56 protein-coding genes (1 of these 56 only partly in view) are annotated in these 56,970 nt (G+C 51.8%); 27 read left to right on the plus strand and 29 right to left on the minus strand.

Going from position 1 to position 56,970, the window contains the following annotated elements; genetic code table 11:
* Positions 1-89: 89 nt before the first annotated feature.
* The gene (locus CODIS_RS17055; RefSeq protein ID WP_069127256.1) at positions 90-509 is read right to left on the minus strand and encodes a tetratricopeptide repeat protein; all 420 of its coding nucleotides are present in this window, start codon (positions 507-509) and stop codon (positions 90-92) included.
* Positions 510-1,101: 592 nt separating this feature from the next.
* Here CODIS_RS17055 and CODIS_RS17060 point away from each other — a divergent pair.
* Entirely contained in the window at positions 1,102-2,028 is a 927-nt protein-coding gene (locus tag CODIS_RS17060) for an integron integrase (RefSeq protein ID WP_201259042.1), read from the plus strand.
* A 105-nt stretch (positions 2,029-2,133) separates the two neighbouring features.
* Here the strand turns inward: CODIS_RS17060 and moaB are convergent, their stop codons facing one another.
* The 5 genes from moaB to CODIS_RS17085 form a co-directional block, all read right to left on the minus strand.
* Positions 2,134-2,655, minus strand: coding sequence for a molybdenum cofactor biosynthesis protein B (gene moaB, locus CODIS_RS17065; protein ID WP_069127257.1), 522 nt, complete (start codon positions 2,653-2,655; stop codon positions 2,134-2,136).
* A 151-nt stretch (positions 2,656-2,806) separates the two neighbouring features.
* Positions 2,807-3,559: a toll/interleukin-1 receptor domain-containing protein gene (locus CODIS_RS17070; protein WP_069127258.1), complete on the minus strand. Its 753-nt coding sequence runs from the start codon at positions 3,557-3,559 to the stop codon at positions 2,807-2,809.
* Positions 3,560-3,821: 262 nt separating this feature from the next.
* Entirely contained in the window at positions 3,822-4,361 is a 540-nt protein-coding gene (locus tag CODIS_RS17075) for an HD domain-containing protein (RefSeq protein WP_305782124.1), read from the minus strand.
* Positions 4,362-4,418: 57 nt separating this feature from the next.
* Entirely contained in the window at positions 4,419-6,554 is a 2,136-nt protein-coding gene (locus CODIS_RS17080; RefSeq protein WP_069127259.1) for a sensor histidine kinase, read from the minus strand.
* Between the two features lie 35 nt (positions 6,555-6,589).
* Positions 6,590-8,002, minus strand: coding sequence for a sigma-54-dependent transcriptional regulator (locus CODIS_RS17085; protein ID WP_069127260.1), 1,413 nt, complete (start codon positions 8,000-8,002; stop codon positions 6,590-6,592).
* A gap of 322 nt (positions 8,003-8,324) precedes the next feature.
* Between CODIS_RS17085 and CODIS_RS17090 the strand changes: the two genes are divergently transcribed.
* From CODIS_RS17090 to moeA, 6 genes are read left to right on the plus strand one after another with little or no spacing between them, the layout of a single operon-like run.
* Positions 8,325-9,185, plus strand: coding sequence for an ABC transporter substrate-binding protein (locus CODIS_RS17090; RefSeq protein WP_069127261.1), 861 nt, complete (start codon positions 8,325-8,327; stop codon positions 9,183-9,185).
* Positions 9,185-9,886, plus strand: a complete 702-nt coding sequence (locus CODIS_RS17095) for an ABC transporter permease (RefSeq protein ID WP_069127262.1) — start codon at positions 9,185-9,187, stop codon at positions 9,884-9,886. Before CODIS_RS17090 ends, CODIS_RS17095 begins: the two co-directional genes overlap by 1 nt.
* The gene (ccmA, locus tag CODIS_RS17100; protein WP_069127263.1) at positions 9,883-10,605 is read left to right on the plus strand and encodes a heme ABC exporter ATP-binding protein CcmA; all 723 of its coding nucleotides are present in this window, start codon (positions 9,883-9,885) and stop codon (positions 10,603-10,605) included. The genes CODIS_RS17095 and ccmA overlap by 4 nt, the downstream gene beginning before the upstream one ends.
* On the plus strand, positions 10,602-11,195 hold the full coding sequence (gene mobA, locus CODIS_RS17105; protein WP_069127264.1) for a molybdenum cofactor guanylyltransferase MobA: 594 nt from the start codon (positions 10,602-10,604) through the stop codon (positions 11,193-11,195). Before ccmA ends, mobA begins: the two co-directional genes overlap by 4 nt.
* Positions 11,192-11,773, plus strand: coding sequence for a molybdopterin-guanine dinucleotide biosynthesis protein B (mobB, locus tag CODIS_RS17110; protein WP_069127265.1), 582 nt, complete (start codon positions 11,192-11,194; stop codon positions 11,771-11,773). Before mobA ends, mobB begins: the two co-directional genes overlap by 4 nt.
* Positions 11,733-13,004, plus strand: a complete 1,272-nt coding sequence (gene moeA, locus CODIS_RS17115) for a molybdopterin molybdotransferase MoeA (protein ID WP_069127266.1) — start codon at positions 11,733-11,735, stop codon at positions 13,002-13,004. The genes mobB and moeA overlap by 41 nt, the downstream gene beginning before the upstream one ends.
* A gap of 11 nt (positions 13,005-13,015) precedes the next feature.
* Here the strand turns inward: moeA and CODIS_RS17120 are convergent, their stop codons facing one another.
* Positions 13,016-13,459, minus strand: a complete 444-nt coding sequence (locus CODIS_RS17120) for a hypothetical protein (RefSeq protein WP_069127267.1) — start codon at positions 13,457-13,459, stop codon at positions 13,016-13,018.
* 79 nt (positions 13,460-13,538) lie between these two features.
* On the opposite strand from CODIS_RS17120, the gene CODIS_RS17125 reads away from it, so the two are divergent.
* The 7 genes from CODIS_RS17125 (at position 13,539) to CODIS_RS17155 (ending at position 17,905) form a co-directional block, all read left to right on the plus strand.
* Positions 13,539-13,745: a hypothetical protein gene (locus CODIS_RS17125; protein WP_069127268.1), complete on the plus strand. Its 207-nt coding sequence runs from the start codon at positions 13,539-13,541 to the stop codon at positions 13,743-13,745.
* 68 nt (positions 13,746-13,813) lie between these two features.
* Positions 13,814-14,071 carry a hypothetical protein gene (locus tag CODIS_RS17130; RefSeq protein WP_069127271.1) on the plus strand — a complete coding sequence of 86 codons (258 nt, stop codon included), beginning with the start codon at positions 13,814-13,816 and terminating at the stop codon, positions 14,069-14,071.
* A 161-nt stretch (positions 14,072-14,232) separates the two neighbouring features.
* A complete protein-coding gene (locus tag CODIS_RS17135) occupies positions 14,233-14,970 on the plus strand; it encodes a TetR/AcrR family transcriptional regulator (RefSeq protein ID WP_069127273.1) in 738 nt (245 codons plus the stop codon).
* Positions 14,963-16,258: an ABC1 kinase family protein gene (locus CODIS_RS17140; protein ID WP_069127383.1), complete on the plus strand. Its 1,296-nt coding sequence runs from the start codon at positions 14,963-14,965 to the stop codon at positions 16,256-16,258. The genes CODIS_RS17135 and CODIS_RS17140 overlap by 8 nt, the downstream gene beginning before the upstream one ends.
* A complete protein-coding gene (locus CODIS_RS17145) occupies positions 16,246-16,677 on the plus strand; it encodes a hypothetical protein (protein ID WP_069127276.1) in 432 nt (143 codons plus the stop codon). Before CODIS_RS17140 ends, CODIS_RS17145 begins: the two co-directional genes overlap by 13 nt.
* The gene (locus CODIS_RS17150) at positions 16,674-17,591 is read left to right on the plus strand and encodes an alpha/beta hydrolase (RefSeq protein WP_069127278.1); all 918 of its coding nucleotides are present in this window, start codon (positions 16,674-16,676) and stop codon (positions 17,589-17,591) included. The genes CODIS_RS17145 and CODIS_RS17150 overlap by 4 nt, the downstream gene beginning before the upstream one ends.
* 107 nt (positions 17,592-17,698) lie before the next feature.
* The gene (locus CODIS_RS17155; RefSeq protein ID WP_154723184.1) at positions 17,699-17,905 is read left to right on the plus strand and encodes a hypothetical protein; all 207 of its coding nucleotides are present in this window, start codon (positions 17,699-17,701) and stop codon (positions 17,903-17,905) included.
* 94 nt (positions 17,906-17,999) lie between these two features.
* Here the strand turns inward: CODIS_RS17155 and CODIS_RS17160 are convergent, their stop codons facing one another.
* The 3 genes from CODIS_RS17160 to CODIS_RS17170 all read right to left on the minus strand — a co-directional run bounded on the left by CODIS_RS17160 (position 18,000) and on the right by CODIS_RS17170 (position 21,774).
* Positions 18,000-18,800: a type IV pili methyl-accepting chemotaxis transducer N-terminal domain-containing protein gene (locus tag CODIS_RS17160; protein ID WP_235615269.1), complete on the minus strand. Its 801-nt coding sequence runs from the start codon at positions 18,798-18,800 to the stop codon at positions 18,000-18,002.
* Positions 18,801-19,207: 407 nt separating this feature from the next.
* Positions 19,208-20,020 (minus strand): type IV pili methyl-accepting chemotaxis transducer N-terminal domain-containing protein, encoded by an 813-nt coding sequence (locus CODIS_RS17165; protein ID WP_083220865.1) that lies wholly within the window; start codon positions 20,018-20,020, stop codon positions 19,208-19,210.
* Positions 20,021-20,328: 308 nt separating this feature from the next.
* Complete coding sequence (locus CODIS_RS17170) at positions 20,329-21,774, minus strand: TIR domain-containing protein (RefSeq protein WP_069127286.1); 1,446 nt, start codon at positions 21,772-21,774, stop codon at positions 20,329-20,331.
* A gap of 470 nt (positions 21,775-22,244) precedes the next feature.
* Between CODIS_RS17170 and sthA the strand changes: the two genes are divergently transcribed.
* Positions 22,245-23,642: a Si-specific NAD(P)(+) transhydrogenase gene (gene sthA / locus CODIS_RS17175; protein ID WP_069127288.1), complete on the plus strand. Its 1,398-nt coding sequence runs from the start codon at positions 22,245-22,247 to the stop codon at positions 23,640-23,642.
* A gap of 188 nt (positions 23,643-23,830) precedes the next feature.
* On the opposite strand, the gene CODIS_RS17180 is transcribed toward sthA, so the two are convergent.
* Together CODIS_RS17180 and CODIS_RS17185 are read right to left on the minus strand one after the other, a co-directional pair.
* Positions 23,831-25,486, minus strand: a complete 1,656-nt coding sequence (locus tag CODIS_RS17180) for a HAMP domain-containing methyl-accepting chemotaxis protein (RefSeq protein WP_069127291.1) — start codon at positions 25,484-25,486, stop codon at positions 23,831-23,833.
* A 231-nt stretch (positions 25,487-25,717) separates the two neighbouring features.
* Complete coding sequence (locus CODIS_RS17185; RefSeq protein ID WP_069127293.1) at positions 25,718-26,512, minus strand: enoyl-CoA hydratase-related protein; 795 nt, start codon at positions 26,510-26,512, stop codon at positions 25,718-25,720.
* Positions 26,513-27,096: 584 nt separating this feature from the next.
* On the opposite strand from CODIS_RS17185, the gene CODIS_RS17190 reads away from it, so the two are divergent.
* The 3 genes from CODIS_RS17190 to CODIS_RS17200 all read left to right on the plus strand — a co-directional run bounded on the left by CODIS_RS17190 (position 27,097) and on the right by CODIS_RS17200 (position 32,543).
* Complete coding sequence (locus CODIS_RS17190; protein ID WP_069127295.1) at positions 27,097-28,914, plus strand: putative bifunctional diguanylate cyclase/phosphodiesterase; 1,818 nt, start codon at positions 27,097-27,099, stop codon at positions 28,912-28,914.
* A gap of 205 nt (positions 28,915-29,119) precedes the next feature.
* Positions 29,120-29,710: an ANTAR domain-containing response regulator gene (locus CODIS_RS17195; RefSeq protein ID WP_069127297.1), complete on the plus strand. Its 591-nt coding sequence runs from the start codon at positions 29,120-29,122 to the stop codon at positions 29,708-29,710.
* Between the two features lie 358 nt (positions 29,711-30,068).
* Positions 30,069-32,543 carry an AAA family ATPase gene (locus CODIS_RS17200; protein ID WP_069127299.1) on the plus strand — a complete coding sequence of 825 codons (2,475 nt, stop codon included), beginning with the start codon at positions 30,069-30,071 and terminating at the stop codon, positions 32,541-32,543.
* 62 nt (positions 32,544-32,605) lie between these two features.
* On the opposite strand, the gene CODIS_RS17205 is transcribed toward CODIS_RS17200, so the two are convergent.
* Positions 32,606-33,580 carry an outer membrane lipoprotein-sorting protein gene (locus tag CODIS_RS17205; protein WP_154723185.1) on the minus strand — a complete coding sequence of 325 codons (975 nt, stop codon included), beginning with the start codon at positions 33,578-33,580 and terminating at the stop codon, positions 32,606-32,608.
* A 47-nt stretch (positions 33,581-33,627) separates the two neighbouring features.
* Positions 33,628-34,008, minus strand: a complete 381-nt coding sequence (locus CODIS_RS17210) for a hypothetical protein (RefSeq protein ID WP_069127302.1) — start codon at positions 34,006-34,008, stop codon at positions 33,628-33,630.
* 474 nt (positions 34,009-34,482) lie between these two features.
* Here CODIS_RS17210 and CODIS_RS17215 point away from each other — a divergent pair, with 474 nt between their 5' ends.
* A complete protein-coding gene (locus CODIS_RS17215) occupies positions 34,483-35,343 on the plus strand; it encodes a DUF535 family protein (protein ID WP_162420272.1) in 861 nt (286 codons plus the stop codon).
* A 144-nt stretch (positions 35,344-35,487) separates the two neighbouring features.
* Here CODIS_RS17215 and CODIS_RS17220 read toward each other — a convergent pair whose 3' ends face one another.
* The 5 genes from CODIS_RS17220 to CODIS_RS17235 all read right to left on the minus strand — a co-directional run bounded on the left by CODIS_RS17220 (position 35,488) and on the right by CODIS_RS17235 (position 40,552).
* Positions 35,488-37,353 carry a sensor domain-containing diguanylate cyclase gene (locus CODIS_RS17220; RefSeq protein WP_069127307.1) on the minus strand — a complete coding sequence of 622 codons (1,866 nt, stop codon included), beginning with the start codon at positions 37,351-37,353 and terminating at the stop codon, positions 35,488-35,490.
* 308 nt (positions 37,354-37,661) lie between these two features.
* On the minus strand, positions 37,662-38,255 hold the full coding sequence (locus CODIS_RS17225; RefSeq protein WP_069127310.1) for a hypothetical protein: 594 nt from the start codon (positions 38,253-38,255) through the stop codon (positions 37,662-37,664).
* Positions 38,252-38,716, minus strand: coding sequence for a universal stress protein (locus CODIS_RS17230; protein ID WP_069127313.1), 465 nt, complete (start codon positions 38,714-38,716; stop codon positions 38,252-38,254). Before CODIS_RS17230 ends, CODIS_RS17225 begins: the two co-directional genes overlap by 4 nt.
* Before the next feature lie 100 nt (positions 38,717-38,816).
* Positions 38,817-38,978 (minus strand): hypothetical protein, encoded by a 162-nt coding sequence (locus tag CODIS_RS21050; protein WP_154723186.1) that lies wholly within the window; start codon positions 38,976-38,978, stop codon positions 38,817-38,819.
* Positions 38,979-38,995: 17 nt separating this feature from the next.
* Entirely contained in the window at positions 38,996-40,552 is a 1,557-nt protein-coding gene (locus CODIS_RS17235; RefSeq protein WP_069127316.1) for a YeiH family protein, read from the minus strand.
* Positions 40,553-40,836: 284 nt separating this feature from the next.
* Between CODIS_RS17235 and CODIS_RS17240 the strand changes: the two genes are divergently transcribed.
* Positions 40,837-41,310, plus strand: coding sequence for a YbhB/YbcL family Raf kinase inhibitor-like protein (locus CODIS_RS17240; protein ID WP_069127399.1), 474 nt, complete (start codon positions 40,837-40,839; stop codon positions 41,308-41,310).
* Between the two features lie 69 nt (positions 41,311-41,379).
* On the opposite strand, the gene CODIS_RS17245 is transcribed toward CODIS_RS17240, so the two are convergent.
* From CODIS_RS17245 to CODIS_RS17285, 9 genes are read right to left on the minus strand one after another with little or no spacing between them, the layout of a single operon-like run.
* Positions 41,380-42,270: a MerR family transcriptional regulator gene (locus CODIS_RS17245; RefSeq protein ID WP_069127319.1), complete on the minus strand. Its 891-nt coding sequence runs from the start codon at positions 42,268-42,270 to the stop codon at positions 41,380-41,382.
* Between the two features lie 4 nt (positions 42,271-42,274).
* Positions 42,275-42,709, minus strand: coding sequence for a nuclear transport factor 2 family protein (locus CODIS_RS17250; protein ID WP_069127322.1), 435 nt, complete (start codon positions 42,707-42,709; stop codon positions 42,275-42,277).
* Positions 42,706-43,473, minus strand: a complete 768-nt coding sequence (locus CODIS_RS17255) for an SDR family NAD(P)-dependent oxidoreductase (protein ID WP_069127328.1) — start codon at positions 43,471-43,473, stop codon at positions 42,706-42,708. Before CODIS_RS17255 ends, CODIS_RS17250 begins: the two co-directional genes overlap by 4 nt.
* Positions 43,470-44,000, minus strand: coding sequence for a DUF3833 domain-containing protein (locus tag CODIS_RS17260; RefSeq protein ID WP_069127331.1), 531 nt, complete (start codon positions 43,998-44,000; stop codon positions 43,470-43,472). The genes CODIS_RS17255 and CODIS_RS17260 overlap by 4 nt, the downstream gene beginning before the upstream one ends.
* Positions 43,990-45,243, minus strand: a complete 1,254-nt coding sequence (locus CODIS_RS17265) for an MFS transporter (protein ID WP_069127334.1) — start codon at positions 45,241-45,243, stop codon at positions 43,990-43,992. Before CODIS_RS17265 ends, CODIS_RS17260 begins: the two co-directional genes overlap by 11 nt.
* Positions 45,240-45,767, minus strand: coding sequence for a chalcone isomerase family protein (locus CODIS_RS17270; RefSeq protein WP_069127337.1), 528 nt, complete (start codon positions 45,765-45,767; stop codon positions 45,240-45,242). The genes CODIS_RS17265 and CODIS_RS17270 overlap by 4 nt, the downstream gene beginning before the upstream one ends.
* Complete coding sequence (locus tag CODIS_RS17275; protein ID WP_069127401.1) at positions 45,764-46,969, minus strand: SAM-dependent methyltransferase; 1,206 nt, start codon at positions 46,967-46,969, stop codon at positions 45,764-45,766. The genes CODIS_RS17270 and CODIS_RS17275 overlap by 4 nt, the downstream gene beginning before the upstream one ends.
* Positions 46,970-46,974: 5 nt before the next feature.
* Positions 46,975-47,733 carry a DUF1365 domain-containing protein gene (locus CODIS_RS17280; RefSeq protein ID WP_069127340.1) on the minus strand — a complete coding sequence of 253 codons (759 nt, stop codon included), beginning with the start codon at positions 47,731-47,733 and terminating at the stop codon, positions 46,975-46,977.
* Positions 47,715-48,971 (minus strand): NAD(P)/FAD-dependent oxidoreductase, encoded by a 1,257-nt coding sequence (locus CODIS_RS17285; RefSeq protein WP_069127342.1) that lies wholly within the window; start codon positions 48,969-48,971, stop codon positions 47,715-47,717. The genes CODIS_RS17280 and CODIS_RS17285 overlap by 19 nt, the downstream gene beginning before the upstream one ends.
* A gap of 156 nt (positions 48,972-49,127) precedes the next feature.
* Here CODIS_RS17285 and CODIS_RS21055 point away from each other — a divergent pair, with 156 nt between their 5' ends.
* The 4 genes from CODIS_RS21055 (at position 49,128) to CODIS_RS17300 (ending at position 52,183) form a co-directional block, all read left to right on the plus strand.
* A complete protein-coding gene (locus CODIS_RS21055) occupies positions 49,128-49,292 on the plus strand; it encodes a hypothetical protein (protein ID WP_154723187.1) in 165 nt (54 codons plus the stop codon).
* 55 nt (positions 49,293-49,347) lie between these two features.
* Positions 49,348-49,932, plus strand: coding sequence for a glutathione peroxidase (locus CODIS_RS17290; protein ID WP_069127345.1), 585 nt, complete (start codon positions 49,348-49,350; stop codon positions 49,930-49,932).
* Positions 49,933-50,022: 90 nt separating this feature from the next.
* Positions 50,023-50,928 carry a TIGR01777 family oxidoreductase gene (locus CODIS_RS17295; RefSeq protein WP_069127347.1) on the plus strand — a complete coding sequence of 302 codons (906 nt, stop codon included), beginning with the start codon at positions 50,023-50,025 and terminating at the stop codon, positions 50,926-50,928.
* A 154-nt stretch (positions 50,929-51,082) separates the two neighbouring features.
* Positions 51,083-52,183, plus strand: a complete 1,101-nt coding sequence (locus CODIS_RS17300; protein WP_069127349.1) for an NADH:flavin oxidoreductase/NADH oxidase — start codon at positions 51,083-51,085, stop codon at positions 52,181-52,183.
* Positions 52,184-52,213: 30 nt separating this feature from the next.
* On the opposite strand, the gene CODIS_RS17305 is transcribed toward CODIS_RS17300, so the two are convergent.
* On the minus strand, positions 52,214-52,957 hold the full coding sequence (locus CODIS_RS17305; RefSeq protein WP_069127352.1) for a ferredoxin--NADP reductase: 744 nt from the start codon (positions 52,955-52,957) through the stop codon (positions 52,214-52,216).
* Positions 52,958-53,323: 366 nt separating this feature from the next.
* On the opposite strand from CODIS_RS17305, the gene CODIS_RS17310 reads away from it, so the two are divergent.
* From CODIS_RS17310 to CODIS_RS17320, 3 genes are all read left to right on the plus strand, one after another.
* Entirely contained in the window at positions 53,324-53,665 is a 342-nt protein-coding gene (locus tag CODIS_RS17310; protein WP_069127355.1) for a TusE/DsrC/DsvC family sulfur relay protein, read from the plus strand.
* 479 nt (positions 53,666-54,144) lie between these two features.
* Positions 54,145-55,944 carry a sensor histidine kinase gene (locus CODIS_RS17315; protein ID WP_069127356.1) on the plus strand — a complete coding sequence of 600 codons (1,800 nt, stop codon included), beginning with the start codon at positions 54,145-54,147 and terminating at the stop codon, positions 55,942-55,944.
* Positions 55,941-56,970 carry the 5' portion of a sigma-54-dependent transcriptional regulator gene (locus CODIS_RS17320; RefSeq protein WP_069127357.1) on the plus strand. The gene runs 323 nt beyond the window's last position, so the window shows 1,030 of its 1,353 coding nt (coding positions 1-1,030); it begins with the start codon at positions 55,941-55,943; the stop codon falls past the right edge of the window. The genes CODIS_RS17315 and CODIS_RS17320 overlap by 4 nt, the downstream gene beginning before the upstream one ends.

Here is a 56,970-nt window from a genome sequence, read left to right on the forward strand (position 1 = left end):
CTCTGTCAGGGAGCTATGGATTAAGTTTCACTATGCTTGATGAACCGCCTAGTGCGGACCCGCATGCTAGGTGGTGTGGGGAGGGCGGGTTAGAGACCCGCCCTTACCCGATTAGCGTTTTGTTTTGCATGTTCTATTTTCTCGTAGTATGGCTGAACCCAGTCTTTTTCCCAAGTAGGGTGTATTTCTAATGTTGCTTTGAAATTAGAAAGTGCATTTTCGTAATTACCCAGTTCATACTGAGCCTTGCCCATAAACCAATATCCGTAAGCGTCTTTTGGCTTTTTCCGAATTTGTTCTTCGCATAACCGAGTGACTTCAGCATAGTCACCATTCTCGAAGAAAGCATTTGTTGTTTCATAAAACTTATTCTCCATCAATTTTCGATATTCTTTGATGGAGAGAATTGTTGTTTTTATGACATGTAGGGTGATGGCTGTACCAACCAGGTAAACCAGTATCCATAATGCGTTGTTTATTTCGTTCAAAAGCTCAGTGTTCATATCCATATTATTACGCTAACAGTTGATTATATTGCCGGCTCTTATTATCGCGTTATGCCGCCGGCTCCAAATATTGTGTTATGCCGCCAGATGTTCTATATTTGTTCTCTATCGGGTCTAGTCGCATGGAGCGGCTTGTCTTATGGAAAAAAGAGAATCTTCCACAGATCCCAGAATTGAGATTTTCTGGCTTAGATACAGTGATGTACTGAAACTTTTTCGCATCCCCGAGCGGTCCATTCCCTGGTATCGACGGCATATCGAGTTCTTCATCGCCGACCATCCCAATACGCGACTTAAGGAACATTCCATTGCAACTGTTGATGCCTGGCTGAGTAGTCTGGGAAGAAATCCCCATGTCAATGAATGGCAGTTCCGGCAAAAAGTCGATTCGCTCAGGCTCCTTTTTTGTCACTGCCTGAAATTGCCTTGGGCTGACCAGATTGAGTGGGACCACTGGCTCTCCGGTGCAAAAGCACTTGGTAAGGATCATCCTACCGTGGCCAGAAGTTACGAAATGATCGAAAAGGCAGTGAAAGATCCCAGAAACAGATTGGGCAAGAAATTCCCGGATATTTACCGGAAATACCTGATTTCCATGAGAATAGCTGATTACTCCCCAAATACCGAGAAAAGTTATCTCGCTTGGATCAACCGTTTTCTTGTGTTCCATTCCGAAAAGCATCCCTGTGACTGCGGAGAAATTGAACTGGCTTCTTTTTTAGAACATTTAGCGATAAACCGCAAGGTTTCCGGGGCTACACAGGGACTTGCCCTCAATGCCTTAGTCTTTTTCTTCTCACGCATCCTCGAACAACCAGTGGGTCAAATAGGCCCCTATCAGCGCCCAAAGAAACCGAAACGGCTGCCGACCATCCTCAGTCCCGATGAAATTCAACGCTTGCTGGGGGCCCTGGAGCCCACCAACAGGCTCATGATTCGCCTCATGTATGGGACCGGTATGCGGGTCATGGAGTGTGTCAGCGTCAGGCTCAAGGACTTGGATTTTGAATACCATCAGATCACGGTACGCGCCGGCAAGGGCAAGAAGGACAGGTGCGTCCCCTTGCCGAAGGCGCTGGCGAGTGATTTACGGAAGCAGGTTGCAGTCGTCAAGCAGATCCATGATACGGATGTTGCCGCGGGATATGGTTCGGTCTTTATACCGGAAGCCTTGGCCAGAAAATACCCAAATGCATCCTATGAGTTGGGGTGGCAATATCTGTTTCCGGCCAGTCGCATTTCCCAGGACCCGAGAAGCGGCATTGTTCGTCGTCATCATATTCATCAGACAGTGATTCAGAAAAGCATAAAGCGGGCCGCCACCAAGTCAGGCATACTCAAGCGGATTACCAGTCATACCCTAAGGCACTCATTTGCCACCCACCTGCTTGAGTCGGGTACGGATATTCGTACTGTGCAGGAGCTGCTGGGCCATGCGGATGTCTCGACGACGATGATCTATACCCATGTTGCCGGGCTGGGTAGCCAGGGGGTAAAAAGCCCGCTGGATAGAATTGGATAAGGGGAAGTAAAAGTCCGCCTTTGGGTAACCGGGACCTGGCTGCATGGCTATTCTGGATATCCACTTCTGGCCGATAGCGGTGCGGCTAGCCGCACTCTACATTTTTTATTTGTCGTGTAATCTGGGCATCAGCTCCACCAGATTGCAGGGGCGCGTCCTATAGTCGAGTTGGCTGGAAATCAACTTGCTCCAGCCGTCCATGCAGGCGCCGGTCGATCCGGGCAGACAGAATATGAAGGTGCCATTGGCCACACCGGCCACTGCTCTCGATTGCAGGGTGGAGGTTCCGATGGTGTCGTAGGAGAGCACCCGGAACATTTCACCGAATCCGTCGATCACTTTATCCAACAGGGGCGATACCGCTTCCGGTGTGCCGTCCCTGCCGGTGAGGCCGGTGCCGCCGGTGGTGATCACCACCTGCACATCGGCATCCGCAATCCATTTTGATACCACCTCGCGGATGTGGTAGATATCGTCGGGTACGATCACCTTGTCAGCCAACCTGTGCCCCGCCTCCTCGAGAAGCGTCTTCAGCTTCAGGCCCGACTTGTCGGTCTCTGCCGTTCTCGTGTCCGACACGGTCAGCACCGCGATATTCAAGGGTATGAATTGTCTATCTTCACTCATTGATTTTCTCCATTGGAGGCCTGTGTAGGCACAACACTTTATCCGCATTGCGGCGGATGAAAAACCAATAGATATAGAGACAATTACCCAGCAGTTTTTAGCGTGTTGTATCGTTCCCACACAGGAGCGTGGGAAGCAGAAAAAGTCTTGCTTAGAAATCGTAGATCGATGACAGGTGTTGCATGACCTCTGCTTTAAAAACCTCTTTGGGGTTTGCATCCGCCCCTTGGGTAAAGAGTGTTGGTGACCAACGCCAACCGCCAAATCCCAAGTTGAAAAGCGACCAGCTGCGATCGTTGCGTGGCGGGTCTACATGAATGCCATTCTGCTCGACACATCTGATCACATCTTCACGGGACATCTGCCATTGGAGTCTGGAGCGTTGTTCACCGACATCCACCAGCACGCACTCCATCCCCCGGTGACTGATGATCAACTCCATCCATTGTCCGCCCGCGCGAAACACGGTCAACGACTTGTCAGGATCTCCGGCTGGAGGCTTGTAATCGATATCCTCCGGCAGGTCCAGGGAACGCAACAAGGCGATCAATCCATCGTAGTTGTTGTTTGTCCACTCCGTTGCATTTCTCTCCCCCAGAAATCCGGGGATCTCGCAGTCATCCAGCCTGGCGATCTTGAGAAAATCCCGCCCCATGGCAAACTCCCTGGCGCGGGCCGCACCCACCTCGAAGGCCACCCAATTGGATTCCGCAGAGGCGCGCGAAAGCAGCAGGACAAAGTGATCAGCCTGTGCAACCTGGCGCAGGATCGACTCGATGTAGCGTTCGCCGCTGCTCAACGCTCTGTCCCACCAGGGATCCGCACCGCGGAATTCACACTCCTGGGCAAGTTGTATGGCTTGGTTTTTGTCTTCTCTGGCGTAGGAGATGAAGATTGTGCCCATTTGTCAGTTTCCTTTCTCAGTCAGCCTTGCCATTACCCTACACAGAACGTAAGCAAGCCGCACACTGCTAGAAAATCTATAGTAGGCATCATGCTATGGGGGATGCAACTTGCTACGACTTATGTACTGTATGCATTCCCACGCTGGAGCATGGGAATGAGAAAAAACAAGAAGCAGACGGGAGAGGAATCAAGGCCATTTATGGTGCGGCAAGCCGCACCCTACAAGATATATTTGCGTTCATTGGCGTTTATTTGCGGACTTATCCCATTGGCCTTTTTTCATAGGCCTGGTCGAAGATCGCCTCGAGGGTTTCGTGGGTTCCTCTCAAACCGTCGATTACCTCCTTAGCCCAGTCGAAATAGGCCTGGCTTCGCTGCAGTGTCCAGCCGGCAGGCGGGCTTCTGTCGATATCGCGCAGATTGGCGATCTTGTCCGCCAGCTTGACCAGCTTTGCCTTGTATGAGAGAGCGGGCGCATGCTTGATCTGGAGGGCTTTACGCTCCAGCTTGGGAAGATTACCGTCATCGGTCACCTCCATCACTATCTCTGCGATGGCCTGACCGAATTCCGCCTCGATCTCCTCCACCGTGGCATCGGTATCCTCGATGGTGTCGTGCAGCAAGGCGGCAATCAGGGTATCGGGGTCGGTAATGTCACCCTCATTGACAAGAATATCCACCAGGGTGATCGGATGGTTGATATAGGGCGACGCCTCGATATCCTTACGCCGCTGGTGACGATGTTTCTGGGTGGCAAATGCCAGGGTTTTTATCAGTTGTCTCAGTTCCAGGCTATTCATTTGACTTAATGATCACTGATTCGATAAAGCAGACTATACCACCCTTCACCTGTCCGCTCAGGCGCTCTGTTTGCTTTGGCCGACTGACGACGATGCTGCCTCCGGCGGTTGCTCCGTCGGCTGAAACTGCTCCATCAAAGCTGTCTCCTCCTCCATCAAATCCGGCTCCTGCAGAATCCACACGCTGAACAATGAGCCCTGCCCCTGATCCGAGCGGACAGTGATATCGCCGCCATACTTCTTGATCAAGCCATAACTGACCGACAGCCCCAGACCGGTACCCTCTCCCACCCGCTTGCTGGTATGGAAGGGATTGAATATCATTTCAATCTGTTCCTCTTCGATCCCCATGCCGTTATCTTCAACCCTGATCACGACCCCCTTCTCATCCCAGTCATCCGTACTCAGGGAGATGATGCCGGCACTGCTGTCCAATGCATGGACGGCATTGACGAACAGGTTGACCAGGACCTGCTGCAACTCGTGAGGATTGATCTTGACCGGCCGTGCGGCATTCAGATCGAGACGTATCTCGAACTGTTTCTGTTTACGCAGATAGCGAACCAACGCCAGTGTATGTTGCACCACTTCGTTGACGTCGATGACCGATGGCGTCTCCGTGATCTCATCGGGACGGGCGTATTGCAACAGATTGTTGATGATATCCTTGATACGAAAAATCTGCTCGATGATCAGATCGATCTCGCCCTTCACCGGCGTCGCGTTGTCACCCAGCTCCTCGACCAGCAGGTCGAGATTTCCCAGCATGACTGCCGTGGGGTTGTTGATTTCATGCGCCATACCCGCGGTCAGTTCGCCCAATGCCGCGAGCTTTTCAGCGGCAATCAGTTGCGCCCGTGTCTCACGCAGGATCTGGATCGTGGTCACCAGCTTCTGATTTTTCAGTTTCAGTTCCGCAGTCCTTTCATCCACCTTCTCTTCCAGCTGATCGGCCCACTGCTGCACCTGAAGATTACGCTCCTGAAGCAGATCGAGCAGGAGATCGAACTCGTTTGCCAATACCCCGATCTCGTCCATGGATGATATCTTCCCGATACGTTTGGTATAACCCTCGCGGGTGGCGCGAACCACCGCCATCATCATCTCGAGGGGTTTGAAGATCGATTTGGCGCCGCTGATCGAAAGGATCGATGAAAACAGCATCAGCGCCAAAAACAGCAGAATCAAAACACCCAATGCCTGCCACAGGGCATTACGCGAAGGGGACTCCAGAAAACCGGCGTAGAGCATGCCGACCCGCTCACCATTGACATCGATAATCGGCTGGTAGGCGGAGATATACCAATCGTTGACGACAAAGGCGCGGTCTATCCATTTCTCGCCATCATCCAGCACTTGCGTACGCACCTCATCGGACACCCGGGTGCCCAGGGCCCGCTGGTTGGGGGTTCGCGGTACGTTGGTTGTGATCCTGACATCGTTGAGAAACACCGTGACAGTCCCGATGCTTCCCTTGGGCAGGCTGCCCGGGCCATAGACCAGATCGCGTATGGTATCGACGAACTTGAAATTGGCGTTCAACAACACCCCGCCATCAAGCACGGCGACCACCTGCCCACGGGAGTTTTTAACCGGATAGAGGGCACGAATCATCATGCCGCGGCCCTCGATACGCTGCACCGTGGGCCTTGCCCGGGGCGTATCGATTAGCGGCAGCTCAACCTGCTTGGCCAAACCGGGAGACTGTTCATCCAGCGCCTCCGCACTGAAGATCTCTATCTCCACACGGGGATGGCCCTGCAGTGCAACCAGTAACGACGGTGACGAGTGGCCCCGTTTCTCGGCTTCGCCATATGACAGGAAGAGACGTTTGCCGTCCACGCCTAGCAGATGCAGGTAACTGAAACCGGCCGACCGTTGCAGTTCAGCCAACTGCGCGTTGACGACCAGCCCGCTCTTCGATTCCAACGCGGTGTAGAAGGCATAGGATTCGGCCAGCCGGCCCAGGGTATTCAGATAGTCCTCCTGCAGGCGATGGAAATTGTCCTCCGCCACGGAGAGGTCGGTGTTGACTTTGATGAACAGCTGTTCGTAACTGAACTGGGATCCCCAATAGATGGCCAGCCCCAATGCAATGGGCATGATCAGCAGAATGGGAAACAGCACCAGCACCAACAACTTGTAACGCAAGCTGCCGCGTATCGCCTCGATGATCCTGAATGGCCGGTTCAAGCGCTTAGGGCCTGTTGACGCTCATCCAAAGGGCCCTAATTGACACCCCAGGCCTGGGTCTTTCGCTCCAGCGTTTTGCGCGAGATACCCAGCACACGGGCCGCCGCGGATTTGTTTCCGCCTTCCAGATCCAGGACCTTGAGAATGTGTTGCTTCTCAATCGCCTCGAGCAGCATGGTCTTACTCGGATCGAAGGGTGTTGCCTGACTCCCCGCAGCCTCTGAACCCATCAGGCATAGACTGGGGGATTTGTTGAGCAACAGGCACCGCTCGATCACGTTTTTCAGTTCACGCACATTGCCTGGCCAGTCATAATCCAGCAATCTGACCAGCTCGCCCTCCCCCAGTTGCGGTGGCGCTATCCCCAGTTCCGCCGACAGAATCTCGACAAAGTGCTGCACCAGTAGCGGGATATCCTCTTTACGTTCACGCAGTGCCGGTATACGTAAAGAGAGAACGTTCAAGCGATAATAGAGATCCTCCCGGAATTCACCATTGCGCACTTCCTGTTCAAGATCGCGATTGCTGGCGGCAATAATGCGCACGTCCACCGGCACTTCACGATTGGAACCGACAGGACGGATGGTCCGCTCCTCCAATGCGCGTAGCAGATGGGCCTGCATGCTGAGCGGCATCTCGCCGATCTCATCGAGAAACAGGGTACCGCCGCTGGCGTAGGTGAAGAGCCCGTCACGGGAGAGATGGGCGCCCGTAAAGGCGCCTTTGACATGACCAAAGAGTTCGCTTTCGAGCAGCTCCGCTGTCATGGCGCCGCAATTGACCGGCACAAAGCTGCCCGATCTTCTGCTCATTTCATGCATCGCCCGGGCCGCAAGCTCTTTACCGGTGCCCGATTCGCCTTCGATAAGCACCGTGGAAGGCATCGGCGCGACCCGCTTTATCACTTCGCACAGGGATTGCATCTGCCGGCACTTTCCCACCATGCCCGCGCTATCGTAGATCTGCTCGACCTGGCGGCGCAGTACGAAGTTTTCACGCTGCATCTTTTGCCGTTCAAGATAGCGCTCCACCGCGGCGATCATCTGCTCCATACGAAAGGGTTTGAGGATAAAGTCCTCTGCGCCGGCGCGCAGTGCCGCTATCGCCGTCGCCATATCCGCATGGGCGGTCATGAAGATCACACCGGTGACACCGTCCTGCGCACGCAACTCTTTCACCCATTCGACGCCGCCGGTCTGTCCCGGAAGCCGGATATCGGTAATGATCAGATCGAAATGGCAGTGTCGCCTCAACTCCTCGGCGGTCGCGACATCCTCGGCTGTTTCAACCAGTCCGAAATACTTGCGCAGTCCCTTCTGGAGAAAGCTGCGTATTCCCGGCTCGTCATCTACGATGAGTACGGATGCCATGCGAACGGGGGCGCCGTCCTTGATTGTGGCCTGTTTCTCCTCAATCCTCTCCGCAAGTTCTTCTGCATTTGTATTCATTGTGTTGTTCCAGTCTTCAAGCTACTCATTAACCTGAATTTCATACCACACGATCAGGTTGATTATGGGTCAAAATGACTAAACCCTGTATCGCCGGTTTGCGACCATTTGTCTCACAATCGGCACACGATCGCCTTATGCAAGTATGATCGATGGCTAATGAACACCCGTTTATTCATTTTATTCCCGGTAACACTCACATAGTAGACAAAAGAAATCCACTGACTACTGCATCTGTCCACGCTGCCCGGCAATGCCTAATTGTGGCACTTCTTTTGCAGACGATAGATAGGATAGAACAACAACCAGAGGCCTATTACCTATGATTAATCGCCTATTTCGCTCCAGCATACGCTTGCTCATTGTTACCATTTTGCTAACTGCCGGTAACAGTGTTGCTGAAACTGTTCAAAAACAGACCATTCGATTGGCAACCACAACCAGTACAGACAATTCCGGTCTGCTTGCAGATATCCTGCCAACATTCACCGAAGCGACCGGTTACCCTGTACACGTGATTGCCGTTGGAACGGGAAAGGCATTACGCATGGGGAGGGACGGCGACGTCGATCTGGTCCTGGTGCATGCCCGCGCGGCAGAGGATAGATTTGTCAGTGAGGGTCATGGGGTCAAACGCTATGGGGTGATGTATAACGATTTCGTTCTGGTAGGCCCTACCGATGATCCCGCCGGCATCAGCCAGGCAGAGGATGCCATTACCGCACTCAGGCGTATTGCCGGGCATGCGGCCAGCTTCATCTCCCGCGGCGATGATTCAGGCACCCATAAGAAGGAGCTTGGACTGTGGAAGATGAGCCATACAAAACCTGCCGGAGAGTGGTATCTCGAAGTGGGCCAGGGAATGGGCAAAGTATTGCAGATCGCTTCGGAAATGGATGCCTATACCCTGACCGACAGGGGTACATGGCTGGCCTATCAGGCCAAGTCGCCGCTGAAGATCGTCTTTGAGCGCGATCCCCTGTTGTTCAATCCCTACGGCATCATTGCAGTCAATCCCAAGCATTACCCGGATATCAACCATGACGGCGCCAATGCCTTGATCAAATGGTTGATATCACCTGACGGCCAAGAACGTATCGGCAATTTTCGGATCGGTAAAAATCAGCTCTTTACCCCATCCGCCGATGCCGGCGAGTTCGCTTCTTTCGATCAGCCACGTTGATGGAATCACTGGGTGACACCACTTTAGCGGCGCTATACCTCCTGGTCAGCGGTAACCGGGAGTTGTGGGAGATTATTGCCATTTCATTTCGCGTCTCCGGGATCGCCATCCTGGTTGCGACGCCACCGGCGCTGCTGGCGGCGTTTCTGTTGACCTATAAACGCTTTCCGGGGCGTCGTCTCCTGATATCGATCAACTCCACATTCCTCTCCGTCCCGGCCGTGGTGGTCGGCCTGACCTTTTTTATCCTGCTCTCCAGACAGGGTCCGTTGGGGGAATGGAAACTGCTGTTCACCCAAACGGCGATGGTGCTGGGGCAGATCGCGCTCGCCTTCCCGGTTCTGGTGGCGATGGGGCATTCGGCTTTACAGGCCTCCGACATTCGCGCCTGGGAGACGGCCCGCACACTGGGCGCCACCCCGATCCGCGCCCTGATCACGATCATGCGCGAAGCGCGCTTCGGACTCATGGCGGCGCTGCTGGCCGCCTTCGGCCGCATCATCGCCGAAGTCGGCGCGTCGATGATGCTCGGCGGCAACATTCTGCACTATACGCGCAATATACCCACCGCCATCGCCCTGGAATCGAGTAAGGGTGAGTTTGCCCAGGGAATCGCCCTGGGCCTGGTACTATTGACCCTCGCATTCTCACTCAACGCCCTGCTGCAACACATTCAGGGCAAGGGACATCCAGTAACATGAGCGAGTCGGCCATACTCAATGTGTCCAGATTGGACAAGCGCTTCGGCAGAAGAGCGGTGCTGAACGGGATCGAGCTGACCCTGCATGCGGGAGAATGCACGCTGTTGAGCGGCGGTAACGGCGCCGGTAAAACCACCTTGCTGCGCATCCTTTCAGGCCTGGAAAAACCGGACAGCAGCCAGATAACCATCGCTTCGGATTCACCCAGAACCTGGCGTCATTGCCGTAAGGATTTGCATCAACAGGTTCTCTATCTGCACCAGCAACCCTATATGTTCGAAGGCTCGGTCAGATACAATCTTGGTTATGCCCTGCCCACGGATCTGGACAAACCTTCACGCAGGGAGATGATTGACAATGCCATCGAATGGGCCGGACTTCATCACCTGACCGATACACCGGCCAAGTCACTTTCGGGGGGCGAACGGCAACGGGTCTCACTGGCAAGGGCCTGGTTGAGAAATCCCAGCATTCTGCTTTTGGACGAACCGACAGCCAATCTGGATCAGGAGGCGAAAGAACGTACCCTGGATCTGCTTAAATCCTTCAAAGAGAAGGGTATTGCCCTGTTACTCGCGAGCCACGATCCACTACACTTCTCTTCATTGATAGATCGGCAACTCCACCTCTACGAAGGACGCCTGGTGATGATTGAGGATAGTAAACTGATGTCCATACCTTCATCTCCGACTGACAACACACTCAGGAGTACAGCATGAGTACGCAACCCGCGGTCACCGCCGTTATTCTCGCCGGCGGGCGCGGCCGGCGTATGGGCGGCGAGGACAAGGGTTTGATCGAACTGAACGGCAGACCCCTGGTGCAGCATGTAATCTCCGCGATACAGCCCCAGGTTGCAACTATCCTGATCAATGCCAATCGCAACCAGGAACGTTATGCGGCATTCGGCTATCCGGTGATCGCCGACTCATTACTCGATTACCAGGGTCCTCTGGCCGGTTTTATCGCCGCCCTGCAAGCCGTAGAGACTGAGGATATGCTCACCCTCCCCTGTGATGGACCACTGGTGCCGCCCGACCTGGTGGCGCGTCTTTACGAAGCACGCCAGTCGGCCGGCGCGGATATCGCCGTGGCCCATGACGGCGACCGGCTGCAACCGGTCTATGCCTTGATTCCCAAGCGATTGGCCGACAGCCTGCAGCGCTATCTGGACCGGGGTGATCGCAAGATCGACCTCTGGTATGAAGAGCACCGGGTCGCCCATGCCGACTTTTCCGATATTCCCCGCACCTTCATCAACGTCAATACCCTGCAGGAGCGGGACAACCTCCAGGGGAGCGCGGCATGATCGACTTCCCCATCCCATTATTGGGATTCAGCGCCTTCAGCGGCACCGGCAAGACCACCCTGCTGACCCGGCTGCTGCCGATCCTGAAACGGCAGGGCCTGCGTATCGCAGTCGCCAAACACGCCAGCCACCTGTTCGAGATAGATCATCCCAGAAAGGACAGTTATGAACTGCGCAAGGCGGGGGCCAGCCAGATGCTGGTGAGTGCCCGCGGACGCATGGCCCTGATTTCGGAGTCCGACACCAAGCTGCCGGAGCCTGGATTGGGGCAGATGCTCGACTATCTCGATACCTCCCATCTGGACCTGGTGCTGGTGGAGGGATTCAAGAACGAGGCGATCTATAAAATTGAGCTGCACCGTCCCGCCCTGGGCAAACCCCTTTTATGTCATACTGATCCCTATATCATCGCGGTCGCAACCGATGAAGCAATCCCCGGTGTTCCGCACTGCCTGCCGATACTGAACCTCAATGATCCGCAGGAGATAGCCGGGTTCATTCGTCAATATATGCATCGTTACGGAGAGAACGGATTAAATGACCAGCCAAGCCATCGGCTCCAGCGTCAGTTGTGCTGACCCGGAGGCACCCTCAACGCTCACCGTGGCGGCAGCCCGTGAGGCGATCCTCGCAAATATCACGCCGATCCGGACAAACTTACGTCTGCCCCTGCGAGACGCCCTGAATGCTGTACTTGCTCAAGAGGTCATCTCGCCTTTCGATGTACCCGGCCACACCAACTCGGCCATGGACGGTTTTGCCATGGCGGGCAGCGATCTGCCGCAACAGGAGTACCGGGACTTCAAACTGATCGGTACCGCAGTCGCAGGTGCGCCGTTCAATCAATCCTGCGGCAAGGGTGAGTGTGTCCGCATTATGACCGGCGCACCCATGCCGGAAGGCACCGACACCGTTGTGATGCAGGAACAATCCCTGCCCATCAACGAATCGCAGGTGCGTATCGCCCAAGGTCAGCGCCCGGGGCAGAATGTCCGTCAGGCGGGTGAAGACATCGCACAGGGTAGCGTGGTGCTCAATCCCGGCCGACGCCTGACCCCCGCCGATCTGGGTATCCTCGCCTCCCTCGGTTTCGCTGAGGTCAGCGTTCGCAGACGCCCCAGGGTGGCTTTCTTCTCCACCGGTGATGAGCTGCGTTCCATCGGAGAGCCCCTGGGGACCGGCGAAGTCTACGACAGCAACCGCTACTCCCTCTACGGCATGTTGCAAAGAGCGGATGTGGAGCTGCTCGACCTGGGGGTCGTCAAGGATGATCCCGATGCGTTGAGAGAGGCATTTGACAGCGCTGACGAAGCCGCGGACATCGTCGTCACTTCCGGGGGTGTCTCGGTGGGCGAAGCGGACTATACCAAGGAGATCCTGCAACAGCTTGGGGATATGCGCTTCTGGAAGATCGCCATGAAACCCGGAAGACCCCTGGCATTCGGCAGACTGGGTAACAGCCACTTCTTCGGCCTGCCCGGGAATCCCGTGGCGGTGATGGTCACCTTCTACCAGTTTGTCCTGCCCGCCCTGCACTATCTCGCCACCGGCACACCTTACCAACCCACCACCCTACTGGCCGAAAGCGTCCGCGACATACGCAAACGGGCCGGCAGATTCGAATTTGCACGTGGATTCCTGCAACAGCGGGAGGATGGCAGTTTCAGCGTCGATCCCGTTGGTCGACAGGGATCCGGTATCCTGACCTCGATGAGCCGGGGCAACTGCTTTATCCTGCTATCCGAGGATTGCGAAGGCGTGAAAGACGGCGATAAAGTGATTGTTCAGCCCTTCAGCGCCCTGATGTAATCCGATAGGCGCTAGCCTTTTTCAAACCGGTCCACCAGGCGCTCCAGCATCTCCCAATCCTCGTCGGAGAGCTTGCCCTCCATCGCGGCGCGTTCGATCCTGAGAATAACCTTTTTGGTTTTCGCCGGAAGACTCTGTTGCATTTGATCGGCTTTCAACAACAGCGCCTGAAGCGTTTCACTGTCTGTCTCGGCCACCCGGTCACGATGACCTGAGTAATGATGACTGGGATAATCCCGGGAGGGATGTTGCAGATCCATGTAGCCATCCGCCAAATCAAGATTCCTCTCGATCCGCCTCGCCACCTCGTCACCCATATTGCGCCGGTCTGTGACCAATTGACTGACATGGGCAGGGGCCAGGCCCACCCGTTCCGCAAACTCCCGCTGGGAGCCGAAACGGTCTATCTGTGCCAGCAGATTCGACTTCCGTATTGTCCTGATGTTGACCATCATTGAATCATAGCAATTTGCTATAGCCCTCGCCATGAGCAACTTGCTAAATTTTTAGCATGGTGCTACCATCGAACCCATCATGGATATGAAGACCTATATCGCTAAGGAAGGCCGCGACGCAGCCAGGCGGTTGGCCTTTCTGTCTGGCACCAACTATATCTACCTCACCCAAATCGCCTCCGGTTTTCGCAAACCCAGCGGACGTCTGACACTCCTCCTGGAGCACCACTCCAACGGCAAACTGACCCGGCACGAACTGCGGCCGGATCTCTACCCGGAAGCCTAAGCGAAACTGTCTCAGCATCCGAAACCGGTTGATACAAAGCGGAAAAGTCGAATCATTGGAAGAACCTCATGCTCAAGGGAAGAGAGAAGAAAACGGATTCACTCAGCGATGAACTGCGCCACTACTGCGATGATCTCTCGGAGTTCAACCAACGCTGCGAAAGGCTCTGCGAGGCCCTTGCCGAAATAGCCACCCATCACGAATCGATCAGCAGCTACGCCGTGCGCGGCATGCGGCACAACGCCAGCTGGTTGAAGTACCGGATCAATGATTTCACCAAGCGTCTGCACACCCTTTACGAAAGGGCGCTTGATGAGCAGAAATAGCCCTCAACAGAGTCGGGCCAGATAGTGGTTGACTGAAGTAGCACTCCACAAAGTAGACAAAGAATTCCATATCCACCTTCATTATCAACTTGTATTTCACATTATTTAGTTCTATTTTATATTTTATGTATAGTATTTTCACTTTAAAAGCGGATTGATCCATGAAAGTCAGTAAGCAAGAGAAGGCATTGACCCGAAAGCGGATATTGCGCGCAGCCGTTGATGTGATCAGTGAAAAAGGCTTCAAATCAGCCTCCATGCGAGAAATCGCCCGCCGCGCCGAGGTGGGCGACGCTACCATCTACAACTACTTCCCGACCAAGGAGAGCCTTCTCTACGGCTACTGCGAGGAGAAACAGCGGGAGGTGGCCGAAGCGCTGAAAATGATCGATGACTTCAACGAATATACCCTGCGCGAACAGCTGCAGCAGTTGACCGAGACCGAACTCGCCCTCTGGCTACCGGACCGGGAGTTCCTCGCCGAGGTCTTCACATTGACCTTTTCCGCACCGGTTGCGGGCGCCGTCAATCTGGCAGAGACACGACGCCTGTTCAATCACATGGTGGAGGAGATGATCGATGCCGCCATCGAAGTGGGTGAGATACCGGACCAGCCCTACCGGGAGCTGCTGGCCCCCCTCTATTGGGATTACTTCACCGGCGTGCTCGCCTTCTGGCTGAAGGATGACTCACAAGGTTACGCCAACACCACCCAGCTGGTCGACCGCAGCGTGGAGATGATCGCCATGGTGTTGCAGACGGCGCTGATCGGCAAGGCCCTCGATCTCTTCTCTTTCATGTTCCGCAGCCAGATCAGCCGCCATCTGGAGAAACTGGGTGACTACACCGCACCCTGGAAACAGGCCAAGCGGCGCTTTATGGATGGCGGGGATGGCTGATTCCATCCCTACCGGGAAACTTGCGCGCACCGGTATCGCCGGCAGCGCCATGCTCAAGGCGGGAAGTCGACATCTCCGTCATGCCGCCAAACGTCCCTTTCTGAGTGAGGCCGCGCGTCACCAACAGCAACAGCAGCTCGATGACGAAACGGCGCGCATCCTGTTTCAAACCTTCACCCGCTTGCGCGGTAGCGCCCTGAAAATTGCACAGATGCTGAGCATGGAGAGCAATCTCATGCCCGAGTGGTTTCGCCGCGAGATGGCCAAGTCCTACCATCAGGTCCCTCCCCTGGGGCGGCCGCTGATTCGCAAGCTGATCATGCAGGAGTTCAACAAGCCGGCCGAAGAGCTGTTTGCTTATTTCGACTCGAAAGCCTTTGCGGCAGCCAGCCTGGGACAGGTCCACGGGGCGACCGGCGCACAGGGTGAGAATCTGGCAGTGAAGCTGCAATACCCCGGCATCGATGTCACCATCGACAGCGATATTCAACTGCTGCGCAGTCTGATCAAGCCTACCCGTTATGCAAGGCTCCTGCTCTCATCCATCGACGAGATTGAACAGCGTCTGCATGAAGAGGTCGACTACCATCACGAGGCGGACAACAACGAATGGTTCAAAACCCGGCTTCGGATACCCGGTGTCAACATTCCCGCGGTCTACCGGGACTACTCGTCAAAACGCATCCTGGCCACTGAGCGGCTGTCGGGCGACCACCTGGAAGCCTGGCTCCACACTAATCCCACTCAACAGGAACGGGATCACTTCGGCCAACTGCTGTACGATATTTTTGTCCACTCCTTTTACCGGCTGCACGCACTCCACGCCGATCCCAATCCAGGCAATTATCTGTTTACCGGGGATGGCACCCTGGGTCTGCTGGACTTCGGATGTGTCCGCTACTATTCGTCCGATTTCGTCAGTTTGATGCCGGTGCTGTTGCATGCCTATATGACGCGGGATGCAGACGAAGTCATCTCAACCTATCAGCGACTCGGCATGGTTGCAGCGATGACAGAGAAAGAGCTGCAAACCTTCTACGATCAGACCCTGCAACCTTTTGGCGACTGGCTGACCAAACCCTTCAAGGCGGGCCGATTCGACTTTTCCAGGCGCGAGACCTCCTACACCGCAGAGGGATGGCGATCGTTCAAGCAGCTTACCAATGTCCACAAGATCAACGATCTTGCCAACGAGTTCATCTATTTCGACCGAACTTTTTTCGGTCTCTACCAAATCTTTGAGCGGATGGGCGCATGCATCGATATGGAGCATCAATGGCTGGTCTGAACAGGCCTCTGCTATGGGGCGGCACGCTGAGCCTGCTGGCCGCTTTTCTTCACATAGCGATTATCATCGGCGGTCCGGCCTGGTACCGGTTTTTCGGTGCGGGAGAACAATTTGCCCGTTTGGCCGAGCAGGGTTCACCCTTACCCGACACCATGACAGCCGTTATCGCCCTGATATTGCTGCTCTGGAGCCTGTACGCCTTTGCGGGGGCAGGCCTGGTTCACCGTTTACCCTGGCTCAAATCAATCCTGATGCTTATCACGGCGGTCTATCTTATACGTGGCATGGCGCTGCTGCCGTTGGCACTATTCATGCCGCAAGCTGTCGATAGTTTTCTCATCCTGAGCTCGCTGATCTGCATGGTGATCGGCATGCTCCACTTCAGCGGTACGCGACAGATGATCTGGGAACTCTCATGAACGAAAGCAGTAACATCCAGGCCAGTGAAAACAACCCCTTTAGCCACCAGCAGCTGCCGTTGGGCGTACGCCTGTTCCTGAATGCCGCAAGGATAGTGTTCCGGGTGACCGGCTGGGTGTCGCCCCGACTGGCTGGCGTGTTGGCACTGCGGCTGTTCATGACGCCACCCAAGTTTCCGATACCACGTCGGGAGATAAACATCCGCGAAAGCGCCACTCTGACGATGCATGATATTCATGGCGAGAAGATCGCAGTACGATCGTGGGGAGAAGGCCCGCACGTGTTGCTGTGCCATGGCTGGGGTGGTCGGGGCACTCAATTCTTCGCCCTGATCGAAGCACTGGCGGCGGCCGGCTATCGCGCCGTCGCCTTTGATGCACCGGCCCATGGGGACTCCTCGGGAAAACGTACCAATATGCTGAAGGTAGCCCGTGCCATTGCCGCCATTGCGGAGAAGGAAAAACCGATATCGGCTGTGATCGGCCACTCATTCGGCTGTGGCACGGCACTCCTTGCCATCGACCGGTACCGGCTCCCTTCCGACAAAGTCATACTGTTCAGCTGTTTCACCGACACCCACTGGATCACAGAACGGTTCGCCGATGCCTTTTCGATCAGCGAGCCGGTCGTCGAGGCCATGCGCGAAGAGGCAATGCGGCGTTTTGCCCACCATTTCGACACACCCTGGGATTGGTCGCAGCTGTCACCGGTGAATACTATCGAAAAAGTAACCGGCGACCTGTTGCTGGTACACGACAGGCATGACTTTGAGGTCCCGTACAGTCATGCCGAAAAGTTGATGCAGATCGCTCCCAAAGCTGAGTTGCTAACCACTGAAAAGCTGGGACACAAGAAGATCCTCATGCACAGGCAGTGTATCGATGCCTGTCTCGAACATATCGGCAGAAATTAGGGCCTGTTAATACCAATTCAAATCAGAAAATTTTGGTATACACTGCAACACCAGGGAAGAAGAAGTTTTTTTTAATCGGTCATCATGCGCAAGATAGAAGGATTGATATGAATATATTACGCTATATGTTGATATTTTCAGTCGTCAGTTTATTTACCGGCTGTTCCTCTGAGGAGAATAACAGTAAAAAAACAGCAGGAGATGCAGGAGTTTTTCAAGGGTATAGAGATGTTATGGATAAGGCCGAAAATGTTGAGCAAACCCTGATACAAACCAACAAAGAAAGAAGAGAGGAAATAAACCGACAACAATAGGCCCCGTCTACACCATGCCAATGTGATAATTATCACATGTCCGACTACCATCTAATTCACCCATAACACGGGCACAACTGATACTTTAACGCTGTCAGGCAGAGACGTTTACGTACATGCCGGTAATGGTGTTCATGAACTCCATAATACGGTCTGTGGTAGCGAAAATGGTGACCGGCAGGCCGCCTTTCTCAACATCCATAAAAAATGGGCGGATAACACGCCAGAGGCGGGTGGTTCTGATAAGCTTTTCAGTAATCTCAGGTGTGTTTATTTTTTCGCTCTTCAGAACAGCCATGGCTGACTCAAACTCTCGAACCGCGGTTGTCAGCTGATTAACATAATCCTGTTCCTTGAATCCCAATTGATGAGCGATGTAGTATTTCGCTATGCGTTGAGAGAGCATGCGCTGTCTGCCGGAAAGGTTGACGATCTTGGGCGTTTTCCGGTTGGAGAGGGCCTCGATCTTTACAACGACATCCTGACTCAATTCTAGAATGGTCTCGCTCATGTCGAGCACCATGGTGGCATCTGCCCGAGTGTAGGGTTGATTGACTAATTTTTCATAATCGTCAATTACGATATCCAGGAATACCAGTAACTGCTGCACATCCTTGCTTTTTACTTCAGCTTTCAACTCAGTATGGTTCTTTTTCAATTCAATAATGCTGCTCTGCAGTTGCTGCTTCGCTTTATCTCGTCTTACGTTTCCACCCAGAAAAAAGTAAGCTTTTGCGATTCTTTGTGAAAGCATGCGTTGTTTTCCTGCCTTGTTGACAGCTTCAGCAAGTTCGATATCAGCTGCATTGGCGGAAAAAGAAAGGCACAGAAATGCGGTCAGGCATAAGGTTAATAGATACCTTGTGGTCTTCATAATATTTCCCCGGTACATCATGGAAAAAGTGGCCACGCATATCAATTGTCTGTCGTTCTAGGCACTATCTATATCAAGTAGTACATGTTCAGTCACGCACAAGGCAATTGATGGGGTACACTTACTCCTACATTTAAACGCTCTATCCGTATAAACGGATACAGGTCTGCTCTACCCTCACTCCCACATGCCATGATCGTATATTGAACTTATCTGACAGTACCTATTATTTATGGAGCATGTAGCGGCACCGCATAGTAAAGATTTAATAGGTTAATTCTTAAATTAAGGCCTAAATTGTTAAATTTTAAATAATAATCCTCTACCCTCTAAATCCGATTGGTAAAAATACGCCTCTCATGCAACTGCTGACGCTATCATGATAATTTCGTAGGTTCGGCCAGCAGATTTCTCGTTCAATAGAGACGTTACATAACCGTTACCTTCGCATACATTCCGGTAACCCGATTCATATCTTGTAAGAGCGACTCCGTTGTACGTGCAACCACTGATGGCAGGTACTTACCCTTGTCCATTAATTTTGTTAATTGAAAGAAACGCCACTGTTTATTCACCTTTTCGAGGACCTCACTGATCTCCGCCGTGTTCAGGGATGAACCGTTTAATTCCGCCAATGCTTGTGAAAATTCCATCTCCGCTTTCTTGAATTCGCCATGAAATCGCGAATCTTCCACGCCCCACGACAACAGCAGATAGTATTTCGCCATCCGTTGTGAGAGCATTCGCTGCCGTCCTGAAATATCGACAATATGCGCCTTTTCCGTTCCTGCCTCCTGCACCAGAGCCTCTACCACTTTCTGACTGCCCTGAAGAAGTTCTTCACTCAATCCGTTGAGCTTGATCGCACTGTTGATATCGACCTCCCCATCGGCGACATTCTTGTAGCGTTTCCATCCAGTCTCCGCGTGCAATAAAGCTCGCTTTGTTTTATCCGATCTTGCAAAGGACTTTAGGTTGTTCAACTGCTTTTGATAAAGCCGAATAGCTGAAGTCAACTGTTCTCTTGGATTGGCAAATAAAATCCTCTGGCCGATCTGGGCGAACGCCTTAACCATCCTTTGGCTTAACATGCGTTGACGTCCGGCCTGATTAATCGCTTCTCCATAATCCTCGATGGGTTCTGCGCTAGCACCAAGTGGAATGCAAAGCGTGAGACTTAAGAGGATGAGGAAACATATTTTTTGGCGACACATATGCACTTCCTTGGAAACAAAGGCCATCTGACTTGACCGGACAGCACTGGCAGACACTAATCCCGATCAGCCTGTATTTTCCTTGACCTATGTTAAGTTGAGCACTGGTCTTTATATAAGTTGCTGTTTTTATATATTTCGATTACTGGCTTATATTATTTTAGGCGAGGAAAAATACTGGGAATATAATTCCCGTTCGTGCTGGAAATTACACTGCAATGTGGACGCCTCCACAGCAGATAGAATCAAGTTTTGTATGTATCGGTTTTTCGTTGAACGTGATGCACTAAGACGACAAGCGCACCTGTTGCTTTCCCTAAAGGACACTGACTCCTTTAGTGCTCAAGGGGCTGCTTGGTTAACAGTTGCTTTATCTCCGTACATGCCTCACCGATTGATGCCCGAAGATTTCCAGATTTCTGCATTTCCCAGGTAATCGGATTCAGACCATCGAAGTCAGACGGCAAGGCCAGCTTGTCTTTACGCGACACCACCAACCAAACATTCTTGGCGCCAAGACTTCCCATAAACAACCCGATCTCGAAAAGAACATTATCTCTCGGCTGATTCAATTCCCGCTCTTTCTTAACCACCAGGTCATCGGGAGACAATACAAAAACTGCAGCATCAAACTCTTTCGCCACCTCGGTGAGTTTGGTGAAAACGACTTCGCTTGCTGCAAAAATGCCTTGATTCCATACCTCAACATCAGCTGATTGTGTCAACCCCTGCTGCAAGGCTTCCGCGATGTACAGATGCTTAGAGGAAGATCCTATGAACACTCTCGGTTTTGTTGCTTGGATGATTCGGGGTTGCCCCTCTTGCACTTCCTCCTTATCATTGCTTTTCTCCGCCTTTGCCATGCGCTCGAGCATCAGGGAGACCATGGCTCTTGCTGAGCGAATGTGAAGTGCGTGATCAAAGGCCGAGAATTGCGGATTTCGATTGCACTCCAGGAGAATCAGCTGATCCCCATCAAAAACTATATCTACGCCTGCAAAATCAAGCGATGCCAAATCTGCCGCTTCTTGCGCGAGCGAACATACATCTTCTGTTAGATCACCTTCGTACTTCCTGAAATCATGTCCCTTGTCTGCACTAAGCGCGATATCATCTTCAGAGTTCACAATCTTCTCGGTAACGCCTAAAGCCTTTCCCCCGATAACCATAACTCGAAACTCTTTAACTTTTGTTATTTCTTCTTGCAGTATTACCCCATAACCAAGCGCATTATCTTCATCAGGGAGCTTCGATAAGCGTTTTTGCGCATCATCTATACTGTGATATCGTTCAACGCCCTCACCCTTGAATCCATGCGATGGCTTAATAACGAACGGCAAGGAAATCGAACAGGCATCTGGCAGATATCCTTTTGTAATAAGGGTGTCCGGTTGCGCCGTTAGGTTTAGTTTCGGCAACAGGTGAGCTACTTTGGAAGTTGGTCGCTTAAATGAACTCAACTCATCAAACATGCAGAGATCCGGATAACTCGCTTTGCAGTATTCCAAGAAGTCCAAGATATATTCCTCTTTTCCACGAGTCCGTCTCACCAACAACCCCTGAAGGTCCTCAGCACGGCTGCTCCCATCGCTACTTGTAAATCTTGCCACCGGATTATTGCGCTCGATTCCTATGCAGAGCTTGTCGGGATCAATAATCGTGTATGGTGTTTTTGTACGTTTAAGTTCCGCGACAATCTCTTTAGTCTCATAATCCAATTCACTCGTAGCAGTTATGTTGCTAAGTGTACTGCTGAGTATTCCCAATGGTTTTCTTTTCATTGCATAATTCTGCTATTGTCGCTAATAAGCCGTGCCATATTTCGCTCCGACAGGATATGGCTGATTATGTGCCTTTTCCCAGAAAGACCCCGTGCGGTGATTGAGAAAATAGTGACATAGGTCGTTTTCATTCCTGGTAAAACAGCACTATTGAATTTTGTTAAGATCAGTTCGCCCGATATCCGTTGTCACTTCCATTTTTAAGCTTCTCGTATAATAGCTATATAGACTGACACTTCGATTTCCGAGATGGAGTAGCCAGCCTATTTCCTCGGTCATCCCCATTATTTTCTAAGCGATCACACACATTATAAGTCAGCCATTGAGGTCTAACCATGTTGAGTGTCCGTGCTGATAGGCACCTGCCCGGAATTATGCGCGTGTTTCCATAAGTATCTGTCTCTCCTTGAAATAAATTCTGCTAAACTGCCTTCTTTTTTAAGCCAATATGAACGGTATGCGGAGTAGCAATGAGCGCCAAGCAATATGATGTGGTGGTAATCGGCAGTGGTCCGGGTGGCGAGGGCGCCGCCATGAAGCTGGTCAAAGCGGGCAAGCAGGTGGCGATCGTTGAGGCCTTCGACAAGGTCGGCGGCGGCTGCACCCATTGGGGAACCATCCCCTCCAAGGCGCTGAGGCACAATATTCAGATGTTGCGGGACTTCCGCCGCAATCCCCTGTTCCAGCACACCCATGATCAGATTCAGGTGGAGTACTCGGACCTGCTGCAGGCTGCCGGTAAGGTGATCAATGAACAGGTTCGCAGCCGCCTGCGCCACTATGCCCGCAACCGGGTGGAGGTAATCCACGGCCGTGCCCGTTTCAGCGGTCCCAATCAGGTTGAAGTCGTGCAGGCGGGTGGCGGCACCGAAGAGATCGAAGCGCAACAATTTGTCATCGCCACCGGATCGCGTCCCTATCACCCCGCGGACGTGGACTTCAGCCATCCGCGTATTCTCGACAGCGATGCCGTGCTGCGCCTGGATCGCACACCCGACTCCATCACCATCTACGGTGCCGGTGTGATCGGATGCGAATACGCCTCCATCTTCTGCAATCTCGATGTAAAGGTGAATCTGGTCAATACCCGGGACCGCCTGCTTTCGTTTCTCGATGACGAGATAACCGATGCCCTGAGCTACCACATGCGTAATCAGGGTACGGTGATCCGCCATGATGAGGAGTACGAACAGGTCGAGGCCCAGGATGACGGTGTTGTGCTGCACTGCAAATCGGGAAAGAAATTCAAAACCGATGTATTGCTTTGGGCCAATGGCCGTAGCGGTAACACCGAGGCCATGGGCCTGGAGGACATCGGGGTATCGATCAACCATCGCGGTCAAGTCGAGGTCGATAAGACCTACGCCACTTCCCAGCCCCATATCTATGCCGTGGGCGATGTGGTAGGCCCCCCTGCACTGGCCAGCGCCAGTTACGATCAGGGCCGCTTCGTCGGCGCCCAGATCGCCACCGGAGATCCCGATTGGCAGCTGATCGATGAGTTTCCCACCGGGATCTACACTCTGCCCGAGATCAGCTCGGTCGGCCGCACCGAACGGGAACTGACTGCACAGAAAATACCCTATGAGGTCGGTCACGCCACCTTCCGCACCATTGCCCGGGCACAGATCACCGGTCACGATGTGGGCATGCTGAAGCTGCTGTTCCACCGGGAAACCCTGGAGATCCTCGGCATCCACTGCTTCGGCGAAGGAGCCTCCGAGATCGTCCACATCGGCCAGGCAATCATGGCCCAGCCGGGAGATGCCAACAGCCTGCTCTATTTCGCGGAAAACACCTTCAACTACCCGACCATGGCCGAGGCCTACCGCGTCGCAGCCCTCAACGGTCTAAACCGGATTTTCTGAGCTCAGCCATGAAACGAGAAATTAATTAGCCGCCTATGAACTTAGATGACCGCAAATTTTTGCTGACAATCATGCTCAATAAAGCACAAATTGTTGAATTGCATACTAGGGCCTGTTAACAGGCCCTAATAATTAAGATGACGGGATCCGCATCCGAAAAGTACGAATGCGGCTTGATGATTAACCGATCATACTTTAAATCGCTCTACCAGCCCCTTGAGCTGTTCGGCCAATTTAGCCAGATCATCACTTGCCTGAGATGTCTGCTGGGCACCGGCTGCCGACTGCTCCGCCACCTCATTGATGCTGACGATACTGCGGTTGATCTCTTCGGTGACCGAGCTCTGCTCCTCGGCCGCGCTGGCGATCTGGGTGTTCATATTTGAGATCTGCTCCACGGCGGTGTTTATGGTCTGTAGCGCTTCACCGGCGGCAGCGGCCTGTTCCACACCGACCTGGGTCATCTCCTTGCCCTCAGCCATCACTTTCACCGCATTATTGGCACCGGACTGTAGCTTGCTGATCATCTCCTCGATCTCTTGGGTAGACTCCTGGGTACGTCCGGCAAGGGTGCGAACCTCATCCGCTACCACGGCGAAACCACGTCCCTGCTCACCGGCCCGAGCTGCTTCTATCGCCGCATTGAGAGCCAGCAGGTTGGTCTGTTCGGCGATGCTCTTGATCACATCGAGCACCGAACCGATGTTCATACTCTCGGATTCGAGCTGCTGGATCACACCTGCGGCCTGTTCCACCTCTTTGGCCAACTCACCGATAGCGTCGATCACTTTATCGATCACCTGCTTACCCTGGTGAAAGGTATTATCCGCCTCACGGGCCGCCTCAGCTGCATCGACTGCGTTACGCGCTACCTCCTGCACCGTGGCGCTCATCTCGTTCATCGCCGTAGCCACTTGGCTGGTCTCTGTTAATTGCTGGCTGATACCTTGTGTAGTCTGGGTAGTCACCGTCGAGGTCTCCTCAGCCGCCGAGGCAAGCTGAGATACCGAATCCTTGACCTCATTGATGGTGTCATGGAATTTATCCGCCATTTTGTTGAAAGCAGAGGTGATGCGGCCGAGTTCATCCTTGTTGCTATATTCCACCCGCGCTCCCAGATCGCCTTCTGACAGTTGTTTGGCCTTCAGCTCAATCTGGTTGACGCCCTGTGTAATCGTGGTGATCGTGTGATAGGCAAGCACTAGACTGATGATCGCGCCGATAGCCAAACTGATGACAACCCAGGTGATCATGGAGTGGTAGTTCTCACCGGACTCGGTGAAGAACGCTGCGGCCTCCTCTTCCTGGAGGTTGACCAGGGATTCAATGGTTTCCTTCATCTCCTTCATGACAGGATTAACCACACTCAATACCAGGCTTTCAGCCTCATGATAGTGTCCCGTCCTGATGCCTTCCTCGATCTTTTCTATCGCCTCCTTTTCGAATTTCACCAATTCAGCCTGGAAGAGAGCCGCCAACCGCTTCTCCTCGGCATCCAGGTGGGAGTTCATGAATTCCGCCCAATGTTTGTCGATCTCCTTGATGTTATGATCGATTTGTTCAAGATGCACCGACACGGGATGGTCATGCATCGAGGAGAAGGAGGAGTTTGGGTCGTGCTGCAACGAGAGCAGGACCTGCGACCGGCTGTCCTCGGCCGCTTCCAGAATAATCCCCAGGGCTCGTATATGCGCCATGTCTTGGTTGTACAGCTCATCGATGGCATGAGCGGCGTTGCGCATGCCATTGAGACCTAGCAGTCCCACGAAGAGCGCCACACATAGCACCAAACCGACCATGATATAGAGACGTAGTTTAATAGGAAGATTATGAAGAAATGACATTGCAATCACCCTTTGTGAATTTTTGAAAGTCGCCAGTTCACTCTTGACTCATACTTTCACTTCACTGTGATCAAAACCTCCCTACCTGGAATCCTGAACTTGCGCCTGACGGCTCAGAGATACACGTGACATCTCTATAATCGACATTACAAATCAAATCTTTAGTAAAGAGCTTATTATTGAGGCACCCTGGATGTCACCCGGCGGCTTGTAGTTCCGCCAGGCGGTTCATCACGCCCCCTTGAACTCAGGTTTGCGTTTTTCCAGGAAGGCCGCCATGCCCTCTTTCTGCTCTGCGGAAGAGAAACAGAGACCGAAGGCCTGGCTCTCGATCTGGCAGCCGCTATCCAGGTCGAGGCTCGCTCCCCTGACGATGGCCTGTTTACTCAAACGAACCGCCAGCGGGCCTTTTTGACAGATCGTGCCAGCTATGGAAAGGGCCTCATCCATCAGCCTATCCTGCGGGTAGACATGGTTGACGAGGCCCCAGGTCAGGGCTTCATTCGCATCGACATGGCGACCGCTGACGATCATTTCCATGGCCCTGGCGGGACCGATGAGTCTGGACAATCTCTGGGTGGCGCCAAAACCGGGAGTGATCCCCAAATTGACTTCCGGTTGACCAAACACGGCATTTTCCGAGGCGATGATCCAATCACAAGCCATGGCAAGTTCGCAACCGCCACCGAGGCAGTAGCCGTTGACGACGGCGATTACCGGTATTGGCAGCATCTCGAGCCGGCGGAATAGCGTCATAGCGGTTTGAGAAAAGGCCATCCCCTCCACTGCCGATTTATCTCGCATTTCACTGATATCGGCTCCCGCGACAAATGCCTTCTCACCCGCCCCTGTAATCAACAGCACCCGCGCCTCAGCATCGTCCGCAACCTCATCCAGTGCCAGCGCAAACTCCCTGAATATTTCAGTGTTGAGTGCATTCAGGCTGGCGGGCCGGTTTAAGGTCAGAAGGTAGGTTCCCTGCTCGATCAGCTCAAAATCAAGGGATTTATAGGATTGTGTGTTCATTTTAGGGCCCAGGGTTGGTTGGCATGGATAATCTGCATGGAAATACAGCTTTGCGTTAATCCATTCTATGGCAAGCAAACTGCTAATGTGTATTGAATTCACCCAGGATATGGCGCGTCACTCCGCTTACCCCTGTACTACCTCAACCAAATGATCCACGAATGTTGTCAGATATTTAACAATTCATGGTGGGCTGTTTAACGGTCAGAAGTAGCGCCCCTGTGCCGTTTATTTCGACAATAGACCGGTAATTAAAGCCTTGGAGAGGAAGTTTTTTCACAATTTGGCTCGCCCTGGCTTGTTCAGAGCTCTCTCACCTTAACTGAGACTTGAAATAGCCCTACTATTTTATAGATAATCATAGTTACCCTAAAACTATAGATTCTATAGATATATTTGGCCTTATCCCCGCCAGATTCTTTTGGGACGGCCCCAGACGGGCGCTCCCCACTTCACGGCCTTTACCCCGCCGATAGATAAATTGCTTACCACAACGAGGCATACAGGCAGTTGGATACGCACGTGTGCGTGCCATTGGTAGCGGTATTCGAGTGGATGATGGACAGGATGCACGGAGATAGTGGATGAGAAAACGGACACAGGTTCTCAGTCGGTCCAAAGGGCGATCAGGCAAAGGTCGGCCCCAGATCAGAGGAAAACCTAAAGCAACCCAGTCGGATACTGGGTTGGCTGAGCGTATCGTCACCTTATTCAAGGACGGAATCCTTGTTACCGACCTTGAATTGAATATCGTGGAGATCAATCAAGCCTTCACCAGGGTAACGGGATATACCAGAGATGAAGCCTTGGGCAAGACGCCTCGTATACTCTCTTCGGGACGGCATGGCAGAGACTTTTACTGTCAGATGTGGGACGACTTGAATGAAAAAGGCCATTGGCAGGGAATCATCTGGAATCGAAGAAAAAATGGTGAGATCTACCCCGAGTGTCTCTCGATCGAAACCATTGCAGACACGCGGGGTGAACCGACCCACTATCTGGGGATATTTTCCGACATAAGCCACCAGGAAGCGATCAAGAATCAGGTCCACCATATGGCTTACTACGACAACCTGACAGGCCTGCCTAATCGGGAGCTCTTCTCAGATCGACTCGAACTGAGTATTTCCCAGGCAATAAGGGAAAGACTGATGGTCGCACTCTTTTTTCTCGACCTGGACCATTTCAAGGATATCAACGATTCGCTTGGCCATACCATTGGCGATCAACTATTGAGTGCGGTAGCCCGCCGTTTAACGGATACTCTACGGGAATCGGATACTATTGCCCGTTTTGGCGGTGATGAGTTCACTGTTATTCTTTCCAGAATCTCGGACAAAAGACAGGTTGAGAACGTCGCCAAAAAAGTTATCGCAACTTTCAAAAAGCCCTTCAGGATAGACAACCATGATATATACATCAGCACCAGTACCGGAATCTGCCTGTTTCCGGAACATGGGGATAATTGCGAGAATATGATCAGACATGCCGACACTGCAATGTATCAGGCAAAAGATAAAGGGAAAAACTGTTACGCGTTCTACACCTCAGAGATGGGTGAATTGCATAATAATCGTGTTTATCTGCGGGATGAACTTCGCAGGGCGCTTAGTGAACAAGCCGTGAGCCTGCTATTCCAGCCGCAAATCGACTTGCTTGACAACCATATCAATGTCATCGAAGTGATGCCTCACTGGCAGCATCATGATATGGGCGTCATACCTCCAATCAAATTCATACCCATTGCGGAAGAGAGTGGCTTGATACATGAACTTGGCAGCTGGACCCTCGACACAGCATGTAATCAATTGGCTGCCTGGCGCCATAAGTTTGATATCGATCTGCGTATTGCACTGAAAATTCCAGGCATCCTGCTTTCAACAGGCAAATTTGACACACAAATTCAACGTGCACTGAGTTTATACAATTTGCCGAAGTCCTCACTTGAATTGGAAATCACCGGCAGCGTGCTCATTGAAAAAATGCAAGAAGCACATAAGTCACTTTCCAGAATCAGTCAACTTGGAGTACGACTCACTATCGATGATTTCGGCGCCGGCTTTACTTCACTAAACTATATCAAGCGTTATTCCATCGATAAAATAAAGATTAACCGATCCTATATCTGTGACATCAAATCCAGCGAATGCGACAGGCTGCTGGTCAGAACCATCATCAATATGGGACATAACCTCTCGCTTCGAGTCATTGCAGAAGGTATAGAAAGTGCCGAGCAGCTGGAGTGCTTGGAAGAGTTCGGTTGTGATCTTGCACAAGGCAGTTACATCAGCAATCCGTTGAACGGTTTGGAGCTGGAGAAGCTGCTTGCGCGGCAACCTCCGGGACAGACGCCATTAATTCGGATGGGTAGTAAAGAAACTGATTCAATCTATAAAATTTAGATTATTTATGGAAATACCAGGCATTGGTATGACACGCACAATGTAGATTAAGTTACAGATCCTTCAAGGAGAATAATGTGTAAATAATCTTAAAATCGTACCGGCAACTGACAGACGTCATGGTTAACCTTCACTACAGATAGTAGATTCATTTTTTACAATGGAGCCAGGCTTTCTCGATATACCCGATTAGGCCTGAAATAGGATGGACAATAAGGCAAAATTGCTGATAGTCGACAAACATCAATCATCATCCGATGCTATGGCGGTGACACTGAAGTCATTAGGCTACAGGATAGTCTCAGCAGATGATATTCAAATTGCGGCACAACTCAATTTCCATGAAAAGCCTGATCTGGTCATTCTGGATATACGGATCCCCGAACACTCGCTCATTGAGTTGACGAGTGTATTGCTGGACTCAGGATCTGCCTATGTATTTCTTCTGCAGCATTTTAACGATATTCAGTCAAAGCTTGATGAGAGCCAGAGATCTCTAGGATTTCTTGTCAACAGTGATGACCACACTATACTGCTTTCCGGTATCGAATCAGCTTTGACCTGCTCCAGGCAGATCAGATATCTGCAAGAGGAAGAACAACGATGCAGCAAGTCATTAAAGGCAGAAAAAGCAATTAATATCGTTATCGGCATTTTAATGGAACGCTACAACCTGAATCGCGACAGTGCATACGAATTGTTGCGCAGCAAAGCGCGGTCGGAGCGCCGAAGAGTGATCGAACTCGCCCAGGAAATACTCGACGCTCACAGTATATTCAATCAATTAAATCAGTAGCTCGACCTGCAACTTTTCATGTTTCTGTTATTTCAGCTCGTCAAAGTCTGCGGAATAAACAGATCAACCATCCACATACAATGAGGCTACAAATTAATCGATCGCCGTTTGTCTTTACCCTTTCATATATTGCCTGCTCATTCAGACAGGCCAGTTGTTGTGATGCCGATCACAATATAAAGACCCATTTGGATTTATCCACTCCGTATCGTCCACGACCGATTTAAACCACTGAAGTTATAAAGAATTAACATTCCAACACGGCTTTTTTCACCGATATGGTCTTTTCAAGCATTGCCGCTATGACGTAGACTCAGAGTTTGACGGAGTGATGGAACATTCGTGGATAACTGGCGAAATGTACGAGTCATATTTTGGATTCAAGGATACACCCTTCAGACTAAGTGCTGATGAGACGTATCGCTATGCCCACAAAAACTATCTCCGCGCCTCTGCCCATCTCGCCTATGCATTGGAACAAGGTGAAGGATTCGTCTTGATAACCGGTCAACCCGGTTCGGGTAAAACGACCTTGATCAGGGATGTCATCTCGGAACTCGATGAAACCAGATACCACACTCTCAACCTAGTAACCAGCCAGCTGCAAGCAGAAGAACTCCTGAGGAAGGTGGCGCTGGAATATGGATTTCCTGCTGAGAGCTACAATAAGGCAACACTGCTGACCATTATACATAAACACCTTTCAACATTGCACGAAAAGGGAAAACAGTCGATTCTATTCCTCGATGAAGCACAAAATCTCTCCCCGAACGGATTGGAGGAACTGCGTTTACTATCCAATCTGCAACAGGGAAAGCACTCCCTTTTGCAAGTAATCCTGGCCGGCCATGATGATCTGCGCCGACTCTTGCTGAGTCCGGATATGGAGCATATCCAACAAAGGCTGATTGCAATCTGCCAGATTGATTCTCTACCCCTGGAACAGACCAAGGCGTACATTATTCATCGACTTGAGCATGCGGGCTGGCAGAGTGACCCACAGATAGAGGATGAGGTCTTTCATCTAATTCACGCGGCTTCTCAGGGTGTACCCAGAAACATCAACCACTTGATGAGCCACCTGTTGCTTTTAGCCTATCTTGAAGAGAAACATAAACTGACCGACGAAGATGCATTAACCGTCATAGAAGAACTGGTTGACCAGCAGCGCATTAACTTGACCGGCGAAGTGAGCTTCGAGCGTTTTGTTAGTAATTATCGCGCTGGAAAACAGCAGCAAATAACACACCATGCCGTCGCCAATACATCGGGGGCTTCCCTGCCGCAGGAGTGTGATCACTGGCCCATTGAGCAGCAAGAAAACTTTATCACAGTCAACCAATCCATCAGTAAGCCCCTCACTCCGGCAAACGATAAGATGACTCCTGAGAGTGACATTGAACTAAAGAAACCTGAATCGGAATGGTTTCTGTGGCGTGATGACACACCAGGAGAAACAGTAAAAGAAGTCGATCCGGCGACAGGTACAAATACACCAAAATCCGATCAAGCGCACTATTGCAATGTGCAAACTGAGGAATCCGGGATTCATGGCAAGGGACCTGGACCCGAGCTAACACTCCCCAATGCCGATGAAATCTGGAACGGAACAATTAAGTCTTCGGATATGGATACACTTTTTCCCGGTAATCGGCAACAGGAATCAATCATTACCGCTGAATCATCCAAACTGCAATCAACCACTCAGCCTGTTGGTGGAGAAGTCTTCAGGGATAGTGAGCACCGCTGGGGAGGTGTCTGGTTCATGTCCAGCGGCAACAGCACAATACAACCCAACAAAAACCTACATCAGTGTGCAACCACGCTATCAGATAACACACTGCCGGACAGGTCGATACTGAAGCTGGATCACAGTATCGCAGACGAAGATAATCTGAGCATGCCTGCAGTCTGGGTTGAGGATTCTCCGGATATCACTGTCACTGGCAATGAAGAGTCCAATCAGCCTCGAAAGGTACCCGACAAGGTCGCAACTCTGAGACGATCCTTCATTCACGTGATCACGTTGGTCACCATCGGTCTGATGGGATTGCTGGCAGTGCAAATGCTTCCTGACCGGATCAGCCTTTTTTTCAACGAAGCTGAAATACAACAATCAGACTTGATTGATATCTCAAAGCAAGTTGCACCCCCTTTGAAACAAGAGAACTTACAAGACAAAACGCCCTCCAATTCGCCAGACCTGGACAGGACTGTAAAACAAGTTAAAGTGACGCCTGTAACCCCACCCGAACAGGATCTAACCGTTGTTCAAGAAGCAAGTAGTACAGAAGTTCATGAAACTGATCAGCCTGATGACTTTTCAATGAATTTGCAACATATTGGAAATAACGAGTCAACAGCACATCCACAATCGACAAAAATCATCGATGCTTTGGAAGCCAAACACGAGGCCAGTGAAATAGTGACTTCTAAAGTTATCCCTCTTGAGATAGGTAAATCAGATATCAGCTCGTTTCACAATATTGAGTTGGCCAAGCGTTATATTGTCTATTTCGATTTCAACACCTCCGACATATCTTCTGACTATAAACCACTGTTGAAATCCATCCGCAATAAGATGCTGCTTGATGAGAACAATATTTTAAAAATTACCGGTTATGCCGATGCCCAAGGAAGTGGCAACTACAATTATCGCCTGTCACTGAAGCGTGCAGAAGAGGTAAAGGAATATTTCACCATACGCGGCATTGCCGATAACCGGTTGCACGTTGCCGCGGTCGATCCAGTAGATAACGGTGGTATAAGACCGGAAAGCATCGATGCCAGACGAAAAACAAGACGGGTTGAAGTTATCCTTTTTCCTAAATAATAACAATCATATGATTGTTGAAATTAGAAAATGGTTCTTTGGAGCCAGGGCTCATGAATCCGCTATCGCTTGATTTTCCGCAACGTCCTCTCTGTCCAGAAACTGTTTTTTCGATCACTGTTCATATCAACTACCTTGCGCAGTATCACAGCCAGGCTCTGTTGACCTGTTCTCAGGTCGATACCGTACCAATACTTCCAGAACAATGCTCTCGGATCACCTTCTCCCTCTGCATTCACCAGGCCCCAATCTCGGTCAATAATTTTAATTAATCTGTCATTTTTATAATATAGGGTCCGATAATCGGCAAAACTTTCCGTATCCACATAGCTGATTCGATAGTCATACCACCAATTTTTGGATTTTGTCGTACTTTTCAAGCCGTATACTACCCTACCCAAATGACGGCAACTACGTTCAGGTATTCGCTCTGTATAGCGAAACATCTTCCCCTCAAGTTCATTCATCATACCAAGACAGGTACGCATCTTTTTCTTACCCAATAGCACGTGTGTTTCATCATCGGGTTTACGCAGAGTGACATCACCGAAGGTAAAGACACTGCCGCCCCAGGCGTCCTTCTGGCGCGGCTGGGCAAAGCGTCTGATCTTGCGTACTCTGGGAAGCCATACCATGTAATCATGACTCTTCCTGTCATCCTTGTACTCTGTGATCAGCATGCCGGTACCGCGCAGATTCCCGGAATGGAAGATCGCCAGATCACGGGAGCGGATGGCATCATCCTCTTCATAATTATTATTTAGATGACGCTCTACAGCCGTGGTTATCGGACTACCGTTTGCCGACTTGTTGATCAGTACGCTCAGGGTGCTACCACGGCGTTTTATGGAGAAGTTATCAAAGGCATAGAAGTGGTTGGCGAAATAGACCTGTTTAGCTACTTCAACCGCGTCGATCTCCATATCGTGAGAAGGGTAGACCAGATTTCGGCCTATATCCGCCTGTGATTTCAATGCATAGCCTAGAAAAAAGCATAAATAAACACTGTTTTTTAAAAAGAGATCCATTCTTTTCATACACCTTTCCTCTAACTTGCCATGTACCGTTCATTCTATATCCGTGACTAATCTTTCGATTCGCGTGTGTATTTGAAAATATCCTTTTTGACACGATCGATGTCACCTGTTGCCAGATAGTCCCTGTGTAGTCGTTCCTTGAAATTGCCGGGTAGGTTTTTGTAGAAGATAAAACTACCGGGAGACTTTTCCTGTAAATATTCTGAAAATCCATTCAGATCCATCAAGTGTACGGAACCGTCCTCTACATTGCCCATCCAACCTGAACTGACAGGAGGATGGAACTCATTTGATGCGAACTCCGCAACATCCGCCTCAACAGCTTCTATGTAACCGGGATCGATGGCGGATACGGTGCCACATTGAAAAGCACCAAACAACAAATAGTACAAATGCGCTGCACGCATCCTGATCGTTGCAGCTGGCATATATGCCCTCCTTAATATGATCACTGTTTATTATATAAATAAATTGAGTTTAAATTTTACGTTATGTGGTTCCGTCTTTACACATATCTCACAACATCCAATGTATATTCAATCATTACTACAGTAAAGCGATCCACTTCCATAGTTGACAATCACCAGATACAGCCATACTTCTGTATCATATACCGCAATATAACAAGAACTTGTCAAAACGTTAAGAAACCCTGTACTTTGCAGTTATTCACATAAAAAACGAGTAATATTGACAGCCGCGTATAACAGATCGGACATGGCGTGTTATATGATAAAGATTGGATTTGTGAAGAGGCGTTTTAAAGAGATCCGATTATGTTCAAACAGTTATCTCTTATCTTACAGTCTTCATCGAAGATTACTGTTGATCCAGAACATCGGCGAACAAAACTAAGTCCCCTCAAGTATGGTCCGCTCCTGGGACGGAGCCTCTATTTCGCCATGGCACTCCTCAACAGCAAAGATATATTCCGTATGGACCAAAAAACACAGTCTCATTTCAAGCATTTGATTGAGGCACATCCCGAAGCCATTCCCAGCATCTTCTGGCCCTACCAATGTATCAGTTGGGATACATCTGATCGAGTTAATTATCTTTACAATCATTTTATGACTCTACCCGAGCTGAGACATCAAATCGACTACCTGGCAAACCATCAGTGCACCCTCGTGGATGCGGACAATATCTATCCCAGGCTCCGGATTGTAATTGACAAGAATGATCTGTTTATGAGAGAGGGTATGATTACACTCAATCTATTTACTGGCCATGAACGGATCTTCACTCTGGCATTTTCGCTGTATAAAAATAATGCCAATCAAATCTGCGCCATTGCCGGCGCGATTCAAGGCCGTAGAATGGACAGTATCACCGATCTCTATCGTGATATGACCAAAAGAACTTACGGCATCAGACCGAGGGATCTAATGATCGAGGCTTTTCAAACTCTGTGCAGGTCGTTGGGCGTAAAAAAGATATATGCCGTCACAGAGTCACACAGGCAACATAGACACCATTTTTACTGCTTGAATAACAAACATAACCAACCAAGTCTCAACTATGATGAGGTCTGGTCAGATCGTAGCGGTATCCGCTGTAATAGCACTTTTTTTGAGTTACCCCTGGACCCCGTACGAAAACCGCTGACACACATCATCTCAAGGAAGAGATCCATGTATCGGAATCGTTATAGCTTGTTGGAGGGACTTGAACAGGCGATTGAGCAGGGCCTTTCAGTCCTTGGGTCGTTGGCATTACACGAACATAATTATTACAAACCGGACATTCAGTATGCCGATTGAATTGTATCGATAAAAGAGACGGGTTTCATGACTATCTCAGGTATAAAATGAATGCCATTCGATACTCTCGCCAGTGCTTATCGATACTGAAATTAGTTGCAGGATCAAAACTGGTAAATCACTGTCACTAAATTACTGGACGGATTATCGTTGACCGTCTTCGCTCCCGGCGCAACCGGTCTTATTAAGAATCGTAGTGCAGTTTCCCCACTCTATTCGGTCCCTTCCGTTCGCCTTGGCCCGATACAGCGCATCATCAGCACATCTGATCATTGCATCCGCATCTATTTTGATGCCGTGTAGATACGCAATCATGCCGACACTGATTGTCACCCTTTTACCCTGTGTTCCAGTAAAACTCAAATCAGCAATGCTCTGTCTCAATCGCTCAATCAATTCACCTGCATCCTCCGTGTTTGTTTGCGGCAAAATCAGCAGGAATTCTTCGCCGCCGTATCGACCGATAATATCGTAACCACGCAGACTGCTGGTGAAGGTATTGGCGATTGCAACCAGAACATCATCCCCAACCTGATGACCAAATCTATCATTAATCTGTTTGAAACGATCGATATCGACCATAGCAATACTGAGCGGCTGCCTATGCCTCTCCACCGCGCTGATTGCAGATTCCAGTGCATGAATAATCGCGTTGTGGTTCAGGAGTAATGTCAAACTGTCGTGCGTCGCCAGCTCATGTAGCTTCCGGTTGCTTTCCTCCAGCTCCACTGTTCTTTCATGGACGAGATCCTCAAGCTTTTCGTTCAGCAATACCAGATACTTGTTCGCCAATCTGTCGGCTTCCTCCTTCTCCCTGTTCAACAGCCGTACACGGTCAGCCGTAGCCACACCTAGCATGGTCACTTCAAACACTGAACCTATCTGCAAGGCATGCGCCGTGACGAAACCATAAGGAAGCATGCCCCAGTAATAAAGCCCGGATATAAAAACAAATATCAGAAAAACACCCCAAGCAACAAGAAAATATCGAGCGGCAAAATTACCCTTTCTATAGGTAACGATAGCCGCCGATATCAGGATAGGCACCAACGCCATGCCGGAAAGAGAAGCAATTCGATTGGCTATCTCAAGACGGCCTGCGAGACTTATCGCAATGCCCAAAAGGGCTAAAATTATTAGGGTGCGAAAAATAAGAAAATAGGCACGACTATATTTTCTTATATCAAGTAGTTTTCCAGAGAAGACTACAGCACCGATAATTACAAGATTGACTAACAAGCTTGTTGCATATTGTTGCAGGATTGGTGTCTCAGGCCATAGAAACTGACCGGCAAAGCCGACTAAAGTAAAATTCAACAACCCGTAACAAGAGAGATAATAGGCATACCAAAGAAAAAAAGATGCCCTGAACAGGTTATATCCGACAACTGATGCGACTATCAACATAAGAATGGCACCGAAATATAGACCATGCCATAGATGTGATGAGGTGGAGTGCTCAGTGAATGCCTGATAATTCCATATCCTGAGAGGCAGTTGGATAGGCCCCCGTGAGGTAAATTTCATGTAGTATGTCGCAGTTTGGCCTGGTTCGAGCTCAATTTTAAATAGGGTGTTGCGAAATTCTATCTCCCTCAAATTAAAGGGAATGGAATCCCCGCCAAAACGGAGTCTGTAATTCCCTTTCCCATCCATTTCGTAGAATTCAATCTTATCGATCAATGGGAAGTCGATTTCCAGAATGACAGGTTGTTTGGTTGTGAAACGAGATTCCAATGAGAATCGTATCCAAACAGCCGCATCAGTAAATCCAATCTTTCCACTATTTAAGCGAAAATCTCTTTGTCTACCGGTGGAACTGATTGCCTTGAATCCAAGCTGCTGCTGTGGATCAATCAGGATTTGGATTTTGTCGGTCAAATCCGCATAGCTGAAACCATTTTCAAGGATGACCGATTGAGGGGCCTGTTGTTCGAAGGCCCGCGTTTCGAGAAACGGCACAAGCAGCAGGAGTGCCAACAATGCTAACAGCCAATGGTGATTGTTCATCACCTACCCCAATATCTCTACTGTCTATCCCTCTACTTATTGGTCTCCCTAAACAGCTTAAAATAACAACGTTTATTTCATTGAAGTCTGGTTGAAATCAGGAATATTGCTATGCCTATTCATATATTGGAATCCCGAATTCACAATTAGACACATTTCGTAACGGAATTTTGACACATATCCGCAAATGCTGAATCACCCTGGCCGGCATCTCGGTACCGTGGGAAAGTCTCACCGCCAACCGGACTCGGAAAACGAGACTGCTCCTTATTTCCGCGATCTGATCCCAGGTCTATATCAACCGGCAGCTATTGTTCTATAACCAGAATCACGATCAGTAGCAGAACAACCGCCATCTCCGCGAAAGTGATCCAAACTATCCAACGGGTGATACGCCGTGCCGAGGGTTTCATCGGCTGCCAAACCCGTTGCATATACCAACGCCAGGGCGGCAGCCAGGACCAGCGGTGCCACAACCGCAGATAACCGTGCAGGTCCCGTCCCCACTGCTCAAGGCTGCGATCCACCTCGTCCAGTCGCCGCCGCCGCTCCGTCTCCTCGGCGCCGGAGTAGTCATCGGTAATAATGAGACTGCTGCCACTCGTTATTGATGGCTCAACCTGGATACTGGTGGAACTTTTGAGCAGCCGATCGTAGCTGATCCGCAAGCCCCTATCGATATGTTCCACGCTGAGCTCGGTTTTCACATGCCTGCCGTTGCTGAGATTGATTGCTTCGAAGCAGATCCGACCATCGCCCACAGACTCCCATCGCTCGAACTCGAGCAGTGAATTGATACGTAACAGGCGCTCCAAGTCGCCAATGAATTTCTGCAACTGGATCGGGGAGAGTGGTGTCTCGATAGTTACCCAGGCAGCATCTTCGGATGGAATGGCACTCATGACCCTGGATGGGGTACGATCAACAACGGGATTCGGAGCTCGCGCACCAGCGTCCCGATGTCCATTCGGGAGCGAAGGCCATGCATGCCCTTGGGTCGTGGCGAACCGATGACGACAAGATCGAACGCCCTACCCCTGCTTGCATCAACCAGGCATTCTGCCGGCTTGCCGAAACGGGACTCACAACTGAATTCGGCACCGGTCTCCTGAACGGCTCTATCCAACCGCTCCACCACCTCCGCGACTTCACTGTCGAGCTGCCCTTCGAGATAGTTCCCAAACCTTTCCCGGGTTACTGCGTTGTTGAGCCAGTCATCACCCATCATTCCCTTCCAGAACTCCGGAACCACTATCAGGTGGTGCAGGGCGATGTCATTGTGACACAAGTGCAATGCCTGCTCTTCAGCTGCGCGGGCACCATCGGTGCCGTGGCTGGCACAAAGTATTCGCTTGGGATTCATCAATGCCTTTCACCACGGCCCGGCAGGCCAATGCGATGTCTCATTCCAATATGTATCTCTGATCCCATCTATTGCCACCAGTCAGTAGACTAGGGCCTGCTCAACTGAAAAAGTAGACGCCCAGCGCAATCAACAGCGCCAGGATCAGGGCGACAAAGTCTTCACGCCGGTCACTGGCAAAGATCGAGAGCGCTGAACCACGATGGAATTTAGCCCCTGCCTCTTCCTGCAGGTCGATGTCTTGACTATGCTGGTCGGTCATGGAAATTCTCCTCCGGATTAGATGGTTTCATGCACAAACAGCATGATCACAAGGAGTGACAGCACCGCCTTGGCGGTGCCCACCACGCCACCGATCACCAGTGGCTGTCCACCCGCCTGCTTGATCGAGGCCACGGTGATCTGCATACCGAGACCGGTCAGACCGAAGGCAAACAGCAGGGTGATCCACTGCCTGAACTTCTTGATCTTCTTGGCCGTATGCCGAACCGCCTTGTGTGCGCCTTTGAGGATCTTGTTGGCATCTTTCGTGAGCACCTGCGCATTGACCAAACCGCGCAGCGTGGCATCGTCATCGATACTCATCACCTTGCGGTTCTCGATCAATCGTCTCAGTGCCTGCTGGCGATCCACGCGCTGGACCTTGGGCAACGCCTGCTGCAGGCTTGCCACCTGCTCAGGTTTCAGCAGCTTCTCTGCGGCAATATCATTGTCGAAGTATTTACCTTTATAGTGATTGGCGGGTGCGAAAATGCCGGTTGAAGAGAGGGCGAACATCAGAATGAAGCCGATCACGAAGACCGGAAATTTCTCGAATATCACACGTCCGGTATTGACCGCTTCCGCACCCTCTTCACGACGCACATACCAGAGTGCCAGCCAGAGCACGATGATGGGGAGGAACAACACCCTGGTGATATTAAAGATCTCCGCCACCTTGAGTGTTTCGATGCCGTCGGGCTGGTAGGCCAATGCCGCACCGGCCACCTGGGCCGAGTTGAGGATACCCGTGCCGGCCCAGGCGCCGAACTGGATATGCCCCAGACCCAACAGCTGACCGATGACCGGAAAGATAAACATACAACCGACGCCCCAGAGCAGAATGGTGCCTATGGTATAGGCAATCTCCACCGATCTGGCCTGCACGACGGGTGCCGCGGCGACCGTCGCCGAAACCCCACAGACCCCCATGCCGGCGGAAAGCACGCCACCCATTGAATTGGGTAGGTTGCGGCGGCGGGCAAACCAGAGCACCAAGCCGACGGAGCCGAGCACGAAAAAGCCGATCAGCACCACCGAGAGACGCCCAAGGTGGGCCAGTTCGGCAAGGCTGTAGAGCGTGCCCAGAAGAATAACGCCGGTCTTCAGCCCCAGCCTCGACATGCGGATACCGTTATCGGCCCATTCGGGAATCTTGAACACATTCACGATCAGAATACCGGCCAGAATGCCCAGCACCACATAGTTGAGGCCCAGGACCTGGTGCAGATATTTAGCGCCCATCACCGTGCCCAGGCCCTTGCTCAGGACCGCCACGATCGGAGCGAGATACCAGCGAACGATCATTGCCACCAGGAGAATGAAGATGACCCCGGCTACGGTGGAGAGGTAGTAGTCCAGATTCCCCTCCTCGTGGGTTCCGAACAGATGCCAGAGACCCACAACCACGCCGATTACACCCGCTGTGTAGGCAAGGCCGGTCATCTCACCCAGGTATTTAGAGGTCTTCAGATAGCCAATCAGCCCCTCCTGAAGGCCGAATTGGGCGGTTGCGCCGATAATCAGGAAAATGACGCCCATTATCAGTAGCGCCGGATGCTTGTGGGTATATACCATCGACTTGCCCCTCCGTTTGCAGATGGTCCTTAGAGATCCTGCTGAACCATTTTTTGTTATGTGAAAACCGCGAGTTCAGTGGAGTAAACTATATGTCGTTTCAATTGCTCATTTCAACCAGACGTCAGGACATGCACCGCCCTATCCGGCGACGTCCCTGCGTAAAAAAACTGCGTCCCCAAATCCTATCTCGATAAAATTGCCGGATGGACCGCAAGTTACCAGTCTGCCGCCAGGAATCGGCTACACTTAATCCCATCAAAGATCCAGATCGGGAGATAGCCATGCCATTGACTCTGCTCTCCGGCGCATTTTCAGATGGAGGGGGAATACCTGCCCAGTTTACCTGCCAAGGCGCGGATATATCGCCCCAGCTACAGTGGGACGGCGTACCTGACAACACCCGAAGTCTGGTTCTGATCGTGGACGACCCCGATGCACCCGATCCCATGGCGCCGAAAATGGTCTGGGTCCATTGGGTGCTCTTCAACCTGCCGCCGGAGACCCGTGAATTGCCGGAGGCGGTTAACCCCACAGATCTGCCTCAAGGAACGGGGGAAGGGATCAATGACTGGAATCGTACCGGTTATGGCGGACCTTGCCCACCGATCGGTCGCCATCGCTATTTCCACAAGCTGTATGCCCTGGATACCGTGTTGGATGGTTTGCAGCAGCCTCGCAAACGCGAAGTGGAAGAGGCAATGGCAGGACATATCATAGAGGAGGCAATCTTGATGGGGACCTATATCAAAACCTGATCGCATGAGTAAACATCGACCGCCTGATGTTACCGGTGTCCCCTCTAAACCGCTCTGATGCCAATCCGCTCAGACAGCCGGATCATTCAAGCGTCGATTCCAATGAGCCAGGGCCTGTTCCACACCATGCAGGCCATCGAGCAGATCTATACCACCGGGAAGTTCAGCAGCACCATCAAAGGCCGCTCCCCCGACCCAGATTTCCGTCTTCGCGTCGATCATATTGCGTAAGCCGCTCAACATCACTATGGCATCGTCAAGTTTGAAGTGTCCACTGAATGAGAGGCCTATCACATCGACCTGATGGCGCTGGGCAGCCTCCCTGATATCGCGAAAAGGCATTTCGATACCGAACGAAATCACCTCTGCGCCAGCCAGCCTCAGCAGGCCCTCCACCATCAACAGACCGAGGCTGTGCATCTCACCGGGAAGGGTAGTCAACATTACCCGCGGCCTACCCGCCGTGCGACGATAATCCGCCAGGGATTGGCGTACCAGGTTCTTGATCAGTTCAGTGTATAAATGCTCTTGGTATATAGCCAAATCGCCCACTCTCCAGGCTTCACCGACTTTCTGATTCGCGGGAACCATCACCCTGTGTATAAAAGCGCGCAGACCAAGATGCTGAAGTTGCTGATACAACCAGTTGCGCAGATCGACGGCTTGGTCCGCCTTCAGAAGATCGATCAGACGATCGAAATCGAATTCAACACTGGATTGCTTCAACAACACCGTCAACTCTGCGAGATCCAGCGCCATCAATTTACCGGGCCTGCGTCCCTGGTCCACCAGTTGCCTGATGAGTGTAAGCTTATTCAGATCATCATCACTATAGATTCGGTCGCCGTTGTCATCCCGTGCCGGCCTGGGATAGTTGTAGCGTCTCTCCCACATCCTCAGCAAATCTTTTGGAATACCCGAAATTCGGGAGACGTCGCTGATGGTATGACTATCGTTCATGCAACTATTTTCCAGATGAAGGGTATCCTGTCTTGACCTTGAATCTTCTTTTCAACATGCGGACCATTGTACCTATCAACGGCAGTTGTTGGTAAAGATCCGCGGCATCCCAGTAATCGCGATGCCGGATGATCCGTCCATCTTGCGATAATACCAGTTGCGAGGCCCCTTCGATGGTGAGCTTTCTCCCCCGCAGGCCACAACAAAAGATCCAGCTGATCCAGGCCACATCACCGTCGAAATGGATCTGTTTCACAATGAAACCGGGGCTCTCCGTGGTATCGAACATGTGCTGCAGGAGAGCGGCAATCTGCGCTGATCCTTGCACACGATTGAATGGATCCTGAAAGCTTGCCGATTCATGATAGAACTCACCGATGTTGTTTAAGGATGATGGTGAGAGCCTTTGATACCAATCCACCAGTTTGTCGATCTTCATGATCCCACCACCCTTTTCAACAACGGGAATCTTAGACTGTCGGGCAGACAACCGAGCAGTTTCATCCAGTATGTGAAACGTTTTGGAAAGTGGATTTCGAATCGCCCCTGCCCCAATCCTTTCAGAATCTCTGTAGCGGCCTGCTGCGCACTGATCAGGGCCGGCATCTTGAAGTCGTTCTGCTCAGTCAGGCGGGTCTCCACAAAACCGGGATTGACCAGATAGACATCGATGCCCTGTGCGGAAAGATCGGTATAAAGGATCTGCGCCAGGTTGATCAAAGCCGCCTTGCCCGGCCCATAGGCCAGCGCCTTAGGCAGACCGGTATAACCTGCCACACTTGCGATAAGACAGAACGCCCCTCCCGCCTGTTGAAGGTAGAGCGGCAATACCGCATCCAACACATTGTAGGCGCCCTGAAGATTCGTATCGAGACCCTGCCTGACCGTCGGCAAGTCGAGCTCCCAGCTTCGCATGGGCGTGTAGACCCCTGCACAGTAGACGACCATATCGATCCCTCCCCAACGATTCAGCAGTTCATCACGCACCCTGGTCAGTGACTCCATCCGGGTTACATCAAGCGGCATCACAAGCGTCTCAGAAGCGGAGATATCCCGCAGGCTCTCCTCTCTTCTGGCACTGACGGCCAGACGGGCGCCACGCCTTCCCATTGCAGCTGCCAGTGCAGCGCCAATGCCGCTGCTGGCGCCAATGATCCAGACCCTTTTTCCGCGCCAATCGATTATCCGTGGATTCAAACTCATTGATCACGCCTCTTGAAAAACAGTAGAACTTCGCCCAGTCGGAATCCAAATTTACGCATCACGGATCGGTTGAGCAGAACACCATCCTCCTGCAGGTACATCCAGTCGTCGAAGCGCACCTGATAGACCTTCTCTCCCACCGGCAGGCTGAGCGTGTAGATCCATTGCAGTGCATTCCCCGAAACACGACCGCTTGCACGGCCTATTACATCATCTGCCGTTCCCGTGTAATCATTCCCGCCGGTTTTGGTCAAGCGCCAGATACGCTGCTGTTTGGTGCCATCGCTGTAGGTAAAATGCTCATCCAACACACCCCGATCCCCCTCCCAGCTGGCATCGACAACGACCTTGAAACGTTTCACCACACGACCATCTCGGTTCTGAAACATCCCCCAGCCATCGACCGTCCCATTGAAGTACTCCTCCAGTCTCAATAGCGGTCGTTCATCTTCATAGTGATTGACATCAACCCCCGCGCACCCGGTCAAGACCGCCACTGTAAGCAGTGCCATCGGCTTAAAAGACATATTGAACCTCCAGGGATCTTCGCCAGCGCATCAGCAAACCTGCCGAGATCAGTTTGATAAGACAAGGCACACCGGCATACAGGATGGCAAGGGCGGTCAAGCCCCCTCCGCCGCCAGGCTGGTAGCCGAAGCCTGCCAGCAGCGGCAGCCCCAAACCCGCCGCAAGCGCCAGTACCCCTTTGTTGATCAGGCTCCAGATACCGAAGTAGCCACCGGTGTTGCCCCTATCCTGTTGCGGGATGATGTCGGCAGCTATCGCCGCCGGTAGCGCGAGGTCGGCGCCGAGCGCCGCACCCGACAGCAGGCAGATCAGAAGGTAAGGCAGCATATCGCCGGCACCCAACTGCACTGCCCAGACAAAACCGACCACGGCCACCAAGGTACCGACCGCCCAAGCCACACTCTTGCCCAACCTGCGCGAGAGTCTCAGCCACAAAGGAAGAGAGACGGCACCGCTGATAAAGTAGGTGGCAAGAAAGAGACCGCTGTAGGCTTCCAGCTGCAGCACATCCGCTATATAGAAGAGTGCCAGCGTCCCGGCGATCGCCACTGCAAAACCGTTAAGCAGGAAGAGTGTCGCCAGTCGGCGGAAGGGTGATTGCCGCAAGGGACCGAACAGACCCTGAGCAGTCAATCCATGTTTTGTCGGCAACGGAAACCGATACAACAACAGCCAGATCGCCAGCAGTAAAAACAGTGAAAATACGAAACTGTAGGGCAACCAGGGATTGACGTCTTGAAACCAGGACGAAAAGAGCATCGGAAGCAGACTGGCAAGGATCACACCGAACAGTCCGAAACCCTCGCGAAATGCCACCAGTCGGGTACGTTCGTGGCTGTCATGACTGACGTTAGCACCCCAGGCGAGATAGGTGATATTGAGTGCGCTATGGGCTGTATAGACAAGCACCAGGGCCACACCAAACCAGAGTGCAAGCTGCCACTGCAACATCTTCGGCGGATTGAACAGTGCCGTGTAGGCAAGCACCAGAACGGACGCAGCCACGCCGGCCAGCACGGCCCATCCTCGGTGCTGCCGCTGCATCAAATCGGCCAACCTGCCCAGCCATGGATCCTGCAAGGTATCCAGGGCGCGGGAAGCCAGCAGGATCGCCCCGGTCAACGCCAATCCCAAACCCAGTTCATCACCATACAATTTGGGCGTATGGATGTAGACAGGGAGCGCGGCCATCGCCATCGGGGCACCCAGCAGACCATAGGCGAACCGTTGCCTCGAGGTCATTGGTCTTCACCCAGGAGCGCCGCCCTTAAGCGTGGCTTTGCTGTTGCCGGACTGAGCCATATGTTGAAAAAAGCCGCCGCCAGTTCGGGATCATCGATCCTGCCCAGATAATCTTTCCGGCAGTAGAAGCGTGCGCCCTCACCCGGCAGATGAACACCCACTATCACATCCCCAGGGGTGACATCGCAAAAAACCGCCTTGAACTGATCAAGTACCGCGTCTCTGTCCGCCAGCGCATGACCCCGGATCTTTTCGATCTGTTTGAGCGAGGTTTTCGCCAACCGTTCTCGGCTGATATCCATGCGGTAGACGATTTCCAGGGCATGCGGCATGTTCGGATGGTATTCTCCCTGTGGTGCATAAAGGGTTGCCTTGTAGACCCTGATGCCCCACCAGGTCAAAACACCGCTGCCCACGCTGCGCAGCGATGGATAGTCGGCCAGTGGACTGATCCTTGCGCTGACGTCGCCCCACGTTAGGTAAAGTAACAGAAGCGGCCCAACGAACTTCGGCAACGCTTTCATGCTGACTCTACCTTTACCAATGCACACTGCATGACATCTATCCGCGCTTCATCGAAGCCAGCTTCGCAATAGGCAAGATAGAACTCCCACAGCCGGACAAAACGCATATCAAAACCAGCCGCCAGGACCTGTTCCCGTTTGTCCTGAAAATTCTGCCGCCAGCGTCGCAAGGTCTCTGCATAGTCAGCGCCGAAACACTCCTTTGTGACTATTTTGAAACCGTGGTTTCGTGCAAGATCATGCAAGCGCTCTGGCGATGGGAGCATCCCACCGGGAAATATAAACTGCTGGATGAAATCACTCCTGCGGCGATAACGATCGAACAGGTCATTGCGAATGACAATGGTTTGAATCGCAGCCCTGCCGCCCATGTTCAAAAGCTCATTAAGCTTTCTGAAATAGCGTTCCCAATAGTCCTCCCCCACCGCCTCGAACATTTCGATGGAGACAATATGGTCATAATTGCCGTTAAGCGCACGATAATCCTTGAGTGACAAACTCACCTGTTTTTGCAACCCCGCCTCAAATATACGATCACGGGCATAGCTCAGCTGACTGGGTGAAAGGGTGACACCATCAATCGTAACGCCCTGTCTCGCCGCGTAATCGGCAAAACCGCCCCAACCACAACCGATCTCCAGTACGCGGCTGCCACGGGTGGCGCCCGCCATATCGATCATGCGTCGGTATTTGACTGCCTGGGCCTGTTGCAGATCACCATGCAGATCATCGTCAAAGCGGGCACTGGAGTAGGTCATGGAGTCGTCCAGCCAAAGCCGGTAGAAATCATTGCCCAGATCGTAATGGGCCTCGATATTTTGCGAGCTTCCCCGTTTGCTGTTGGGTCGCAGCAGGTGACGCATGCGATAGAAGAGGTTAAACAACCGATTGCGCTGAAATGCCTTGATCAAGGCTGTTTGATTTTGCAGTGCGATACGCAACAACAAGGTCAGGTTACTGCTGGTCACTTCACCATCCCGGAAGCATTCAGCCAATCCTATGTCGCCCCCGCGGAAGATACGTCTCAGTGATGACCAGGTTTCCAACTGTATATCGGCATGTGGCGCACAGCCGTCACCGAAATGTAGTTGATACCCCTCCGGAGTTGTCAGTGTCAGCGTACCTGCGCGAATCCCGCGTAGCACGGAAATAAGGGACCTGACCTGCCGAGGTAGTGCCTGCGCATCCAGGACGGTCGTCATACTGTTCACTTGGTTGCCTCCTCGATCGATGATGATGTTCTGTGACTCAGTGAGACCCCCTTCAACCACAAGCGCAGCGCCTGCCAATGGATGCGGACCGTGACACCCAGGGTCAATAAAGGTTGTTTTAACAGGGCGATTAACAGATTGGCGTCGGTCAGCGGCTTCGACCTTCCCCAGATTGCAGTATTCAATTTCAGCTGGCCCTGGTCGTAGTAATCGATACGCACCCTGGGTGCGTCGAAATCGACATTGAAATGGAATCTGTAGCCGCCGCTGACCGGATAGAAAGGTGAGACATAGAGCCGCTTAACGGCCTCAACTGCGGTGAACGAACCATCCCCCGGCTTGGGTTGCAACACATAACAGTGGCGTTCACCGAAAGTATTATTGACCTCCGCAACAATCGCACCCACAGTGCCGTCACTGCGCTGGCAATACCAGAAACTCACCGGATTGAAGAGATAACCGAAAACCCTTGGAAAGGTCTGTAGCCAAAGTCCACCATTGCAATCATCGATCCCGGATTCGACCAGGCGCTCACGCACCCAGATGCGCGGATCCCTGCCATCCCCGTAATCCTTGAAATGAAACGCCAGGGGGCGCCGTCGGTTGATACCCAACAACCAGTGGCGCTGCCCTTCCAACTGCTCAAGATTGATGAGAATAAAAAAGACCGGATAGACAAATCTGTTCTCCACCGGCAAACGGCGGCGATGCATAACCCGGCCAACAACGATGCGGCTTAGAGCACTGCTTTCCATGGTGCCTCCGCATCGAAGTCGCCAATGATTCTCAGCGCCGACTTAAGACCATCCTCATGAAACCCATAACCACACCAGGCCCCGCAGAACCAGACGCGATTGCGGCCCTGTATCTCACTCAACCGGGCTTGGGCATCGATTGCGGATTGGTTGAAAACCGGATGATCATATCGATAAGTGGCAATCGGATTTTCCGGCATGTACCGCCTGTCGGGGTTGAGGGTAATCATGAGCGGCGTCTCGAAAGGCAACCGCTGCAGTCGGTTGAGGAGATAGGAGACACAGGCCGACTGATCCATTTCGCCAAGCGAGCGGTAATTCCATGCTGACCAGAGAGATTCCCTTGTCGGTAAAAAACGCCGGTCAGTATGGAGCACCGCCCTATTGGGCTGGTAGGTGAATGCACCCAGAAGCAACCTCTCCTCCGCATCGGCATCTTTGAGCATCCGCAGGGTATCGGGTGCGTGAGTCGCGAAGATCACCGCATCATAGAGAGAATGCTCAAGCGCCGATTCCACCTCGACCCAAGCACCCCTTCGAACAACGCTTTTGACAGGTGTGCCGAGTCGGATATCGAGGGGTTTCGCAAGCTTTTCAACATAACATCTTCCGCCCCTGATCAGAGTGCGCCACTGCGGCCGCCCTTCAATCTGCAGCAGGCGGTGATTGATACAGAACCTGAGGAATGTGGCTGCGGGAAAGCCGAGAATCTCAGCCGGAGTAGAGGACCAGATGGCCGCCGCCATCGGCAACAGATACCAGGAACGAAACCACTCCGAATAACCGTGCTCATCCAGCAAGAGACCCAGCGATACCCGACGCGGCTCGGACCAAGCTAGCAGGCTCTGTGCCCGACTGTTGAAATGGACAATCTCCTGCAACATGCGCCAGTAGTTCAGACGCACAAGATTACGCCGCTGGGCGAACAGGGTCCCCAGGCTGCTGCCTGCCCATTCGAGATTCGCCTCAGGCACACTGACGCTGAATGACATCTCCGTTGCATGGGTCTCTATTCCCAGGTGATCGAACAACTTGATCAGATTGGGATAGGTAAGATCGTTGTAGACAAGAAATCCCGTATCCACTGGATGGGTTTTACCCTCCAGGGTGACATCCACCGTATGGGTGTGACCGCCCAGATAGTCCGCCGCTTCAAACAGTGTTACCTGGTGTTTGTCATGCAACAGCCAGGCTGCAGACAAGCCACTAATCCCGCTTCCGATCACTGCTATTTTCATTATGCCCTCGCCTATTTTGTACTATACATAAATGCCAAATATAGCGCTTGAATCTGATAAATCAAATTTATGTACTAGACATTTACAATTTTTTGTCTAATATTTACATCACTGAGGCCATTTCTGCCCAGTTTGTACAACACAAAGGAGAGAGAGATGTCAGGTTACGAAAAGCAGATACTTGAGACTGAACGCCGCTACGATCAACTGATGCAGCAGATCGAAAAGGAGGACCCCAATGTGCTCCACTCTGTTGTGCCTGGGAGCCGATTGCACGAAATCATTCACAATCCCGTCACTGAGGGTATCGACGAGGGGTGATGAGCCACCAGGGCGGCAAGGCAGTCGCCTGCCGCCGCACACCGGGTCATATAAGATGAAAACACTACGCCGGAAATCTCCAGTCGATTTAACCATCCCGCTTGTTGCACTTTTGTTGTTGATTCCATTTAGCGGCCATGCACAAAGTGATGCCGGTTTGATATGTAGCGATAACAGCAGTTACTCGAAACGGCAACTCGACAGCAAACGTATCGACAACCTGTGTGAGACCTACAGGGGAAAGGTGATGCTGGTGGTCAATACCGCCAGCCGTTGCGCCTTCACAGATCAATACGACGGATTGGAAAAGATCTATTCACGCTATCGTGACCGTGGACTGGTGGTGCTCGGTTTTCCATCCAACGACTTTGGCAATCAGGAACCTGGTAGCGAGGTAAAGATCAAAAAGTTCTGCCGACTCACCTATGGTGTACAGTTTCCCATGTATGCCAAGTCACGGGTCACGGGTGATGATGCGGATCCCTTCTATCGTGCATTGGCCGATGCAGCGGGCACTCCGCCACGCTGGAACTTTCACAAATACCTTATCGATCGTGACGGTAAACTTGTCGGAAGCTACAACAGCTCCGTCAAACCCGGGAGCTCGATACTGATCCAGGCAATCGAAGGCCTTTTATGAATCATCTCAGCGAAAATTTCCTGAAGCGCGTCAATGGCTCAGCCATCCGGGCCTTGCGCCGTTTATGCCTGGTAGGGTCAGGAGTCACACATGAACATCGCCATCAGTGGATCAACCGGGTTTATCGGCACCCACCTTAGCCGTATGCTGCGCAATCAAGGACATACCGTGATACCTGTTGGCCGACGTAATTTCAATAGTGGAACCCGACATCTCTCGACACTCGTTGATGGCTGCGATGCAGTGATCAACCTGGCCGGCGCGCCGATCAACCGTCGCTGGACATCTGGCTACAAGCGTACCCTCATCGCCAGCCGGGTGGAAACCACGCGTATGCTGGTGGATGCAATCTCGCAAACCTCCAAACGGCCCAAAACCTTCATCTCAACCTCAGGTATGGGCGCCTTCACTTCAGATGGCCGCTATACAGAGCGCGATGTCGCCAATGCTGCAGATTTCCTGGGTGAACTCTCATTTGACTGGGAATCCGCAGCCTGGGAGGCAGAAACCCTCGGTATGCGCGTCGTCGTGTTCAGGCTCTCCCTGGTACTTGGTGCAGATGGCGGTTTGATGAAACAGGTTTTACTGCCATTCCGGTTGGGCTTGGGTGGGCCGGTCGCAAGCGGAGAACAACATTTTTCCTGGATCCATGTCGATGATCTTGTCAACGCCTATCTGATGGCGCTGGATAACCGAAATTGCAAAGGCATCTATCATCTTGCCGCGCCCAATCCGGTAAACAATCTGGCGTTCACACGCATCCTGGGTAAGGTGTTGAACCGGCCTACACCGTTACGCGTCCCGACTGCACTGTTAAAGGTGATGTATGGTGAAGGCGCCGAGGCAATGACATCGGGACAGTGCATCGTCTCGGAACGGCTTGCAGAAACAGGCTTCAAGTTCCGCTACCCAAACCTTGATGGTGCAATTCGAGCCATCGTCAAGGCATCCGCCGGAAACCGATCTCTCATCGATCTAATCGACTCGAGGGGATAAATAAAATATATTCATTTCATTTTACGCTGTTGACAGCGATAGGCTTGGATTAAGCTGGCATTGATGGCCTACAGGCGTTGGGTACACGGATCATCTTCGCAATTGCCAGGATCACGGATAGAGTATCCCGCTACCTGTTACCGGAGTAAAAAGAATGAGCCAGCTATTCACCCCCTACGCTCTCGGCCGGCTAAACCTGGAAAACCGCATTGTCATCGCCCCCATGTGTCAATATTCGGCGCTGCAGGGCCAGGCCACAGACTGGCACCTGATCCACCTTGGCCACTTGGCACTCTCCGGCGCCGGCCTGCTTTTCATCGAAGCCACAGCAGTCACCCCGCAAGGACGCATCTCGCAGAATGACCTCGGTCTCTGGTCGGATGGCACTGAAAAGGCGCTGGCGCGGGTTATCGAGCGTCTGCGCACTTATTCGAATATGCCTCTCGCCATCCAGTTGGCCCATGCCGGACGAAAAGCCTCCACCGCTCTCCCCTGGACCGGCGGTGGACAGATCTCACCGGAAGAGGGTGGATGGGAGACATGCGCCCCCTCACCCTTACCCTGGAGCGAAGAACAACGCCCACCTGTGGCACTGGACAGGCGAGGCATGACAGAGATACGCCAGGCCTTCGTTGACGCCGCCATACGCGCCCACCGACTGGGTATCGAGGTGATCGAACTCCATGCCGCCCATGGCTATCTGCTGCATCAGTTTCTGTCGCCCCTGTCCAATCAGCGTGACGATGCCTATGGTGGCTCTCTGGAAAACCGTCTGCGCTATCCACTGGAGGTCTTTGAAGCAGTGCGTGAGGCGATCCCATCCGGGGTACCGATAGGCATCCGTATCTCGGCCACGGACTGGATCGCGGGGGGCTGGGATATCGGACAGAGCCTTATCCTGGCTGAAGCACTGAAACAGCTTGACTGTAACTTCATCCATGTCTCCAGCGGAGGCCTCTCCCCACTGCAGCAGATTCCCGCGGTACCCGGTTTTCAAGTGACCTTTGCGGAACGCATCCGGCATGAGGTTGGTGTGCCGACCATTGCGGTAGGGCTGATCACCGAGCCGCAGCAGGCTGAAGGGATCGTCGCTTCCGGACAGGCGGATCTGGTGGCACTGGCCCGCGGTATTCTCTACAACCCCCGCTGGCCCTGGCATGCGGCCGCCACTCTGGGTGGCCAGGTCATCGCACCGCCGCAATACTGGCGGTCACCGCCGGTCGGTACTGATTCTCTATTCACCGGGGCCAGTTGATATCAATCCAATCAGCTCGGCCCGGACTATTCAGTGATACTTTTCAGTGGTGAAGTGCCCCGGCTCCCGCTTGCGATGCTTGCGCATGCCCCTAGCCTCCAGGGCGGCAGATACCTCCCGAATCATACCCATGTTGCCACAAAGCATCACATGTGATTTTTCCGGGGTAAGTACGACTCCGGTATGACTCTCGAGACGACCGTCTTCCAGTGCTGCCAGAATACGTCCCTGCAGGGCGCCATCCACCCGCTCCTGACTTGTGATCGGTTGATAGCGGAAGCGCTCACCATAACGCTGCTTCAGATTGTCGATCTCCTCGCTGTAACTGAGTTGATCCTTGTAGGGAACGTTGTGTACCAGAACCATCTGCCGGTATTGCCGCCATGAATGCTCGGTACGCAGAATGGAGAGATAGACACCCAACGCCGTTCCAGTGGCGATCATCCAGAGATTTTCACTACCCGGCAGTTGATCCAGGGTGAAAAAGCCGTTGGCCCTGGCTGAGACCCAGACCCGGTCACCCGGTTCCAGGGCAGCAAGCCGGGGACTTAGAGGACCGTTCTCCACTTCATTGAAATGGATCTCCAGCATCTCATCCTGGGGTGGGTTAACAAATGAGTAGGGCCGCGCCACCCGCTCACCATCGATTTCCAGTGCGAGGCGAGTGAACTGCCCGGCAGTGAACTTATCCACAGGCGCCTTGAGGCGAATAGAGTAGAGCTTGTCAGCCCAATGCCGCTTCTCGACTATCGTACCTTCCAGCCACTTTTCCACAGCTCAGATCTCCAACCAGACTAATGTGCCTCGGATAATCGGCCCCGGTGTGCCGTTTTCTCCTCAAATATGGGCATGTATAACCTCAAATTCGAGATCCTTCATCGTTGCAAATATTGTGGTTTATCGGCATGTTGGCTTGTCAATCAGCGACGCTCGGAGTCAGCTGCTCAGAAAGGACTATGCTATTGAGTATGGTGAAATACTGGGATTCGAAGTGGTGGGCGCGACCCTGCGCAAAAAACCCAATACATCACAAATCATGATACAAAATTAATATTTATCATTTTTACTAAGAACCAACTGACTACCATACTATCCGGTAATCAGTTTTTACTTATTAAAATCCAGAAGGAGGTCCAGGCCATGCCTCAGACTGCCGCACCGACAACCAACACCGCTTCCCCGCCCCCGCTTTTCGATGGGAGCGGCTATCTCATCGATCATCTGTCATGGAACGAACAGCTTGCCCGCGATCTGGCCCAGCAGGAGGGGGTGGGAGAACTGAGCGAACAACATTGGCAGGTGCTGCGACACATCCGTGAACGCTATCTGAGTCTGGGCGCCTTGCCCAATATGCGCCAGGTATGCCGAGCCACAGGCATACCCCGCTGGAAGGTCCATAATCTATTCGGGAGTTGCCTCAGTATCTGGCGTATCGCCGGACTTCCCGATCCTGGCGAGGAAGCCAAAGCCTACCTAAGCTGATACTTGATCTTGTCTCTATAAAACGGGTTTACAGAGTCCCTGTCGACCACATCAGTCTACTGAATTTCACAGCCCGGCATCCTCAATTGCGGAGCCGGGCTTGTGTTGCACCCGTGAGATCGGAAAATGATCCATAACTGAATAATAGGATCCTCCGAAGAATTTATGAGTAGACTTCACTGATCCTGTCGTTCCGGCGCATGCCGGAATCCAGATCCTCGCGGCGATTCCAACCATATTTCCCGTTGATATATAGGTCCAGGCTATACAACAACAGCATGGATGCATCTTCATACTGAGCATTTGTACCGTTTCGGTCCTGCAGGAACACCTGGCATTCGCTTTGGTTTCCAGAGGAATCACTTACACCCCATAGACCCTTGCACACCGGATGAGGAATAATATCAGGCAGCGGTTAATCAGGTTGCGTATTTTATTGAGAATGAAAAGTTCTGATTCTAAAGATTCAACTACAATTCATGCCTGAAATTCTCAAAAATCGCTATTTGGTTGGTATCGGCATCCTATGCATTCTTACGCTGACCTTCTGGATATCACAAAGGATCAGTTGGCACAACGGAATACACAAACTGAGCTACAATAACCAGCAGCAACTGGAGCAGTTCGTCGGTCATCTTGAATCGCAATTATCCCGTTATCAATTCATCCCCCAGTTAGTGGCAAAAAACTTCCTTTTGGTTGAGATGCTGAATGACCCAACCAATGATTCGCTGATTGATGTGGTCAATCTCTTTCTGCAAGAGATCAATGAAATCACTGACGCATCAGACACCTACTTGATGGATAAATCCGGATTAACACTGGCCGCCAGCAACTGGAGGGGCGAAAATCCCTTTGTCGGACAGAATTTCAGTTTTCGCCCCTATTTCTCCGAAGCAATGCAGGGGAAAGTAGGTCGCTACTTTGCGCTTGGAACCACATCCAAAAAGCGCGGTTACTACTACTCCTACCCGATCATATACAATGCAGACAAGATTGGGGTCATCGCCGTCAAGATGGACCTCTCCAAGATTGAAAAATATTGGTCTGAGAGACAATCACAGTTTATTGTCAGTGATCCGGACGGAATTATTTTCATCACCACGAATCCTGAGTGGTTATACAGCAGTATCGTTCCGTTATCCGCAAAGTCAGTAGAGCGTATAAAGGCAAGTCGACGTTATGGGGATTCAAACATCAAGGCCCTGAAGCTGGCAAACAGGGAAACGATATCCGACAGCAGTCGTATTATCCAGATCAATACGAAAGACTCAACGAACGAGTTTCTTACAAACTATCACGATATGCTGGAAGCCGGCTGGTCGATGCGAATCCTAACCCCTCTGGAGGATTTGAGGCAGCAAAGCTTGGTCAGTGCATTTACCATGCTGTTGTTGGCGCTTTCAATGATGCTGATCGGCTTGCTTGTCTGGCAATGGAACAGGCGGCATCAGGAGCGTGAGCGATTTCACCAGGAGGCACAAAAGCAACTGGAAAAGAAGGTCTCTTTGAGAACGGCCGATCTTCAGAACGAAATAGATGAACACAAACAGACAGAAAAAACCCTGCGTGAAACACAGGGTGAACTGATTCAGACCGCCAAGCTCGCCGTGCTGGGACAGATGTCGGCCAGTATCAGTCACGAACTTAACAATCCCTTGGCGGCAATCCGCAGTTACGCCGACAATGCACGGAAATTTCTATCCATCGATAAAGATGGCAAGGCTGATGAAAACCTGCAACGGATTGCCGAACTGACGGACCGGATGTCCAGAATCAGCTCCCAGTTGAAATTTTTCTCACGTAAGTCGAGTGGCCTACTTGAATCGGTCAATATCGCTCCAATCATTCAAACCGCTATTGAAATATCAAGACCGCAATTCAAAAATACGGATATCACGATCGATACCGACCGGGTAGGCGGCAACATCATCGCCCATGTTGATTTTATCCAACTGGAACAGGTATTGATTAATCTCATCAACAATGCCATTCATGCGATCGGCAGTCATGCGCCAGGCACTATCACTATTTCTACAGAGCGGTATAAAAAAAGGATCATGGTTCATGTTGATGATACAGGACCGGGAATCGATGAGCAGAAACTTGAGATGATCTTTGAACCATTTTATACGACCCGGGAATCGGGGCTTGGACTTGGACTGTCGATATCAGCCAGGATCATCGACAGCATGAATGGTAAGTTATCCGCTGAAAATCTAAGCATGGGTGGTGCTCGCTTCACTATCACGCTACCTGAGCCGGAAAAAGATAAATGAGTAAAAGCCCTGATGTCTTCTTTATCGATGATGAAATCGATCTCCGCCTAGCCAACGAACAGACCCTTGAACTGGCCGGGTTCCAGGTAAGGGTTTTTGAAAAGGCTGAAGATGCCCTGAAGCTGATCGATAACCAGACCGGCGGCATCGTGGTCAGCGATATTCGCCTTCCCGGTCTTGACGGGCTTGCGCTTTTACAGCGATTGCAACAGATGGATGCCACACTACCCGTCATCTTGATTACCGGTCATGGAGACATATCCATGGCAGTTGATGCGATGCAGAAAGGTGCCTATGACTTTATCGAAAAACCCTTTTCGTCCGAGCGGCTGGTGGATACGGTACGCAGAGCCCTCGAAAAGCGCAGGCTTGTCCTCGAGAACCGAACCTTAAAAACCGAGCTGAATGCGCAAAACTCATTGGGACCGCGCATTATCGGTAAAACCTCAGCCATGAAGGCGCTGAAAAACACCATCAATCAACTTGCGGATACCGCTGCTGACATACTACTCATGGGTGAGACCGGTACCGGTAAAGAGCTTGTGGCACGTTCGCTCCATGAACACAGCCAACGAAGGGATAAGAACTTTGTCGCTGTGAACTGCGGCGCTATTCCGGAAAATCTGATCGAAAGTGAACTGTTTGGACATGAAAAAGGGGCCTTTACCGGTGCAGAGACCCTGCGTATCGGAAAATTCGAATATGCCAATCATGGAAGCGTGTTTCTGGATGAAGTGGAATCCATGCCCCTGCCCGCTCAAGTCCGTCTGCTGCGCGTATTGCAGGAACGGTCCCTTGAACGTATCGGTTCCAATGAAAGTATCGAATTGGATATCCGCATTGTTGCAGCCACCAAGGTTGATCTTAAGGCTGCCGCTGAACGTGGCGAATTCAGGGAAGACCTCTACTATCGATTGAACGTTGTAACCCTGGAACTCCCGCCCTTACGCGAACGCCGTGAAGACATACCTTTATTGTTCCAGCACTTTCTGCTGGTGGCAGCGGCGCGCTACGGAAAGGTCGCAC

The sequence above is a fragment of the Candidatus Thiodiazotropha endolucinida genome, assembly GCF_001715975.1.
Classification (GTDB): domain Bacteria; phylum Pseudomonadota; class Gammaproteobacteria; order Chromatiales; family Chromatiaceae; genus Thiodiazotropha; species Thiodiazotropha endolucinida.

Excerpts from the sequence above, each read along its gene's own strand:
- CODIS_RS17210 (WP_069127302.1), bottom strand. The coding sequence starts at position 34,008 with ATGCCAGCTGCAACGATCAGGATGCGTGCAGCGCATTTGTACTATTTG.
- CODIS_RS17060 (WP_201259042.1), top strand. The coding sequence starts at position 1,102 with ATGAGAATAGCTGATTACTCCCCAAATACCGAGAAAAGTTATCTCGCT.
- CODIS_RS17205 (WP_154723185.1), bottom strand. The coding sequence starts at position 33,580 with ATGAAAAGAATGGATCTCTTTTTAAAAAACAGTGTTTATTTATGCTTT.
- CODIS_RS17225 (WP_069127310.1), bottom strand. The coding sequence starts at position 38,255 with ATGAGTGCCATTCCATCCGAAGATGCTGCCTGGGTAACTATCGAGACA.
- CODIS_RS17165 (WP_083220865.1), bottom strand. The coding sequence starts at position 20,020 with ATGGCCTTTGTTTCCAAGGAAGTGCATATGTGTCGCCAAAAAATATGT.
- CODIS_RS17085 (WP_069127260.1), bottom strand. The coding sequence starts at position 8,002 with ATGAATACAAATGCAGAAGAACTTGCGGAGAGGATTGAGGAGAAACAG.
- CODIS_RS17160 (WP_235615269.1), bottom strand. The coding sequence starts at position 18,800 with ATGATGTACCGGGGAAATATTATGAAGACCACAAGGTATCTATTAACC.
- CODIS_RS17285 (WP_069127342.1), bottom strand. The coding sequence starts at position 48,971 with ATGAAAATAGCAGTGATCGGAAGCGGGATTAGTGGCTTGTCTGCAGCC.
- CODIS_RS17200 (WP_069127299.1), top strand. The coding sequence starts at position 30,069 with ATGTACGAGTCATATTTTGGATTCAAGGATACACCCTTCAGACTAAGT.
- CODIS_RS17180 (WP_069127291.1), bottom strand. The coding sequence starts at position 25,486 with ATGTCATTTCTTCATAATCTTCCTATTAAACTACGTCTCTATATCATG.
- CODIS_RS17140 (WP_069127383.1), top strand. The coding sequence starts at position 14,963 with ATGGCTGATTCCATCCCTACCGGGAAACTTGCGCGCACCGGTATCGCC.
- CODIS_RS17195 (WP_069127297.1), top strand. The coding sequence starts at position 29,120 with ATGGACAATAAGGCAAAATTGCTGATAGTCGACAAACATCAATCATCA.
- CODIS_RS17145 (WP_069127276.1), top strand. The coding sequence starts at position 16,246 with ATGGCTGGTCTGAACAGGCCTCTGCTATGGGGCGGCACGCTGAGCCTG.
- CODIS_RS21050 (WP_154723186.1), bottom strand. The coding sequence starts at position 38,978 with ATGACCGACCAGCATAGTCAAGACATCGACCTGCAGGAAGAGGCAGGG.
- CODIS_RS17190 (WP_069127295.1), top strand. The coding sequence starts at position 27,097 with ATGAGAAAACGGACACAGGTTCTCAGTCGGTCCAAAGGGCGATCAGGC.
- CODIS_RS17120 (WP_069127267.1), bottom strand. The coding sequence starts at position 13,459 with ATGATGGTCAACATCAGGACAATACGGAAGTCGAATCTGCTGGCACAG.
- CODIS_RS17095 (WP_069127262.1), top strand. The coding sequence starts at position 9,185 with ATGGAATCACTGGGTGACACCACTTTAGCGGCGCTATACCTCCTGGTC.
- CODIS_RS17280 (WP_069127340.1), bottom strand. The coding sequence starts at position 47,733 with ATGGAAAGCAGTGCTCTAAGCCGCATCGTTGTTGGCCGGGTTATGCAT.
- CODIS_RS17055 (WP_069127256.1), bottom strand. The coding sequence starts at position 509 with ATGGATATGAACACTGAGCTTTTGAACGAAATAAACAACGCATTATGG.
- CODIS_RS17250 (WP_069127322.1), bottom strand. The coding sequence starts at position 42,709 with ATGAAGATCGACAAACTGGTGGATTGGTATCAAAGGCTCTCACCATCA.
- CODIS_RS17290 (WP_069127345.1), top strand. The coding sequence starts at position 49,348 with ATGAAAACACTACGCCGGAAATCTCCAGTCGATTTAACCATCCCGCTT.
- CODIS_RS17275 (WP_069127401.1), bottom strand. The coding sequence starts at position 46,969 with ATGACGACCGTCCTGGATGCGCAGGCACTACCTCGGCAGGTCAGGTCC.
- CODIS_RS17255 (WP_069127328.1), bottom strand. The coding sequence starts at position 43,473 with ATGAGTTTGAATCCACGGATAATCGATTGGCGCGGAAAAAGGGTCTGG.
- mobB (WP_069127265.1), top strand. The coding sequence starts at position 11,192 with ATGATCGACTTCCCCATCCCATTATTGGGATTCAGCGCCTTCAGCGGC.
- CODIS_RS17230 (WP_069127313.1), bottom strand. The coding sequence starts at position 38,716 with ATGAATCCCAAGCGAATACTTTGTGCCAGCCACGGCACCGATGGTGCC.
- CODIS_RS17295 (WP_069127347.1), top strand. The coding sequence starts at position 50,023 with ATGAACATCGCCATCAGTGGATCAACCGGGTTTATCGGCACCCACCTT.
- CODIS_RS17135 (WP_069127273.1), top strand. The coding sequence starts at position 14,233 with ATGAAAGTCAGTAAGCAAGAGAAGGCATTGACCCGAAAGCGGATATTG.
- CODIS_RS17220 (WP_069127307.1), bottom strand. The coding sequence starts at position 37,353 with ATGAACAATCACCATTGGCTGTTAGCATTGTTGGCACTCCTGCTGCTT.
- CODIS_RS17310 (WP_069127355.1), top strand. The coding sequence starts at position 53,324 with ATGCCTCAGACTGCCGCACCGACAACCAACACCGCTTCCCCGCCCCCG.
- CODIS_RS17075 (WP_305782124.1), bottom strand. The coding sequence starts at position 4,361 with ATGAATAGCCTGGAACTGAGACAACTGATAAAAACCCTGGCATTTGCC.
- CODIS_RS17260 (WP_069127331.1), bottom strand. The coding sequence starts at position 44,000 with ATGTCTTTTAAGCCGATGGCACTGCTTACAGTGGCGGTCTTGACCGGG.
- ccmA (WP_069127263.1), top strand. The coding sequence starts at position 9,883 with ATGAGCGAGTCGGCCATACTCAATGTGTCCAGATTGGACAAGCGCTTC.
- CODIS_RS21055 (WP_154723187.1), top strand. The coding sequence starts at position 49,128 with ATGTCAGGTTACGAAAAGCAGATACTTGAGACTGAACGCCGCTACGAT.
- CODIS_RS17155 (WP_154723184.1), top strand. The coding sequence starts at position 17,699 with ATGAATATATTACGCTATATGTTGATATTTTCAGTCGTCAGTTTATTT.
- CODIS_RS17300 (WP_069127349.1), top strand. The coding sequence starts at position 51,083 with ATGAGCCAGCTATTCACCCCCTACGCTCTCGGCCGGCTAAACCTGGAA.
- CODIS_RS17090 (WP_069127261.1), top strand. The coding sequence starts at position 8,325 with ATGATTAATCGCCTATTTCGCTCCAGCATACGCTTGCTCATTGTTACC.
- CODIS_RS17215 (WP_162420272.1), top strand. The coding sequence starts at position 34,483 with ATGGCACTCCTCAACAGCAAAGATATATTCCGTATGGACCAAAAAACA.
- CODIS_RS17245 (WP_069127319.1), bottom strand. The coding sequence starts at position 42,270 with ATGAACGATAGTCATACCATCAGCGACGTCTCCCGAATTTCGGGTATT.
- CODIS_RS17125 (WP_069127268.1), top strand. The coding sequence starts at position 13,539 with ATGGATATGAAGACCTATATCGCTAAGGAAGGCCGCGACGCAGCCAGG.
- moaB (WP_069127257.1), bottom strand. The coding sequence starts at position 2,655 with ATGAGTGAAGATAGACAATTCATACCCTTGAATATCGCGGTGCTGACC.
- CODIS_RS17265 (WP_069127334.1), bottom strand. The coding sequence starts at position 45,243 with ATGACCTCGAGGCAACGGTTCGCCTATGGTCTGCTGGGTGCCCCGATG.
- CODIS_RS17235 (WP_069127316.1), bottom strand. The coding sequence starts at position 40,552 with ATGGTATATACCCACAAGCATCCGGCGCTACTGATAATGGGCGTCATT.
- CODIS_RS17185 (WP_069127293.1), bottom strand. The coding sequence starts at position 26,512 with ATGAACACACAATCCTATAAATCCCTTGATTTTGAGCTGATCGAGCAG.
- CODIS_RS17315 (WP_069127356.1), top strand. The coding sequence starts at position 54,145 with ATGCCTGAAATTCTCAAAAATCGCTATTTGGTTGGTATCGGCATCCTA.
- sthA (WP_069127288.1), top strand. The coding sequence starts at position 22,245 with ATGAGCGCCAAGCAATATGATGTGGTGGTAATCGGCAGTGGTCCGGGT.
- moeA (WP_069127266.1), top strand. The coding sequence starts at position 11,733 with ATGACCAGCCAAGCCATCGGCTCCAGCGTCAGTTGTGCTGACCCGGAG.
- CODIS_RS17170 (WP_069127286.1), bottom strand. The coding sequence starts at position 21,774 with ATGAAAAGAAAACCATTGGGAATACTCAGCAGTACACTTAGCAACATA.
- CODIS_RS17270 (WP_069127337.1), bottom strand. The coding sequence starts at position 45,767 with ATGAAAGCGTTGCCGAAGTTCGTTGGGCCGCTTCTGTTACTTTACCTA.
- CODIS_RS17150 (WP_069127278.1), top strand. The coding sequence starts at position 16,674 with ATGAACGAAAGCAGTAACATCCAGGCCAGTGAAAACAACCCCTTTAGC.
- mobA (WP_069127264.1), top strand. The coding sequence starts at position 10,602 with ATGAGTACGCAACCCGCGGTCACCGCCGTTATTCTCGCCGGCGGGCGC.
- CODIS_RS17070 (WP_069127258.1), bottom strand. The coding sequence starts at position 3,559 with ATGGGCACAATCTTCATCTCCTACGCCAGAGAAGACAAAAACCAAGCC.
- CODIS_RS17240 (WP_069127399.1), top strand. The coding sequence starts at position 40,837 with ATGCCATTGACTCTGCTCTCCGGCGCATTTTCAGATGGAGGGGGAATA.
- CODIS_RS17130 (WP_069127271.1), top strand. The coding sequence starts at position 13,814 with ATGCTCAAGGGAAGAGAGAAGAAAACGGATTCACTCAGCGATGAACTG.